The sequence below is a fragment of the Mesorhizobium sp. Mes31 genome, assembly GCF_024519675.1.
In the GTDB taxonomy this organism is placed as follows: Bacteria; Pseudomonadota; Alphaproteobacteria; order Rhizobiales; family Rhizobiaceae; genus Mesorhizobium.
On record NZ_JALJRL010000023.1, the window covers coordinates 56,727 to 101,871 of the forward strand.

41 protein-coding genes and 5 pseudogenes (1 of these 46 running past the window's edge) are annotated in these 45,145 nt (G+C 60.5%); 22 read left to right on the forward strand and 24 right to left on the reverse strand.

The annotated features are described in order from the left end of the window. The 3 genes in view from NR193_RS28425 to NR193_RS28435 are tightly spaced (each overlapping or abutting the next) and all read right to left on the reverse strand, a layout consistent with a single transcriptional unit that may run on beyond the window. Window positions 1–301 carry the beginning of an efflux RND transporter permease subunit gene (locus NR193_RS28425; protein WP_256754014.1) on the reverse strand. It extends 2,882 nt beyond the left edge of the window, so 301 of the gene's 3,183 nt are visible here — the first part of the coding sequence; its start codon is at window positions 299–301; the stop codon falls past the left edge of the window. Continuing rightward, window positions 298–1,743: an efflux RND transporter periplasmic adaptor subunit gene (locus NR193_RS28430; RefSeq protein WP_256754015.1), complete on the reverse strand. Its 1,446-nt coding sequence runs from the start codon at window positions 1,741–1,743 to the stop codon at window positions 298–300. The genes NR193_RS28425 and NR193_RS28430 overlap by 4 nt, the downstream gene beginning before the upstream one ends. After that, a complete protein-coding gene (locus NR193_RS28435) occupies window positions 1,740–2,147 on the reverse strand; it encodes a FixH family protein (protein ID WP_256754016.1) in 408 nt (135 codons plus the stop codon). The genes NR193_RS28430 and NR193_RS28435 overlap by 4 nt, the downstream gene beginning before the upstream one ends. Before the next feature lie 1,054 nt (window positions 2,148–3,201). Between NR193_RS28435 and NR193_RS28440 the strand changes: the two genes are divergently transcribed. Continuing rightward, window positions 3,202–3,789 carry a transglutaminase-like cysteine peptidase gene (locus NR193_RS28440; protein ID WP_256754017.1) on the forward strand — a complete coding sequence of 196 codons (588 nt, stop codon included), beginning with the start codon at window positions 3,202–3,204 and terminating at the stop codon, window positions 3,787–3,789. Window positions 3,790–4,220: 431 nt separating this feature from the next. Further along, complete coding sequence (locus NR193_RS28445) at window positions 4,221–4,589, forward strand: hypothetical protein (protein WP_256754018.1); 369 nt, start codon at window positions 4,221–4,223, stop codon at window positions 4,587–4,589. A gap of 76 nt (window positions 4,590–4,665) precedes the next feature. On the opposite strand, the gene NR193_RS28450 is transcribed toward NR193_RS28445, so the two are convergent. From NR193_RS28450 to NR193_RS28490, 9 genes and pseudogenes are all read right to left on the reverse strand, one after another. After that, window positions 4,666–4,950 carry a copper-binding protein gene (locus NR193_RS28450; RefSeq protein WP_256754019.1) on the reverse strand — a complete coding sequence of 95 codons (285 nt, stop codon included), beginning with the start codon at window positions 4,948–4,950 and terminating at the stop codon, window positions 4,666–4,668. Window positions 4,951–4,977: 27 nt separating this feature from the next. Then, complete coding sequence (locus NR193_RS28455; RefSeq protein ID WP_256754020.1) at window positions 4,978–5,466, reverse strand: plastocyanin/azurin family copper-binding protein; 489 nt, start codon at window positions 5,464–5,466, stop codon at window positions 4,978–4,980. Window positions 5,467–5,509: 43 nt separating this feature from the next. Then, window positions 5,510–6,868, reverse strand: a complete 1,359-nt coding sequence (locus NR193_RS28460; protein ID WP_256754021.1) for a multicopper oxidase family protein — start codon at window positions 6,866–6,868, stop codon at window positions 5,510–5,512. A gap of 17 nt (window positions 6,869–6,885) precedes the next feature. Further along, window positions 6,886–8,343: a TolC family protein gene (locus tag NR193_RS28465; RefSeq protein ID WP_256754022.1), complete on the reverse strand. Its 1,458-nt coding sequence runs from the start codon at window positions 8,341–8,343 to the stop codon at window positions 6,886–6,888. Beyond that, the gene (locus tag NR193_RS28470) at window positions 8,340–8,573 is read right to left on the reverse strand and encodes a hypothetical protein (protein WP_256754023.1); all 234 of its coding nucleotides are present in this window, start codon (window positions 8,571–8,573) and stop codon (window positions 8,340–8,342) included. Before NR193_RS28470 ends, NR193_RS28465 begins: the two co-directional genes overlap by 4 nt. 84 nt (window positions 8,574–8,657) lie before the next feature. Further along, entirely contained in the window at window positions 8,658–9,080 is a 423-nt protein-coding gene (locus tag NR193_RS28475) for a hypothetical protein (protein ID WP_256754024.1), read from the reverse strand. A 472-nt stretch (window positions 9,081–9,552) separates the two neighbouring features. Continuing rightward, window positions 9,553–10,550: pseudogene (locus NR193_RS28480) on the reverse strand (heparan-alpha-glucosaminide N-acetyltransferase). A 281-nt stretch (window positions 10,551–10,831) separates the two neighbouring features. After that, on the reverse strand, window positions 10,832–11,044 hold the full coding sequence (locus tag NR193_RS28485; RefSeq protein ID WP_136618605.1) for a cold-shock protein: 213 nt from the start codon (window positions 11,042–11,044) through the stop codon (window positions 10,832–10,834). Window positions 11,045–11,228: 184 nt separating this feature from the next. Next, window positions 11,229–11,807, reverse strand: coding sequence for a DUF922 domain-containing protein (locus NR193_RS28490; protein WP_256754025.1), 579 nt, complete (start codon window positions 11,805–11,807; stop codon window positions 11,229–11,231). A gap of 296 nt (window positions 11,808–12,103) precedes the next feature. On the opposite strand from NR193_RS28490, the gene istA reads away from it, so the two are divergent. Both istA and istB read left to right on the forward strand, forming a co-directional pair. Further along, complete coding sequence (gene istA / locus NR193_RS28495; protein ID WP_256754026.1) at window positions 12,104–13,657, forward strand: IS21 family transposase; 1,554 nt, start codon at window positions 12,104–12,106, stop codon at window positions 13,655–13,657. 16 nt (window positions 13,658–13,673) lie between these two features. Further along, complete coding sequence (gene istB, locus NR193_RS28500) at window positions 13,674–14,450, forward strand: IS21-like element helper ATPase IstB (RefSeq protein ID WP_256754027.1); 777 nt, start codon at window positions 13,674–13,676, stop codon at window positions 14,448–14,450. Between the two features lie 264 nt (window positions 14,451–14,714). Here istB and NR193_RS28505 read toward each other — a convergent pair whose 3' ends face one another. Both NR193_RS28505 and NR193_RS28510 read right to left on the reverse strand, forming a co-directional pair. Then, on the reverse strand, window positions 14,715–15,998 hold the full coding sequence (locus tag NR193_RS28505) for a hypothetical protein (protein ID WP_256754028.1): 1,284 nt from the start codon (window positions 15,996–15,998) through the stop codon (window positions 14,715–14,717). Between the two features lie 97 nt (window positions 15,999–16,095). After that, window positions 16,096–16,632 carry an SRPBCC family protein gene (locus tag NR193_RS28510; RefSeq protein ID WP_256754029.1) on the reverse strand — a complete coding sequence of 179 codons (537 nt, stop codon included), beginning with the start codon at window positions 16,630–16,632 and terminating at the stop codon, window positions 16,096–16,098. Between the two features lie 138 nt (window positions 16,633–16,770). On the opposite strand from NR193_RS28510, the gene NR193_RS28515 reads away from it, so the two are divergent. From NR193_RS28515 to NR193_RS28555, 9 genes are all read left to right on the forward strand, one after another. Continuing rightward, complete coding sequence (locus NR193_RS28515; RefSeq protein ID WP_256754030.1) at window positions 16,771–17,181, forward strand: hypothetical protein; 411 nt, start codon at window positions 16,771–16,773, stop codon at window positions 17,179–17,181. A 169-nt stretch (window positions 17,182–17,350) separates the two neighbouring features. Beyond that, window positions 17,351–17,983: a DUF305 domain-containing protein gene (locus NR193_RS28520; RefSeq protein WP_256754031.1), complete on the forward strand. Its 633-nt coding sequence runs from the start codon at window positions 17,351–17,353 to the stop codon at window positions 17,981–17,983. 12 nt (window positions 17,984–17,995) lie between these two features. Next, window positions 17,996–18,274 carry a DUF5676 family membrane protein gene (locus NR193_RS28525; protein WP_256754032.1) on the forward strand — a complete coding sequence of 93 codons (279 nt, stop codon included), beginning with the start codon at window positions 17,996–17,998 and terminating at the stop codon, window positions 18,272–18,274. Window positions 18,275–18,294: 20 nt separating this feature from the next. Continuing rightward, window positions 18,295–18,744: a hypothetical protein gene (locus NR193_RS28530; protein ID WP_256754033.1), complete on the forward strand. Its 450-nt coding sequence runs from the start codon at window positions 18,295–18,297 to the stop codon at window positions 18,742–18,744. A 43-nt stretch (window positions 18,745–18,787) separates the two neighbouring features. Further along, on the forward strand, window positions 18,788–19,087 hold the full coding sequence (locus tag NR193_RS28535; RefSeq protein WP_256754055.1) for a DUF2933 domain-containing protein: 300 nt from the start codon (window positions 18,788–18,790) through the stop codon (window positions 19,085–19,087). Between the two features lie 2 nt (window positions 19,088–19,089). Continuing rightward, a complete protein-coding gene (locus tag NR193_RS28540; protein ID WP_256754034.1) occupies window positions 19,090–19,758 on the forward strand; it encodes an isoprenylcysteine carboxylmethyltransferase family protein in 669 nt (222 codons plus the stop codon). A gap of 85 nt (window positions 19,759–19,843) precedes the next feature. After that, complete coding sequence (locus NR193_RS28545) at window positions 19,844–21,274, forward strand: multicopper oxidase family protein (protein ID WP_256754035.1); 1,431 nt, start codon at window positions 19,844–19,846, stop codon at window positions 21,272–21,274. A 52-nt stretch (window positions 21,275–21,326) separates the two neighbouring features. Continuing rightward, the gene (locus tag NR193_RS28550; protein ID WP_256754036.1) at window positions 21,327–23,780 is read left to right on the forward strand and encodes a cation-translocating P-type ATPase; all 2,454 of its coding nucleotides are present in this window, start codon (window positions 21,327–21,329) and stop codon (window positions 23,778–23,780) included. Window positions 23,781–23,788: 8 nt separating this feature from the next. Beyond that, complete coding sequence (locus NR193_RS28555) at window positions 23,789–25,060, forward strand: MFS transporter (RefSeq protein ID WP_256754037.1); 1,272 nt, start codon at window positions 23,789–23,791, stop codon at window positions 25,058–25,060. A 50-nt stretch (window positions 25,061–25,110) separates the two neighbouring features. Here NR193_RS28555 and NR193_RS28560 read toward each other — a convergent pair. Continuing rightward, window positions 25,111–26,472 (reverse strand): annotated as a pseudogene (locus NR193_RS28560) (glucoamylase family protein). A 121-nt stretch (window positions 26,473–26,593) separates the two neighbouring features. Here NR193_RS28560 and NR193_RS28565 point away from each other — a divergent pair. Next, entirely contained in the window at window positions 26,594–26,740 is a 147-nt protein-coding gene (locus NR193_RS28565; protein ID WP_256754038.1) for a hypothetical protein, read from the forward strand. A 292-nt stretch (window positions 26,741–27,032) separates the two neighbouring features. On the opposite strand, the gene NR193_RS28570 is transcribed toward NR193_RS28565, so the two are convergent. Beyond that, complete coding sequence (locus NR193_RS28570) at window positions 27,033–27,419, reverse strand: DUF302 domain-containing protein (protein WP_256754039.1); 387 nt, start codon at window positions 27,417–27,419, stop codon at window positions 27,033–27,035. 208 nt (window positions 27,420–27,627) lie between these two features. Continuing rightward, window positions 27,628–28,128 carry an EF-hand domain-containing protein gene (locus tag NR193_RS28575; RefSeq protein WP_256754040.1) on the reverse strand — a complete coding sequence of 167 codons (501 nt, stop codon included), beginning with the start codon at window positions 28,126–28,128 and terminating at the stop codon, window positions 27,628–27,630. Window positions 28,129–28,313: 185 nt separating this feature from the next. On the opposite strand from NR193_RS28575, the gene NR193_RS28580 reads away from it, so the two are divergent. The 4 genes from NR193_RS28580 (at window position 28,314) to NR193_RS28595 (ending at window position 32,097) form a co-directional block, all read left to right on the forward strand. Beyond that, entirely contained in the window at window positions 28,314–29,036 is a 723-nt protein-coding gene (locus NR193_RS28580; RefSeq protein WP_256754041.1) for a response regulator, read from the forward strand. Beyond that, window positions 29,033–30,436, forward strand: coding sequence for an ATP-binding protein (locus tag NR193_RS28585; protein WP_256754042.1), 1,404 nt, complete (start codon window positions 29,033–29,035; stop codon window positions 30,434–30,436). The genes NR193_RS28580 and NR193_RS28585 overlap by 4 nt, the downstream gene beginning before the upstream one ends. A 287-nt stretch (window positions 30,437–30,723) precedes the next feature. Next, window positions 30,724–31,380: a divalent metal cation transporter gene (locus tag NR193_RS28590; RefSeq protein WP_309145404.1), complete on the forward strand. Its 657-nt coding sequence runs from the start codon at window positions 30,724–30,726 to the stop codon at window positions 31,378–31,380. Between the two features lie 24 nt (window positions 31,381–31,404). After that, window positions 31,405–32,097 (forward strand): DsbA family protein, encoded by a 693-nt coding sequence (locus NR193_RS28595; RefSeq protein ID WP_256754043.1) that lies wholly within the window; start codon window positions 31,405–31,407, stop codon window positions 32,095–32,097. Window positions 32,098–32,242: 145 nt separating this feature from the next. Here the strand turns inward: NR193_RS28595 and NR193_RS28600 are convergent, their stop codons facing one another. Next, on the reverse strand, window positions 32,243–32,560 hold the full coding sequence (locus NR193_RS28600) for a 5'-nucleotidase C-terminal domain-containing protein (protein WP_256754044.1): 318 nt from the start codon (window positions 32,558–32,560) through the stop codon (window positions 32,243–32,245). A gap of 53 nt (window positions 32,561–32,613) precedes the next feature. Here NR193_RS28600 and NR193_RS28605 point away from each other — a divergent pair, with 53 nt between their 5' ends. Continuing rightward, complete coding sequence (locus NR193_RS28605) at window positions 32,614–34,107, forward strand: PAS domain S-box protein (protein ID WP_256754045.1); 1,494 nt, start codon at window positions 32,614–32,616, stop codon at window positions 34,105–34,107. Between the two features lie 478 nt (window positions 34,108–34,585). Here NR193_RS28605 and NR193_RS28610 read toward each other — a convergent pair whose 3' ends face one another. Further along, entirely contained in the window at window positions 34,586–35,455 is an 870-nt protein-coding gene (locus NR193_RS28610; protein WP_306280623.1) for a PRC-barrel domain-containing protein, read from the reverse strand. Window positions 35,456–36,046: 591 nt separating this feature from the next. Between NR193_RS28610 and NR193_RS28615 the strand changes: the two genes are divergently transcribed. Next, window positions 36,047–36,310, forward strand: coding sequence for a YMGG-like glycine zipper-containing protein (locus NR193_RS28615; protein WP_256754046.1), 264 nt, complete (start codon window positions 36,047–36,049; stop codon window positions 36,308–36,310). Between the two features lie 1,230 nt (window positions 36,311–37,540). Here the strand turns inward: NR193_RS28615 and NR193_RS28620 are convergent. Together NR193_RS28620 and NR193_RS28625 are read right to left on the reverse strand one after the other, a co-directional pair. Further along, window positions 37,541–38,015, reverse strand: a pseudogene (locus NR193_RS28620) (Hsp20 family protein). A 314-nt stretch (window positions 38,016–38,329) separates the two neighbouring features. Beyond that, a complete protein-coding gene (locus NR193_RS28625; protein ID WP_256754047.1) occupies window positions 38,330–40,141 on the reverse strand; it encodes an OmpA family protein in 1,812 nt (603 codons plus the stop codon). Between the two features lie 1,084 nt (window positions 40,142–41,225). Here NR193_RS28625 and NR193_RS28630 point away from each other — a divergent pair. Then, the gene (locus NR193_RS28630) at window positions 41,226–41,597 is read left to right on the forward strand and encodes a hypothetical protein (protein ID WP_256754048.1); all 372 of its coding nucleotides are present in this window, start codon (window positions 41,226–41,228) and stop codon (window positions 41,595–41,597) included. Window positions 41,598–42,153: 556 nt separating this feature from the next. Here NR193_RS28630 and NR193_RS28635 read toward each other — a convergent pair. The 3 genes and pseudogenes from NR193_RS28635 to NR193_RS28645 all read right to left on the reverse strand — a co-directional run. Then, a complete protein-coding gene (locus NR193_RS28635; RefSeq protein ID WP_256754049.1) occupies window positions 42,154–42,450 on the reverse strand; it encodes a hypothetical protein in 297 nt (98 codons plus the stop codon). A 139-nt stretch (window positions 42,451–42,589) separates the two neighbouring features. Continuing rightward, a pseudogene (locus NR193_RS28640) lies at window positions 42,590–43,068 on the reverse strand (ABC transporter ATP-binding protein/permease); the annotation flags it as partial. 1,178 nt (window positions 43,069–44,246) lie between these two features. Further along, window positions 44,247–44,571 (reverse strand): annotated as a pseudogene (locus NR193_RS28645) (transposase); the annotation flags it as partial. 325 nt (window positions 44,572–44,896) lie between these two features. Between NR193_RS28645 and NR193_RS28650 the strand changes: the two are divergent. Continuing rightward, the coding region (locus tag NR193_RS28650) for a hypothetical protein (RefSeq protein ID WP_256754050.1) at window positions 44,897–45,145 on the forward strand (249 nt) is incomplete at its 3' end.

Consider the following 45,145-nt stretch of genomic DNA (forward strand, 5'->3'; position numbering starts at 1 on the left):
TGCCGTCTTCGAAGATGACATAGACGAAGGAAACGCCGAAGAAAGAGAACCCGCGCACCACCTTGGACTTCGGCACGGTCAGCATTGCCGTCGTCAGGGGATAGGTGACCTGGTCCTCGACCACTTGCGGTGCCTGGCCGGGATATTCGGTGTAGACGATCACCTGTACGTCCGAAAGGTCCGGAATGGCGTCGAGCGGGAGCGTCTTCAGCGCGTAGGCTCCGGCGGCCACCGCGAAGGCCGTGGCGACGAAGATCAGGACGAGATTGCGTGCGGACCACGCGATGAGCCGGGCAATCATGGCGCAGTCTCCGCGTTGGTCATGCCGCTCAGCGCAGCCTTCAGATTGCTCTCGGCGTCGATCAGGAAATTCGCGGCGACCACGACCCGATCGCCGGCGACAACGCCATCGCGGATTTCGGTAAAGCCGCCACCTTGAAGGCCGACCTTGACCTCCCGCGGCTCGAAGCGGCCCTCGCCCTTGTCCAGGATCACGACCTGCCTCGTTCCGGTGTCGATCACCGCGCTATCGGGGACGGCGACGACAGGCGTATTGCTGCCACTGCCGATCTCGACGTCGGCATACATGTCCGGCAGCAATAGCCCATCCGGATTGGGGATCTCGATCCGCACCTTGGTCGTGCGCGTTTCCTTGGTGACCTGCGGATAGATCAGGGCAACATGGCCGCTGAAGGTCTGGCCGGGCAGACTTCGAACCCGCACAGTGGTAACGGCGCCGACCTTCACCGCTCCCAACTCATATTCGGGTACGTCGGCGACGATCCAGACGGTCGAGACATCGGCGAGGCGGAAGAGCACATCGCCTGGTGCCGCCTTCATGCCCTCGACCGCGTTGCGCTCGAGGATCACGCCATCGCGCGGGGCGGTCCAGGTGATGGAGGTCTGAACCTGGCGGGATCTGTCGATTGCTGCGATCACATCGGGTGGGACCGCGAGATTCTCGAGGCGCTGGCGTGCCCCGGCCGAGGCGCGGCCACTTCCGCTCAGATCGGTAAGGTATTGAGCGCTTGCCGTGGCGATCTCGGCCGAATAGAGCCGCATCAGCGGTTCGCCCTTTTTGACCCGATCGCCGGTGGTGACGTCCGCTACCTTGTCGATGAAGGCATCGGAGCGTGTCGCGACCACTGTGATACGCCGTTCATCAAGCTGTACGGTGCCGGGCACTCGCACCGGACGAACGATCACCTGCTCGGTGGCGACCTCCGATCGGACGCCGGTCCGCTGCAGTTTGCCTGTCGCGACCTTGACGGTCGAACTGTCTCCATCCTCGCCCGCGAAGACGGGGATGTAGTCCATCCCCATCGAGTCCTTCTTCGGCGCCGGCGAGGTGTCCGGAAGACCCATCGGATTGCGGTAATACAAGATCTTCTTAGGTTCGCTGTTCACGGGTGCAGCGGCCACGGTCGCAACGGCGGCCGGCGGCTTGTCCTCGAAGCTCACGTCCTCGCCTGCGAGAACCGGCAGGAAGTCCCGCCCATCGGCGGCCTTCCTCGGAGTTGCCGCATAGGCCGGGAGGCCGTCCGGATCCCGGTAGTAGATCACGGGTCCGGCAGGCGCGGGATTGGCGCTCGCCGGGGCCGCTGCAGTGCCTTCGAGCCAGGCGACAGCTTGCGGCCACGGAGCGGCAGGCAGCGCTAGACCGCGATGCCCCGCCCAATAGCCTCCAGCCCCCGCCGCCACTATGGCGACGAGGGTGAGGCCAGTACGGCCTGCGCGACTCATGGCGTGGCCTTGAATTCGAGCTTGCTTTCGAGAGAGCCGGTTTCGCCCTGTACCTTGGCGCCGAGTGACAGGCGGTAGCCACCTGGCATCATCAGATTGGCCTTGAACCGATAGACGCCGGGCTCCGTCGACGGTAACGGCTCGATCGGCGACGTCATCATCTCCATGCCGTCCGGCGCCATGTCGACGCGCTGGGCAAAAATCACCGCATCGGGCACCACCTTACCGGAGCGCTTGTCGACGAGGCGGACCGCGACAATCGCGGCATCGCCTTTCTTGATCGCGCTTTGAACGAGCTGAAACTCGTAATCGTCGATCCCAGCCCAGGCCTTCGAATTGGCACCGCCGAGGGCAAGACCGATCAGCGCCGCGGCTGCGACGTGCTTCGCATTGCAAAAGTTCATTGTCAGATTTCCTAAAATTCATCATTCGTCCGTGCTAAATGCACGGCAGGTCGGTGGCCAGGCTCGTGCCAAAGCCACAGGCTTTCGCCACAAGGGCGTCAGCCCCGCAGCGACAAACGGCCCCGATGGAGCCATCGATGAACTCAGGTTCGTGGAGGTCTGGGAGGCGGCGGATTAGGCAGGAGATCCCGTCCGACGCTATGGCCAGGCGCGATCACGTCAGCCGCAGATAATCGGGTCAGCGTGATGGCTGCGGTTGTCGACGCGCTCGGAAAGCACTTGGCGATGCACACGGTCGCGAGGGGACAGGACTTCAGGCAATCAGGTAGTTGCTGTCTCTGGTCCGAAGGACACGGCATGTCGTCAGACATGGATGCCATATCCGCCATTGTCGTCGCCATAGGACCGGCAACCATCATTGCCGCAGCAGACGGTGTCACCATCGGCGTGGACAGAAGGCTCAAAACAGCCAGAATCGTAAGCAGACGGGGCAGTAAGGTCCGGAACTTCACACAGGCTCTATGGCATATGGTGCAGTGCATGAAAAGAGCCTTGAGCACTCACGTTTCCGTCAGGTGGTGCGGCCGATCGCCTGGAGCCTGCTGGTGGCTTGGTCGGGCACGTAGGATGGCAGATGTCCGCGATCGCGGCGCGGTGCGCGTTTACGTCCGCCACGTCGAGGACTCCCACCTGCACGAAAGATCGGTGAGAAGGTGCCGAAATCGTCGTCCGCCAAAGCGGAGCCACAAGGCCCGGCGTCCCTAGAACCCACCTCTACAAGGAGCGGAACAGCGCTTCTTCATCAAACTCATGCACTTCCGTTTTATCGCGCCTGCCACGACAAAATTTCATGGGGGTCCCCATCAAACTCGCCTCTCTATCGCAACATGGCTCAGATAGTTAAATCGTCACAGGCCCCTAGCAGCTTCAAATAATATTTTGGAAGCCTTAATCCTCTAACGAATTTGTCTCGAATGGGGCCAATTGGCACTTTAGAAACCGCTTATTAACTCGCTGCCATCATCGTTCAATCGACCCATTGGAGACATCGGTTGTGAAACGCTATGCCGCGCTGATCGCATTTTCGCTGTCGTTTGCCCGCATACTTGCCGCCCAGGCCGGGACGACCATGGAAACCAAAGGCACGGTCTTCGCACCACCTGCCTTCTATTCGTTCTGTAGCCGCGAACCCGGCCTATGCAGCACGTTCGGCGGAAAAAAGGTCGTTGCCCTACGGTCTGAACTCAGTTCCGAACTGAAGCAGGTGAACCGTTCGGTCAATTCACGCATCAAGGAGGTAAGCGATCGTGCCTTTGTCGGCAAGGACGACGACTGGCGGGTCCCGACCGTCTCTGGCGACTGCGAGGATATTGCGATCTTAAAGAAACTTGAACTGATGAGACGCGGCTGGCCGGCTTCGGCGCTCCTGTTGACCGTGGCGCGCTATCGCGGCCAAGGGCACACAGTCCTGACGGTGCGCACCAATGAGGGCGACTTGGTGCTCGACAATCTCACGAACTCCGTCCGTGACTGGTCCAGCACTCCCTACAGCTACTTCGCCCGACAGGCGCAGGGAAATGGCAAACGCTGGGAGCAGATTGGGGCCGCCAAGCCTATCCGGACGACTGCGGCGGGCGACTGACGCTCCTATCAAGGTCGAAGTTCAGCGCCACCGCTACGCCGCGGCGTTTGAACTGGATCGCCGGCTCACCAGATAGATGGATCTGGCAGTAACCATGTCTCGGCAACGAACACACGTGGGGCGTGGGATTGTGAGTGGCTCCATTCACCTTCCCTTTCCAAGAAGCGGCGCCCTCCGAAACGATCGCTTCGATCCTTCTCCGAATTGTGCCCTCTGTCCGCGGCACAAACCTGACCGTGCCGGACGGAGCGATCTTCAGGAAAGCGGCTCAAACTGCCACATCTGCCCATCGGAATCTTTGTTGCGCATTCGGGGCGGAAAGCAATTCAGCTAACGTCGCCATCGACGTGACCCACTGCCGGCAAAGAGATTCGATTCGAACATAAATGCGATAGATGATAGTATCGTGTTCGATCCTCGGGAGGAGGACAATGCGCGCCATTGCATTTCTTGCCGGCGTTTTGGTGGCCACGCCCTCGATAGCGGCGGAGCAACTGGTTTTCTACACCGCCGTTTTTCAAGATGCCACATCGGTCCAGCTCAGCGTCCTGAACAACAGCGTCTCGCAACATGGCGACTATGACTTTGATGTCGCTATTGGCTTGGTCGAGACGGACGCGAGCGGCACTATCAAGTATGAAGATACCGGAAGGCATCGTGCACGCGTTCGCTGTAATTATCCCGCGTATGTGAGTGTGGGCACGCGAAAATATCCTATTGGGATGCCTCTGAGCCGCTCCGCGCATGATGATTGGAAAGAAAACCTCTGGATAACATTTTGCGCGGCTCCTTCATCGTGACACCCGTGTACTCACGGCATTGCCCGATCGGACAGCGGCCGCGGGTTGATTTTCGAACTGCGGCGCTGGTTCCGGGTCACTTGATACTGGTGACCGTGATGCGTCCGTTGACGCGGTCGGCTGTGAACTCGATCGCCTGACCCGTTTTAACCTTCTCGAGCAAGCTCGGCTCCGCGACGACGAACACCATCGTCATCGCGGGCATGTCGAGATTTGTCAGCGGCTCATGTTTGATCGTCAGCTTTTTCTGTTTGGCGTCGACCTTGATGACTTCGCCCTTCACGTATTCCTGCGCAAGCGCGCTGCCGCCAATGGCGAGTACGAGCGCGATCGTCGAGAGTGCTTTTACCAATAGTGTCATGGTCTGCTTCCTTTGCGTTTTTCGAACTCAGTTGGCGACGGTGATGTCGCCCTTCATGCCGGAATCGTAGTGACCCGGGACCAGGCAGGCGAACCCGAATTCGCCGGCATTGGCGAAGGTCCAGATGATCTCGCCTCTGGCGCCGGGCGCCAGCCGGATCGCGTTGGGATCGGCGTGCTCCATCTCGGGGAACTTCTCCATCAGCACCTTGTGCTCCATGATCCCCTCATGGACGTCCATGACGAATTCGTGGTCGACTTTGCCTTTGTTGACGAACTTCAGGCGGACGGTCTCGCCTTTCCTCACCTTGAGCACGGTTGGTTGGAACAACATCGTCCCGTCGTCCTTCTCCGACATGGAGATGTTGACAGTCCGCTTTGCCTTGCCAGCCTGACCGGGGTTGCCGATCGGCATCGTGCTGGCTTTGTCTCCATGGCCTCCGGCGTGGGTTCCACTGGCAAGAGCTGCTCCGGAACTGACCGCCATCACTACGGCCGCTGCGATTATACGTTTCATGTTGCACATTCTCTCATTGTTGAGGTTGAGGGGTTTCGGTTTCTCATCCCTGTTTGCCGTGACCGCCGGGCACTGCCGGGGCCATCGTTTTTGCGTCGCCTGACTTCGTGGGGACTGGAACATCACCGGTCCACTCGTAGGCCACGGTTCCTTCCGGATGTTCGTACCATCCGGGATCGGCGTAATCGTTCGCGGACAAGCCTTCGCGCACCTTCACGACCGAGAACATGCTTCCCATTTCGATAGCGCCGAACTGACCCCAACCCGTCATCATCGGAATCGTGTTGTCGGGAAGCGGCATTTCCATCTCGCCCATGTCGGCCATGCCCTTGTCTCCCATGGCCATGTAGTCCGGCTGCACGCGGCGGACCTTCTCGGTCAAACCCGAATTGTCCACGCCGATTAGCGTAGGCACGTCATGGCCCATGGCGTTCATGGTATGGTGCGACTTGTGGCAGTGGATCGCCCAGTCGCCCAAGTACTTGGCATCGAACTCGTAGGCCCGCATGGCGCCGACGGGAATGTCGATCGATACTTCGGGCCAGCGAGCCTCAGGGCGGGTCCAGCCGCCGTCGGTGCAGGTCACCTCGAAATCATAGCCATGCATGTGGATCGGATGATTGGTCATGGTCAGGTTGCCGACACGGACCCGCACCTTGTCGTTCTTGGACACGACAAGGTGGCTGATGCCGGGGAACAGGCGACTGTTCCAACACCACAGGTTGAAATCGGTCATGGTCATGATTTTCGGAACGTACGATCCGGGCTCGATGTCGTAGGCGTTCAGCAGAAACACGAAGTCGCGGTCCACCCGCATGAACTTCGGGTCCTTCGGATGGATAACGAAGAAGCCCATCATACCCATGGCCATCTGCACCATCTCGTCGGCGTGCGGGTGGTACATGAAGGTGCCGCTCTTCACGAGATCGAACTCGTAGACGAACGTCTTGCCGGGAGGGATGCCGGGTTGGGTTAGGCCGGTCACGCCGTCCATGCCCGAGGGCAGGATCATTCCGTGCCAGTGCACTGTGGTGTGCTCCGGTAGCTTGTTGGTCACGAAGATGCGGACCCGATCGCCCTCGACCGCCTCGATGGTGGGACCGGGAGACTGGCCGTTATAACCCCAGAGATAGGCGGTCATGCCAGGCGCCAGCTCCCGCTCAACCGCCTCGGCGACGAGGTGGAATTCCTTCACACCATTGTTCATGCGGTGGGGCAGCGTCCAACCGTTGAGCGTCACCACCGGCTGGTAGTCCGGGCCGCTCGTCGGAAATATCGGTGGCTGCATGTCCGGCGATTCCATGACAGCGGCGTCCGGCAAGCCCATTGCGGAGGTCTTGGTCCATGCCGTGGCGCCGGCGAGCAGAGCTCCCGCGCCGAGTAGCTGACGTCTTGAAAGCATCTCTTCTCTCCTTGAGTTCAGTGGCCTTGGGCGCCCGCTTCGGCTGCGGCCGGTGCGTCGCCGCCCCCGGGCGAGCTTGCGCCGCCGCCGTGGATGGCGGTCCCGAGGTTGACGTCGGCCAGCCAGAAATTGCGCTTGGCGTTGAGGGAAAGCATGATCGAACTGATCTTCGCGCGGGTGTCCGCCAGAAGCTCGAACGTGTTGGTGATCATGCCGTTGTAGGTGAGGATCGACTCCGCCTCGATCTTTGTTCGCAGCGGCACAACACTGTTCCGATAGTGCCGAGCAATTTCATAGGTCGAGCGGTAGGCGTCGTACGCGGACCTGGCCTCGGACCGAATGTTGACCGCCTTTTCCGCCATCCGGTTTGCGGCTTGCATGTAGGCAATCTCGGCCTTGCGCATGCGGGCCTTGCCGGTATCGAAAATCGGAATGACAAACTCGAGCTCCAGAGTGGGTGAGACGCTCGTCTCCGTTCCGCCCTCCTCCGACTCCTCCCGTTCCACCTCCACGCCGGACAGGAGTTCCAGGTCGCTGACGTAGCGCGTCGCCTCGGTAAGACCATAGGACTTCGCCAGCGCTTCCAGCTCAAGCTTCGCGATCTCAAGGTCGACGCGATTTTTTAGCGCCTCTGCCTCGATGGTGCGTTTGGCCTTGGCGACCTTCGGCATGGCTGGAAGCGTGTCGGGGACTGAGTAATCGAGGTCTGGTCCCCAAAGGCCCATGAGGCGGGTGAGCTCTTCCTTGGCAGTCCGGGCGGCGAGACGCGCCTCCGCTGCCTGGCCTGCGATCTCGGCATAGAAGACATGTTCGCGGGCCTGGCCGGTTTTTGTGAAAGCGCCGGTCTCGCCTAGCTTTTGAGCGAGTTCGGACGCAGCGTCGGCGGCGGCCTGCGCCTGACTGAGATAGGCGACGCTTTCCCGGGCCGACACGGCGTTGATCCAGGCTCGCCGCGTATCAGCGGCGAGCCGTAGCGTTTCTTCGGCGGCGCGGAGCTGGGCCTGGCGAAAGCGCGTATCCGCGATCGCGACGCGTCGCTGACGGGTCATCAGCGCAAGGATGTTGCTGGCAACAGCCCCCTCAATCGTGCGTACGGGATCGATGCCGATCATTCCAACCGAGATTGTCGGATTGATGAGCATCCCTTCCTGCCAGACATCGGCCGCCGACAGACCGATCTCGGCATAGGCGGCCTGCAAGCCCTTGTTGTTGAGCAGGGCAACCTGTACCGCGACGTCCGGACCAATGGTCTTCTTCTGAACCAGGCTCTTTACCTGCGCGGAGAGAGCCTGCGCGTCCTCGCGAGACTGCACCCAAGCCGTTCTTTTGCCGGTCACAGCTCCGACGCGTGCCGCGACTGTCGTGAAGCCCGCGACGGGGTCGGAAACGCCGTCAAGGCCAGCGGTGGTCGTACAGCCGGCAGCAAACAGCGGGATGGCCATGGCCGCACCCATGTTCAGGAACCGGCGCTTCATGATCCGGCTCCCGTTTTTGCAGGCGAGCGCTCTTCATTGAGACGCCGCCAGTTCTGCGGATCGACCGGCCCCCGCTGGTGATAGTTGGCGACGACCGGATGATAGTGCGCATCACGGATGCCCATCACGGGATCAGACGGATTGAAAGCTGGAAGGACGGTCGGTGGGGTGGTTACCGCGCATCCGGCAACCAAAAGCGATGCGAGCATCGCGAGACTTGCGAATTTCATTGTAGACCTGAAGCTGAACGTGTGCGTTAGGCCGCGCCGGAACGGATCCGCACGCTGCGCGCGAACGCCCTCGATGGGGCGGCGTCAGTTCAGATGTCTGGGAGGCCTTATATGAGCTGTATACTCGCCGCCTGCCGACGCTTCGGCAACGACGGCCGCAAAGCAGCGGGAGACAGCGCGGTCCAGGTCAGGACAGTCGACCGGCACGGCATTCAGCGGCGCGCAGTGGACTTCGCAGCTCTCATCTGACGATTTCTCACCACCGGGACGTTTCTCGTCCACATCCGTTTCGGCCGTCGCCGCCGCATCGTGATGGCCAACGTGGCCGCCGGTGTCGTGCGGAGATTTCTCGACCTGAAGCGTCACCCCGGAGTCGCTGTGAAAACCGGTGGCGTTCGCGTTAGCGAAAAGCCCTGGCTGGAGAGAAGACATAACCAGAAACACGACCGCCAGCATCGCGCGGAGCGACGCAATTCGTGCGATCGAGATTCGGCCAAGGCATTTCATGGGAGCCCTTGGGACAATTGTTCGCTTGGTTTGTCAAGACCAATTGCCGTCAATTTGTTGCAGTGCAACCAGACATAGCCGCGAATAGCCAACTCCGAAGCCGCTCATGCTTGACATGAGAATGCACCTACGCGTCGCTTCAGTCCGATGTGGTCATAGGCTCGTTTGCCAATAAAAAGGCCGGACTGTGAGAGTCCGGCCAACTGTGAAGGTTTGGAACCTTTAGAGGAGAACGCGCCGGACGAATGGGAGGAGATATCCGACACGCTGCACATATGAGTCACACCGATGATGTTTCAATGACGTAATTGTGGGCCCCGAAGGAGATGCTGCCCTCCGACGAGGATGACGACGTCGTGCAGAAGTGAGCCCACCTTACCCGGCTCTTTCGCCTCGGACCGGCATCTCATCCGCGAGATCATGCAGGGCAAGGCGCGGGCCAACGTAAGAGCCCGGGTCAGTGGCCTGTCGGTCATTTGGCGCCTTCCTCCATTTTGATGTCTGTGCTGGCGGTGCACATGCGGACGAGGTCACCCAGATGCGCCCTCCATTCCGCAGTCTGATCGTTGTTGTTGTAGAGCCGATCAAGCGAGGCCTCGCCCTCCAGCGTATCGAGCATGCAGCCACAATAGCTGGAGCAGAATTTGCTGCCGCGCGACTGTTCGCACGATAGCTGGCAGGTTTTCAGGAAGTTAACCTGTGGGGTTTCAACCTTGGCCGGCATCACTTGCGAAAACAGCCAGACACAGCCGATCAGCAGCGGCTGGTGGATCAGGTAGAAGGCGAGGCTGTGGCGGCTGATGAAGACCAGCGGGTTGGCCCAGCGGGCGGGTGCGAGGCTTGCCAGGCGCTCCCGTACGCCGGAGGTGGAGGCAAACTTCGCGGTGGCGATCCCCGACAGCACCGCGCCGAACCACGGGAACAGCGGAACGTAGTCGTTGGAACGCGGATTGATGGCGGAAAGGCCGATCCACCATAGCCAGGGACGGTCGAAGGCCTCGAAGCGCAGATAGACGGGCGCCGCGATGACATGCGCGGCAACGGCAAGCGTCAGCAGCGCCGGAAGGCGTAGGAAGGCGAGACCCAGCAGGCTTGCCAGCGCGATCTCATGCAGTATGCCAAAGAAGATGAAGCCGTCCGGCAGGGCGATGCGGGTGACGACCGAGATGGCGATCGCGGCTCCGGCAACCATGGCGAAACGCTTCCAGAAACCGCTCCAGCCTATTTGCTGGCCATGGGCGAGGTACGGCTGACGCCGACCAGGAACAGGAAGGTCGGGGCGATGCAGCGCGCGTAGATCTTCCACCAGCCGAAGGCGGTCAGGCCCGGATCAGTGTAGCCGAAGAATTCCAGATCCCAGGTGAAATGATAGCTCGCCATGGCGATGAACGCGATGCCGCGCAGGACGTCGGTGGAGACGATTCGCTTCGATTGATCTCGAACGGATGCGGTCCGCGTAAGGATGCTCATGGTCTCGCGATCTGGTTCAGCTCGGGCAGGACGACTATCACTGGTGCGCCGGGTGAAAGAAGCTGGCCGCGCCTGGCATCAGTAGCGGTTGCGCCGTTGCATCCTGCATCGACCTTCCGTGTGTGAGCTTACATCACATTGAGCCCACTTTAGCTCAGCACGATGTATCGCCGCCTCAGGCAGTCAACCGATCCAGCGGAGGAAACGAACCCCAATCAATGTCGACCGAACCCAGCTACCGACGCTCTTCGCGGGGCTCAGGCTTCTGCCCAGACAGAAAATCAGCCTGCTTTGCTGAGACTGCCAGCAGAAGATTTACCGGTACGGCGATCCTGCTCGACCTCATAGTTGATCTTCTGGCCATCAACCAGGGTTGAGAGGCCCGCGCGTTCGACTGCGGAAATATGAACGAACACATCTTGACCGCCGTTGTCGGGCTGAATGAATCCAAAGCCCTTGGTGCTGTTGAACCACTTCACGGTGCCAGTAGCCATATGCGTATCCCTTGTAAGCCAGACCGGTTGTGTCGAGATTGAGATAGAGGCAGAAACGCGAAAAATTGCAAGCAAGGGATCCTGCAGCCAAGAACCACAGCAATGGGGGGTGTCTCGATGGCCGGCAAGGTGTCCGCAGTTATCTCCCTACTGGACGACCCTTCCTTGGAAATCGAACGTCGATTTATTCGAGCGTATACGACGGGAGGCTGGCCTCATGCTGATCCTGTGCCTTTTCTGAATTCTCGACAATCTGTTTGGCAGCGCGATTTAGTGACCGCTCCAGAGCTGTACATGCTCCCGGGGCCGTGGAGCCGTGGGTCAACTTGCTAACCTGTTTGGCTGCCTCCAGGGCAATCGTTTTGTGGCCATCCTCATGGGCCTTCAGCTCCTGAAAGTAATTGTTCCAGGCCGTGCGCGTGGTTGGATCGGCGCGCGCATCGTCTACCCAGGTCGGAAGTAGAATTCTGAGCTTGAGTACGATTTCATCCGACGTGACCCGGCAGGAGTTTCCGGTCGCCGCAAACCTGAAATTCCAATCCCAGTGATCTGCGACCTCGCCTTCAATAATACCGTCTCCGTCCCTCTTGGCCACACGGTGCAGGTCGTGATGGATCGCTTGCCGGCTAAGGCCTCGCAATTGATAGGTCGAATAGGTGACGTCGAGTTTTACGTCAGATCGCGCCTCCCCTGCACTAAGCGTGGAGACGACGCCGCAGAGAACCGCAGCGTATCTGCTCATACTCGAGAACTGGCGTATCATGTTGGCACTCCTTCAATCGCGTCGGTCTGCTCGCAAGTAAACAGTTGGAATGTATTACCGCCGCTGCTGCAGCCGTGATAAGGGTTACGATCGCCGATTGACCGCATCACAAGGGTTGTGTGCGTGTTTCAGAAAGTCGCGGACACCCATTCCGCTAATTCGCGGACAGCGATTTCAGTAATTACGGGACAGTGATTCCGCTAATTCCGGGACAGTTTTCGGGGCGGATATAACGGTCGGTTCTCGGGAGCGCCGTTCTGGCATTTTGCCCTCTCATCATCGGGTTGAGAGGGGCCATGCCAAGACGGAAGCAATCGAGACGAACGACAGTGAAAGACCTACGATCAATCCTGCGGCTGACGCATGAGCAGGGCCTCTCGGTGCGTGCGGTGTCGGAACGGCTGAAGATCAGCAAGACTTCGGTTTCGACCTATCTGTTGCGGGCACGTGAGGCTGGCGTCTCGGACTGGCCGCTGCCACCGGGCTGTGACGATGACGCATCGCTTGAGCGGCTTCTGTTTCGCCGGGTTGGCCGGCCACCGCAGGATCTGGACGAGCCCGATTGGGCGATGATCTCGCGCGAGCTGAAGCGCAAGGGCGTGACGCTGACGCTGTTGTGGCAGGAATACCGCGCGGCGCACCCCGATGGTTATGGCTACACCTGGTTTTGTGATCGGTTCGGCGCTTTCCAGCGCCGGTCGAGCGCAACGTTCCGCAACCGCCACGAGGCGGGCGCGGTGATGCAGACCGACTATGCGGGCCACACCGTGCCCGTCGTCGATCCCGGTACTGGCGTCATCTGCCAGGCTCAGATCTTCGTTGCAGTGCTGGGCGCGTCGTCCTTCACCTTCGCCCATGCCAGCTTCAGCCAGAAACTGCCGGACTGGATCGAGGGCCAGTGCCGGGCACTCACCTTCTTCGGCGGGGTAACTAAGGCGATCGTCTGCGACAATCTGAAGGCCGGCGTCGCCAAGGCGCTGTGGTTCGAGCCGACGCTCAACCAGACCTTCGCCGCCATGGCCGAACATTACGACACGACGATCCTGCCGACCCGCAGCCGCAAGCCGCGCGACAAGGGCAAGGTCGAGGGCGCGGTGCTGATCGTGGAGCGTTGGGTCCTGGCCCGGCTGCGCAACCGGCGCTTCTTCAGTCTCGGCGATCTCAACGCCGCAATCGTGGTGTTGCTGGAGGATTTGAACAATCGCGCCATGCGCCACGTCGGCAAAAGCCGCCGGGAGCTGTTCGAGGAGATCGAACGAACGGCCCTGTCGCCATTGCCGCCGGCGCCGTTCGAATATGCGGAGTGGAAATCGGCGAAGGTGCATCCCGACTACCATGTCGAGATCGACAGGACCTTCTACTCGGTGCCGCACGCGCTGATCGGGCGGCGCGTCGATGTGCGGCTCACCCACCGGGTGGTCGAGCTCTTCCATGATCACAAGCGCGTCGCCAGCCATGTCCGCCGCTCGCAGCGCTGCGGCCATGTCACCGTCAACGAGCACATGCCCAAGGCGCACCAGCGCTATGCCAACACGACGCCGGCGAACCTGATCCAGCAGGCAGCCGGGATCGGCGCCAACACCGCCATCCTGGTCGAGCGGATGATGCGCGACCGTCCCCATCCCGAGCAGGGATACCGCTCCGCGTTTGGCATCCTCTCGCTGGCCCGTCGCTACGAGCGGGATCGGCTCGAGGCAGCCTGCGCGCGGGCACTGACCATCAATGCGATCACCTACTCCTCCGTCAACGCCATCCTCAAATCCGGCCTCGACCGCGTGCCGCCCGCAGCCGAGCCGGTCAAGCCCACGCCATCGCACACCAACATCCGCGGCGGCTCCTATTATCAATGAAGGAAGGAAACCAACCATGCTGACACATCCAACCCTCGACCAGATGCAGGCTCTCGGCCTTGGCGGAATGGCCGCCGCCTATCGGGACCTGGCCGACCAGAGCAACGCCGACGATCTCAGTCGCGACGAGTGGCTTGGCCTGATGCTCGATCGTGAAGCCGCCATGCGTGCCGACAAGCGTCTGACCAACCGTCTCGCCGTTGCCAGGCTGCGCTTTGTCGACGCCTGCATCGAGAACATCGACTTCGCCGCGCATCGCGGGCTCGACCGGCGCAATACGCTGTCGCTGGCCCAGGGCGCCTGGCTGAAGGCGCATGAGAACCTCATCATCACCGGGCAGACCGGCACCGGAAAGACTTGGCTGGCCTGCGCCTTCGGACGACAGGCCGCCCGGCTCGACCATTCCGTGCTCTACCTGCGCATGCCGCGTCTGTTCGAAGATCTCGCCCTGGCGCGTCTCGACGGTCGCTTTCCCCGTCTCATCGACAAGCTGGCTCGGGTGCAACTGCTCATCCTTGACGACTGGGGCACCCACAGCCTGACCGACCAGCAGCGTCTCGATTTGCTGGAAATCTTCGAGGAACGCTATCGCCGGAAATCGACGCTGATCACCGCGCAACTGCCGATCGCCCAGTGGCATGCCATGATCGGCGAGCCGACAATCGCCGACGCCATTCTCGACCGGATCGTCCACAACGCCCATCGCCTCACCCTCGAAGGCGACAGCATGAGAAAGCAAAAAGCACCGCCGCTCTTGACCGGCGCCGAAAACGGCGAAATCAATCGCAAATGAGTTCAACCAGGCAACCGAGGGCCGACCCCATCCTGCTGTCCGCGAGTTAGTGAAACTGCTGTCCGCGATTTAGCGGAACGACTGTCCCGTTTTTGCGAAATGCGCAGGTTGTGAAGCCCTGCGGCACTGGCCATAGCCCCCATCCTACACTGCCTGACCGAATTTGGAGCACCGATCAGGAAAGATGGCGGCTGTCGCAACGATGATGCGCAATGGTGGGCTTCCCGATCCCTGCATCCTTAGATCACTAGCACCGGGGCAAACTTAGATCACTAGCACCGGGGCAAACCCGCCGCCGGGCGTCCGGAAATTGGTTGTCTGGCCCTGGTATAAGCGCGCGGCTGCGAGCAGGATCCGGCCATCATACGTATAGAGCCGCACGTCCATCTCGCGTGGCGTAGGCGCGCCATCGATCTCGATCATGCGCTGTCCGGGTGAGGCAAACGCCTGGGCCACATAGCCTCCACGGGCGATCTCGGCCCACACCCCTTTCGTCACCTTGTCGCCGCGGTAGACCGCCTTGCTGCCGTGGCCTGAGAGCGGCTTGAAGAACATGTCCTTACGGGTTTGCCAGACGGCATCCGAATTGTCGCGCGTGACCAGCGTGGTCCGCGGGACACCGGCAAGCCGCGAGCGCATCTCCGGAGGAAGGCCGAATGCTTCGAGTGCCGCCGGATCGGACAACAGTGTCAGATTGCGCTTGCTTGCAAAGAGTGCATGGTTGTGCGGATTGGGTGTGACCACCACGGCGCCGTCCTGATAAGCCGCTCTGAGCGCGGCATGTTCCGGGCGATCAAATGTGAAATCGACCAGGCGATTGTAGACGAGGTCAATCTCCTGCCCGTCGAGCCGAAGCTTGCCGCCATCATATTTCAGCTTGCTCGCATCCCCGGTCGTCGCCTCGAAGGCGTGCTTCAGCAACAACTGGCTGGCAAGCACGAATTCAGGATAGAGATACTGCTCCTCAGGCCGATCATCGACGACCGCGATCCTTCGCGGCGAACCGGCTCCGCGCTGGCGGCGCCATTCGTTCTCGAACATCTTGACCACGGTGGTTTCGAAGCGATCCTCGCTGGCGCCGATCAACGCCCGGTCGACTTCGGAGCAGCACGCCTTCTGTGCCTTGGCCAGCAAGGCATTTAGGAAAGCACCGCCCGCGTTGGTGTTCACCTCGATCAGCTTGGGACCATCATCGTCGAGGTGGAAATCGTAGCCCATCATAGCGCCGACGGGTCCAAAATCCCGTTGCGCGATTTCGGGAGCCCAGGAGAGGACGGCATCACGGTAACCTTGCAGCCTGGCTGTCGCCTCGACGGCACCGACAATACCTTGCATCTCATCGAGGGCAGACGCAGCGAGGAAGACCGGAACATTCGAAAACAGATGCGGCCGCGACGCCATGAAGGTTTCGCAGAATTCGAGGTCGCCGGCCTCATGGTTCAACGCCGCCCAAAGTGCTGTCCGGTCGAGCGTAATGCAGAAGCATTTGCGGTTAAGTCGCGCCGACAGGGATGTGTTGGCTTCCGCTGCGCCGGGGACTTTGAGCATGTCAGCATCTCCTCGCCGATGGCAGCATAAAGCGGTGTCTCGCCCTTGTCGACGCGCGGTGAATGGACACCAACGCGTTCGCGCGTCATTCGGTCCGTCATTGCTCGGCTGACTTTCTAGATGCTTGAGCGCTCGGGCCTGCCCGCGCCCCGACCTTCTCGAAAGAACGGGCTGCGTCTTTCGCCATCCGACCCGTGCACCAACGTGCATAGGCATTCCCAAAGATCAGGCCGAGCCAACGGGCCGGCGCCGTGTCCGGCAGGTCGTAGTCGATGAAGACCCTAAGCCGGCAGGATCTCGCCTGGGGGACGATCTCGAAGCCCATGCGATAGCGGCCGATCATCCAGAGGTTTGGTGCTCCTATGGTTTCCCATACCTTCAGTCTGGGAGGCATCCGGATTGCAACCACCTGATCTGCAGACATCGCAATTCCGAGTATTTTTCCACGGAATCCGAACTTGGAGCCGACCGAACGAGCTTCGCCTGCCTCGAACTCGTAGTCCATTTTCGAGCCGAACATCATCCATGACGAGGCACTCATGTGAGCCCCCAGATGCCTGTGGTCGTCGAGATAGGCAAACACGGTCTCGGCCGCGGATTCTATCCTGACGGTAGTCTGGGTGGAACGCGACATTGCCGCCAAAGTCTCACCTCTGGTTCATCCCCAGATTTCAAGGGAGGGCTGGGAAATCATCCGATCCGTGTCGAATGAGACCCGGTGAACTAAGCGCTCCCCCGGAGCCGCGGCATTGATTTGCATCAAAGTAGCGACATGCAGTTGGGCTACACTGAATCCATGAAAATCACCTTGGCCCAGCTTCGCTTGCTGCTAGCCGTGATCCTCCTGATCGCGGGCGGTACCATTGCTGGTCTTGCTGAACAGGCTTCTGCAATGGGCGTCGGCGTCACCGCTGACGTTGCGACGTTCTCTACGAGCGCTTTGCACAAGTTGATGGGTCACGTCGCGTTCACAGACCAAGACAACCATCGCGCGCCATGTGATGGCTGCGTGGATTGCGTGCACTCGACCGGCACCGGCTGTTGTGCTTCCGGCATTTCCGCCGGCGGATGCGACGTTCTTCATGATGTGCCGGTTGCCGTCCGTTTCATGGCGGGCAAGGCATTCCTGCCAACGGGCATCGACCCCGAGGCGCTCCTGCAACCTCCCCAGACCTTCGCCTGATATCGCGCCGTCGCGGTACTTGGGACTGTTGAATCCAGCAGTGCCTGTCAAGGCCCCATAGCGCGCGAACGATCCGCGAAACCATAACCGGTAGCGACGATCTGGGCTGCCCTCCGCGCGCATTTCAGGGTTCGCCTGTCGCTTTACAGCCAACGACAAGGAAACTGTCATGAAAACTCACCTTCGATTGATCACGCTTGCAGCATTCACAACCCTTTCGGGCGCGGCATTTGCCCAGACCGATCCGCACCATCCGGCGGCTGATGCACCGCAAGCCACGACAGCGGCTCCGGCCGCGCAGACGATGCCAGGCGGGTTGCCTGGGCAGTGCATGACGATGACGTCAACCATGCAGCAAATGATGCCGATGATGCAGCAGATGCTGCCGATGATGCAGCAAATGATGCCGATGATGCAGCAGATGATGCAGGGCGGCATGATGCAGGGTGGGCAAGGCGGCATACAAGGCGGGATGATGCAGGGTCAGGGCGGCATGACGCAGGGCGGCGGCATGACGAACATGCCGATGGACACCGCCAACATGTCAGAGGCCTCCAGAAATTATATGCAGGCGATGAAGCGAATGGACGCGCCGATGATGCAGGGCGTCCAGGCCGCCGATCCCGATGTCGCTTTCGTCCAGGCGATGATCCCTCACCATCAGGGTGCCATCGATATGGCGCGGGCGGTCCTGCAATTCGGCAAAGATGATCAGGTCAAGGTTTGGGCCAACCAGATCATCGCGGCCCAGCAGTCTGAGATCGCCGCCATGCAGGAATGGCTCAAGCAACACGCGAAGTGACAGGAGGACGACATGGACAAACTCAGCGTCCTGTCCGTCGGCATTGCGCTGGGCGTGACGTCGGCCCTGATGAGCATGCTCTGCGCTTTGGCTGTCGCTATCTGGCCAGAGGCAACACTCGATTTCTTCGGCGCCATTATGCACGGGCTCGACCTCAGCGCGGTCAGGTCTACGGCGCCGATAAGCCCTGTCCGAGTTATCTTCGGCGCTCTCGGGCTTGGCATCGTCGGGCTGCTGGCGGGTGTCGTTTACGCCTCGATCTACAATGTCGTCACCACGGGGCGCCGGTAAAGCAAGTCGAGATTCAGCCCATGAAAGCCACAGCCAATCCATGGACGACGTCGTCCGTCACTCTTGCCCTGGCGGGGATGATCATCGCCGGGATCGGACTGTATTTCATCGCCCTCAGGCCACCACTATTGGCCGAGGACGTCCGCTATATGAACCTCTCGGTCGCCGAGCTCGAAGCCATCGGTCCACGGTTCGCAATGTGGCTCACCCAGGTTTTCCGGGTGCTTGGTGGCTACGCCCTGGCCACCGGCGTTCTCCTGGTAGCGCTGGCAATCACCGCGTTCCGCGCGCGCCATCCGGTCGCAGCGGCCGGCGCTCTGGTCGGAGGAGCGTCGTCCATCGGCTTGATGTCGGTGGTCAACTTCACGATTGCCTCCGACTTCAGGTGGCCCCTGTTCGCGTGCGCGCTGGTCTGGGCCGTAAGCCTCATCGCGTATGGGCTCGAAAGCTCCCGCAATGACATTCGATGACAAACAAGGAACTCATCCCATGAACACCAACAACGTTCACCGCATGTCGGATCGGCCGACCGCGTCCGAACCAGAACCGGAGGCCGAGGCTGGCGGATTTTGGACTTCGAAGACCGGCCTGGTCACGATCGCTTTCCTGCTGATCGCCACGTTTTTCCTTCTCACTGAGCACCGGGCTCATACCTTCGGTGTCCTTCCCTTCCTGCTGCTGCTCGCCTGTCCTCTGCTTCACATGTTCATGCATGGCGGGCATCGCGGGCACGGCGGTCACAGAGGTCATCCAAGGCACAAGGAACCCGAGCCGGGCGCGCAAGACAGCACCACCCACCATAAAGGAGCATGACGATGGTCGAGCAATCTCCTGCCTACGGCCTCTGGGGCCTGGTCATAGTCAATTCGGCGATTTTCATCCTGTTCGCATTCAGCTTCTTCAAGCCGCGAAGCGGCCGTGACTGGCGCTCCTTCGGTGCCTTCAGCGCCTTTCTGGTGGCGCTGTTTGCCGAGATGTATGGCTTTCCGTTGACGATTTACCTGTTCTCGGGCTGGCTGCAGTCACGATACCCAGGCATCGACTGGTTCTCGCATGATGCCGGTCACCTCCCGGAGATGATGTTGGGCTGGCGGCTCAATCCGCATTTCGGACCCTTCCACGTTCTCAGCTTCTTCCTGATCGGCGGCGGTTTCATGCTGATCTCGACCGCATGGCGAGTCCTTTACCAGGCGCAGCGTCACAATCGCCTCGCAACCGGCGGCCCCTATGCCTCCATCCGGCATCCGCAATATGTCGGCTTCGTCCTCGTCATGGCGGGGTTCCTCGTGCAATGGCCGACGCTGCTGACGCTGGCGATGTTCCCCATACTGGTCGGCATGTATGTGCGGCTTTCCTTCGTCGAGGAGCGTGAGGCGAGGAAGGAATTCGGCGACGCATACGACCGCTACGCAGCCCGTGTGCCTGCCTTTTTTCCGCATTTGGCCAAGCTGCTCGGCTCCGCCGGCGAGCGCCCAGCACCTTGAGGGCCGGGCCGTTTGAGCCTGAACCTTGTGTGCCGACGAAACAAACGAAATTCCGAAATCTGAACCCGAAAGCAAGGAAACGATCATGAAACGCCGGGATATCCTGAAGGCCGCAGTGACAGCCGCCGCAGGTATTGCGATGCCATCGAGCTATCTTGCGGCAGCCTTCGCCAATCAGTCGGGCGGCCAGCCGCTCGGCATCTCGCGCCGCACGATCGAGGTGAACGGTAAAGCTGCAAGCGTCTTCGGCCTGCAAAGGGCCGACGGCGCGCCTGGCCTGCGCTTGCGGGCGGGCGAAGCCTTCAACGTTCTGCTTCGAAACGAGACTGCCGAGCCGACGATCATACATTGGCACGGGTTGACGCCGCCATGGCCGAGCGACGGAGTCGGCGACGCGCCACTGCCGCTCATCGGCGCCAGAGCCGATCGCAGTTTCGATTTTCCGGTCGGCGGACCCGGCACTTTCTGGATGCACGCGCATACCTTGCAGGAGCAATCGCTGCTTGCGGCTCCGCTTATCGTCGCCGATCCCGCCGATGACGCAAGGGATGAGCAGGAGCTTGTCATCCTGCTCCACGATTTCTCGTTCTCATCGCCCCAGGAACTGCTGGCTGGGCTGCAGAGTAAGAACACCGGCGGCTCCATGCCGATGGATGGCATGGATATGTCGGGAGCGAAGACCGACGCCATGGCAGGGATGAAAGATGGCGGTATGGTGATGGATATCAATGACATCGAGTATGACGCCTATCTGGCCAATGACCGGTCCCTGAACGACCCCGAGATCGTGCCGGTCGAACGGAGCGGACGCGTGCGCGTGCGGATCATCAACGGCGCCACGGCGACGGCGTTTACAATCGATTTCGGGGAACTTGAAGGCGAACTGATCGCGGTCGACGGTCAGCCTGTCGAGCCGGTCAGGGGCCGGCGGTTTCCGATGACGATGGGGCAGCGCATCGACGTGCGCCTGCAGTTGCCGCGCGACCTCAGCTCCTCCTTTCCGATCCTGGCGCTGCGCGAGGGAAGCAAGGAACGGACCGGAATTGTCCTGCGTCCGGCAGGGGCGGCGGTGGCCAAGATCGGGTCGGCGGCGGACGTCGATGCTCCGGTTCTCGACCTGGCGCTCGAGGCGCAACTTCGGGCAATGGCGCCGCTTGCATCACGCCCTGCCGAAAAGACGTTCGAAATGGCGCTGACCGGCGATATGGCGGCCTATCGCTGGGGACTCGAAACCAGTGCTCCCATCCTTGTGGACAAGGGCGATCGCGTCGAGGTCACGCTGCGCAATGACACCATGATGGCCCATCCAATGCATTTGCACGGTCATCACTTCCAGGTGGTCGCGATTGACGGGCAGCGCTTCCGGGGCGCCGTTCGCGACACCGTGCTGGTGCCGCCGATGCGCTCGATCACCATCGCCGTCGATGCCATCAATCCCGGCAAATGGGCGTTCCACTGTCACCATCTCTACCACATGGCGAGCGGCATGATGTCGACCTTTGCCTACCGAAGCTGAGACACCGCAGTCGGTGCAATTGCCGCCACGAACCGCGGCACGGAGAAGCATGATGAAAAAGGTAAATCTGGAAGTGCGCGATCTTGTCGGCATGATGGATTTCGCGGCGATCGAAAAACGTCTCGCGGCTCTGCCCGGCGTCGCCAGTGTCGCCATGAACGCGGGGTCGACGACCGCGAGCATCGAATTTGACGAGAAGCAGACGAGCCCAAAGGTCCTTGTCCGCGAAATCGAGGCCTGCGGCTTCCATTGCCGTGGCGAGACCGTGCCTCGCCATCTGTGCATTCCCGGCAGCACCACGATTCCGCCGGGGCATTCGCGCGCGACCGGCGGGCACGCCGGCCACGATCACGCCGTGCACGATCATGGGGGGCACGATCATGGAGTGCCCGCCGCTATGACCGAGCCGGCTCCGGCGGGCAAGGGGACGGCTGCGGCCATGCCGCACGACGCTATGGCCCATGAAATGGGACACGGTGCCGGCATGGACATGCAGGGCATGGTCAAGGACATGCGCAACCGGTTCTTCATCAGCCTGGTCTTCGCGCTACCGATTTTCGCCATGGAGCCGATGGGTTTGGGAGAGCCCTGGCTGCGTCCGCCCTTCGGTCTCAGCGAAGACCTTGCGATGTTTTTCCTCGCCAGCGCCGCGATCCTCTACCCGGTCTGGCCATTCCTGGTCGCCGCCTGGCGGGCCTTGCGCAACGGCGTCCTCAACATGGCCGTGCTGGTGGTGCTGAGCGTTGGCACCGGCTACTTGTTCAGCGTCGGCGCGACCTTCTTCTTCGAGGGGCAGCAATTCTATGAGGCGGCGAGCGTGCTGCTGGTGTTCATCCTGCTCGGCCATTGGCTGGAGATGCGCGCACGTGCCGGGGCGTCGGCCGCGATCAGGGCCCTGCTCAACCTCGCCCCGCCCAGGGCTTCCGTCCTCCGTGGTGGCAAGGAGATCGAGGTTGCAACCGCCGACGTCGTGCTCGGCGACATCGTGGTCCTGCGGCCCGGCAACAAGCTTCCGGTCGACGGCGAGGTGGTCGAGGGCACGTCGACGATCGACGAATCGATGCTGACTGGTGAATCGATGCCGGTGACCAAGAAGGTTGGGGACAAGGTCATCGGGGCGACCATCAACAAGAGCGGCACGCTGCGCTACCGCTCCACCAAGGTGGGTGCCGACACCGCGCTTGCCCAGATCGTCAAGCTGGTCCAGGAGGCTCAGAACTCGAAGGCCCCGGCGCAGCTGCTCGCCGATCGTGCTTCGCAATGGCTGGTGCTCGCCGCGATCCTCATCGGGCTTGCGACCTTCGCCGTCTGGTTCTGGTGGCTCGGCCAGCCTCTGCTGTTCGCGATGACCTTGACCATAACGGTCTTCGTCATCGCCTGTCCCGATGCGCTCGGCCTCGCCACGCCGATGGCTGTCATGGTCGGCACCGGCCTAGGCGCTTCAAACGGCATCCTGTTCAAGAATGCCGCGGCTCTCGAGGAGGCGACCAAGCTCAACGTGATCGTCTTCGACAAGACCGGCACGCTCACGATGGGGCAGCCCAAGGTCGTCGAAATCCTCTCCGCTGCCGGCGTTTCCCCCGACGAGGTGCTGCAAGTCGCGGCCGCCGTGGATCAGGGCTCGGATCACCCGCTCGCCGTCGCCATCGTCGAGCGAGCCAAAGACCTGAAGCTTCCCAAAGTGTCGGACTTTCTGAACATCGAAGGCGAAGGCGCCACAGCCGCGATCGCCGGAGCGCCGGTTTTCCTCGGCAACCGGCGCCTCATGGACGAGCAGAAGATCGATCTTCTGGCGCTCGGCGAGAAAGCCGAGACGCTGAAGGGCGAAGGCCGCACCGTCATCCATGTCGCGCGGTCCGGCAAGCTGCTCGGGCTCATTGCAATCGCCGATACGCCGCGCCCGACAGCCATCGCAACGATCGCCAAACTGCACGAGCAGGGCGTGCGCGTGGCCATGCTCACGGGCGACAATGCCGGAACCGCCAAACGCATCGCGGACGTGCTCGGCATTGACATCGTCCTGGCCGATGTCTTGCCAGGGCAGAAAGCCGAGAAGATCAAGGAACTGCAAGGGCAAGGCCTGAAGGTCGGCATGGTCGGCGATGGCGTCAACGACGCGCCAGCCCTGACGCAAGCCGACGTCGGATTTGCGATCGGTGCAGGCACCGACGTCGCCATCGAAAGCGCCGACATCGTGCTGATGAAGAGCGATCCCTACGACGTGGTCGGCGCGATGACGCTCTCGCGTGCCACGCTACGCAAGATGCACCAGAACTTGTGGTGGGCGGTCGGCTACAATCTCATCGCCTTCCCGATCGCCGCAGGCGTGTTCTACCCGTTTCTTCTGAGTCCCGAGCTTGCAGCGCTGGCCATGTCGGGCAGCTCGGCTCTCGTGGCCGTCAACGCCCTGCTGCTCAAGCGAACCAGGCTCGAAGGCATTCGACCTGCCACAGCATCCACGACCGAAGGCGTCGCTCATCAGAACCCGCGCGGCACGCTGGCATGAGTGTGTCGATGCAAGCTCGCCTGCCCACGTCTCGATGGAGCCTGGCGACAGTTCTGGCCTCGGCCTTTGTCGTTGCGCTGGGCTACGGAATTGTCTTGCCGGTCCTGCCGATGATGGTCGAGCGGCTCGCCGGGTTCACCGACCCGGCCTTCAACGCGCGGCAGATTGGCTTCTTGACCGCTGCCTATGTCACCGCGCCGGTGGTCGCCGCTTTCCTCTGGGGGAAGTGGTCGGATCTGATCGGGCGCAGACCGGTCCTTGTTGTCGGCTTGATCGGCTTTGCCGTCACCCTGGCCGCTTCGGCGCTGGCCCCGAGTCTGCTCGTTCTTTATGTCGGGCGGATCCTGAATGGCGGCTTCGCAGCTGCCGTGGGGCCAACCGCCCTTGCCTTCATTGCCGACACCGAAGGTGGGGCCGATACCGAAGGCGGGGACGATCGCCGCACAAGGGCGTTCGGCTGGATGAGCATGGCGTCGATCGCAGGCTTCCTGGTCGGTCCGACGCTTGGCGGGCTCGCTGCGGAACTGAAATTCGACCTGGGCGCGACGACTGCCCCGCCACAGGCGGTCCCCTTCCTTCTTGCGTCCGGCCTCGCATTGGCAGCCGCCCTTGGCGTGTGGTTTGCGCTGCCTGGCAAGCTGCCGGGAGCCCGTGCCGAGGCGAGCAAGCGCGGCTCGTCGGTGTTCGCACCCGGAGAGCTCCGGCTGCTCGCTCTCGCTACTGTCGCCGCGGCAGGGCTTGGTGCATTCGAGGTCGGGCTCACCCTGCGAAACGTCGAACTCGCAATGGGTCCAGCCGCGCTCGGCCTCATGTTCGCGACATGCAGCGTTGTGATGTTTGCGGTCCAGGGCCTTGTCTTTTCGCCGCTCGTCAAACCGGCGGCGACGAGGCTGCTTGTGGCTCCTGCCTTCCTGGTGATGGCGATCGGCCTGGCGGTTTTGCCGACACTTGCCGGGCTCACGGAAATGCTGATTGCGGTTTCCGTTGTTTCGGCGTCGGCCGGCGTGATCAGCCCGCTGCTCGCCTACTGGGTGTCGCGCATCAGCGCACGAAGCCAAGGCATGGAACTCGGCATCCAGTCGGCAGCGGTCAGCCTCGGGCTGTCAGTGGGCTCCGCGGCCGCCGGCCTGCTGTTCGGTTCCCACCGTCTGCAAGGCGCCGCCTTTCTCGTCGCCGCCGCGGCCATGGGTCTCGCCGCAATCGCAAGCCTGAAACTGCCGCAACGGCCGACCCTTGAGAGGGCCGAACCTGTTGCCGTTTCCGGGAGGCGCGCTCGCTAGTGGGCAGGCTCCCTCAAACCGCTGAATACGCTCCATTTCAGGCAAGGCGATCAAGCAGCTGGCGTCGGTTCCTGATCGAATTCTCTCAACCAGCCGCCTTCGAATCCTGCCCGTTGCAGGCCGCTGCGGATGTGCGGACACGACCGCATCAACCGCCACAAGAGGCCGCTGCTTTCATTCTCGATCATCAGGACAACGGGGCCTTCATTCAGGCCGAAGTGCCAAGGCGACACCCACCATCCAAAGGCGTCGTCGGACGTCCCCGGATGCGTCGGATTAAAGGCTGCCTTGAAGCCATAGGCATTTGCAGCCTTGAGCTTGGCCTGGTGGATGCAGAAGCTGATCGCCGGCCGGACGATTTCGGGAGCAAAGGGCAAGGAGGCAGCGACGGCCCACGGAGCGAGCGTGCCATCGTCGGGACCATACGGCACACCGCGAGCGACATAGTCGTCAAACCGGCGTTCGATGCCGTTCAACTTGAGCGTCGAAGGGCCAGGACCTTCGCTTGCGGTAATGCCCCAGCAGTGTTCACCATAACCCTCAAATCCACGCGGATTGTCGACAGCGTAACGTTGCTGGACGTAGGTGGCACGTCGGCTATTCTCAAAATAGTCACTTCCCTTGCCGCGCATAAAGGGATCCTGCAAGCCACGAAAATCGATCCATACGTGCGAGAGTTGGTGGATGAACAGCGGTCCCGCATAGAGGTAATCGTACCCGTAGCAGCGCTCCCATCGGAACGTCGCGGTCCAGGCCGTATAGCTGCTCCGGGGTAACGGATGTGTCGGCGAAGCGAGTCCCAGGACATAGAGCAAGAGCGCTTCGTCATAGCCTTCCCAGCGATGCTTCAGGAATCCGTGCTCGGGTGTCCAACCATGGGTGACGGTTTCTCCCTGATCCTGCGCCCAGCGCCAATCAGTTCGGTGATAGAGCGCCTCTGCCAAACTACGGATTTCTGCTTCGGCCCCTGTGTCGGCATCGAAATACTGTCCTGCAGCCAGCGCGCCCGCCAGCAGGAACGTGCTGTCGATCGTGGACAGCTCGCATTGCCAGGCTCGCCGACCAGTTTGCATATCCAGGAAGTGATAGTAGAAGCCGCGATATCCCGTAGCGTCCGGCTCCGGGCCGTGGGGGCTGTTCCAAAAGAAGCGCAGCGTTGCCAAAGTGCGTTACGTTGCTGCGCTTCGGCTCATGAATCCGCGCTCGACTCCCACCGGATAGGACGCCAGCGCGAGGCCGGTGGCCGCGATGCTTGCGGGCCAATTCGCTTCGGTCTTGTCCAGAATGAGACCGTTGGCAGGGTTCGCTTCATGAATGAAATAGTTGAATGTCTCACGCTGCAGCGTCGCCAGATCGTCTTGGATGGCAGAAGAGTTCAACAGGCCGTTGGTTTCCGAAGCATGCGATCGCATCTCTGTATGTCTCCGGGCCGCTGCTCTTTGAGCTTCAAGTGAAGGTACATCGATCAAGTCGCGGAACATAATTATGGGATTATCGACTCCGCCAATTCGGACAGGCCAGGGAGCGCATGGAGTGACCGTCAGCAGCGACGGGGACTTTGCTTTCGTGACCAATATCATCGACGGCACGGTTTCGCGGATATCAGTCGCAAGCCAGTCGGTCGTCGACACCTACACAGTCGGCAAGGGACCGAACGGCATAACTTTCCAGACCCCTTGATACGCGACGCGGGGGCAGAGACCGTCTCCGCGCCCGCGGGCAAAACTAAAGCCAGAATTGAAGAACACAGCCGTAACTGCTTTTCGCAAGGGACCTTCTTGTCGGGATCCTACTCTTGACGTCCCTGCCCTGCTTTGTGGAGGACGCCACCGTCCAAAGAGCACCGTATCCAGAATACACCTCCGACGGTCTTGCGCCTCCCATCACCTTGTTGAGGCGGCGGCCGAATTTCGGGCTCGAAACGGACGGCTACCGCCGTGTTGCTACTCGCCGAGATCGGCGGGCCTGCCTGTCAGATTGCAGCGACCGCCTCGGCCAGCAGGTCGCCCACCTGACCCGCAACCGCATGCAGTGCAGGATTATCGATCGCCTGCATCGAGGCCACCGGGTCAATCGCGCTGACCTCAACCCCGCCTGCAACCTCGCGCAGGATCACATTGCAGGGCAGCATCGCGCCAACGCGCGGCTCGATACCGATGGCCTGATGCGCCATCTTCGGATTGCAGGCGCCAAGGATTCGATAGGGGGGCATGTCCACGTCGAGCTTCTTCTTCATAGTCGCCTTGACGTCGATTTCGGTCAGGACGCCAAAGCCTTTGTCTGCAAGCGCCTTCCGAGTGCGGGCGTCGACCTCGTCAAACTTCGCCCCGGTTACCAACCGATTGAACGTATAATTCATGGCGACTTCTCCCTGTTGGTCATTTTCGCAAATACCTAATCAGTGCGGCGATTGTTAGACCCACAAGGACCAGAATGACGATCGTCCCCAGCCAGCCGAACCCCATCCCCAAGCCCATACCGTAGTCGTTCATCATCGATTTCTCCTATCACGTGACTCTGCCCCCGACACCAGATTTGCGTCAAAGCAGCCGGGGGCAGCACTTATGTCAGTTGTTGTCCATCATGCCTTTACCCATTTCCGGCATTCCGCCTTGCTGCCCGGCCATGTGGCTCTGCATCATTTCAGCCATGGCAGCCATTTCAGCCTCCGTCACTTGCGCGTCACCGTCAGCGTCGTGCATCTGGAAGGCGCGTACCGTCATCGGCCGGGTGTGGGCCGCATGCATCACCGCGAATTCCTCCAACGACAGCTTGCCATTGGGATCGGTGTCATAGGTCTTGAGTTCTGCCTGAACGCCTGCCGTCATTTCTTCAGGGCTGAGCGTGCCGTCCTTGTTGGTATCAAAGGTGGCCATAACATAGCTCCGGGGGTCACCCATCATCGTCCCCATACCGCTGCCCATCATGCCGCCATGCCCACGCACCATACCCATGCCATCGCCCATCATTCCGCCATGCTGCATCTGCTGGGCGATGACGGGCACTGCAACCGCCGCAAGTCCAAGGGCTGCAACGATTGAGAGGGTCAGCTTCGTTGAACGTTTCATGATTACCACTCCTGAATTGATCTGCGATGAGTTCAATTTGGGGTGCAGGTGTCCCACAGGTTTGTCAGGTGGGATGGTCATTTGTATCAAACTGCCGCAAGCACCGCCCCGGTGAAGGTTTGCGACAATCTTCTGCCCACGTGACCCCACAGGATAAGTTAGGGTCAGGTCAAGGAGATATTGTGATGACCAGTCCGCCCCATATCCTGATCGTCGATGACCACCGCGAGATCCGCGATGCCTTGGCGAAGTATCTGGAAAAGAACGGGATGCGCGCGACCACCGCGGCGAATGCCGTAGCGATGGACGCGGCCATGAAGGTTGGGAAGTTCGATCTGATTGTGCTGGATTTGATGATGCCGGGCGAAGACGGCCTGTCGGTCTGCCACCGTTTGCGCGCGCAGGGTGGCATACCAATCCTGATGCTGACGGCACTCGGGGATGAGACCGACCGCATCGTAGGACTTGAAGTCGGGGCCGATGACTACCTGCCCAAACCGTTCAATCCGCGTGAACTCCTGGCCCGGATCAAGGCGATCCTGCGCCGGTCCGAACGGGCGCAGATGCCGGGTGGCAGCATTTCCGGGCACAAGCTGGCGTTCGACCGTTGGGTTCTGGATACCGACCGGCGAAGGCTGATCGATACCGAAGGCGCCGAAGTCGCGCTCACCACCTCCGAATTCCGCCTTCTGACGGTATTTCTGGCCCGCCCACGCTTCGTGCTAAGTCGCGATCAACTACTCGATCTGACCTCTGGCCGGGCGGCACAGGTGTTTGATCGCACCATTGACAACCAGATCAGCCGATTGCGCCGCAAGATCGAGGCGGATCCAACCAAGCCCGTACTAATCGCCACCGTCTGGGGAGGCGGCTACAGTCTTGCCGCCGATGTAAGGGAGATGCCGTGAAGGCGCGCTTCGCCCGTCTGGGCAATCTGTTCCCGCAGTCCTTGGGTGGCCAGTTGCTGGCTATGCTGCTTTTGGCGCTCGTCGCGACGCAGGGGCTTGGCCTCCTGCTGCTGACCGACGAGCGCAACCGCGCCGTGCGGGCGGCCTTGGGTTTCGAGGTAGCGGGACGCGCCGCGAATGTCGTGCTGCTGTTGGACGACGCGCCAGCAGATCTGCGCGCCTCCATCCTGAGGGCGGCAGACTCGCCCCTGGTTCGGTTCGAAGTGGGACCTGCGCCTGAAGCATCGCACGATAGCACCGATGCGGACTCTGTTCTGGGCCAGATCCGGCAAATCCTCGGCAATCCAGAACGTGAAATCCGGGCGGATATTCATGCCCTTTCCACAACTCCTGTGCCGATGCCCGAGGGCATGCCAGCCGCAATGCGCCCCATGCACGACGCGATGATGGCAGGGCGGACGGAACCAGTGGAAATGACGCTTTCGATCCGTCTGGCCAGAGGCGATTGGCTGAATGTGCGCACGATGTTCCATCGCCCGGGCCCGCAACTTTCGCCGCAGGCCCTGTTGCCGCTACTGTTGATGGCCGTTGCCGTGGCTCTTGTGGCTTGGTGGACAGCGCGGCGTGTCGTGGGTCCGATGCGCGCGCTTGCCGTCGGGGCCGACCGGCTGGGGCGCGGGCTTGATGCTGGTCCGCTGCCCGTGACCGGGCCTGCAGAGGTGCGCGATACCACGCTGGCCTTCAACCGCATGGAGGACCGATTGGCGCGCTTCGTGAACGAGCGCACGCATATGCTCGTGGCGCTGAGCCATGATCTGCGTTCACCCCTTACCGCCATGCGGCTCAGGATCGAGATGCTAGACGAAACCGACGACAGCGTCCGGCTGAAGGCGCTGGTCGAGGAAATGCAGGCCATGGTCGAGGCGACGCTTGAATTTGCGCGCGGCGTCGCCAAGGCCGAGCCCGAAGCCACGGTAGATCTTGCTGCTTTGCTGGCCGATATAGTGAGCGATGTGGGCAGGGATCAGGCGAACCTCTCACGATCGCAGCCGGTGCCCGCCACCATTCGACCTCACGCCCTGAAACGCGCGCTGCGCAACCTGATCGACAATGCGGTCCGCTATGGCGACGTGGCAAACGTTACCCTGACGCAAGAACCGGGGACGGTCATCATCACCATCGCCGACAAGGGTCCGGGATTGCCCAAGGATCAGCTTGAGGTCGTCTTTGAGCCTTTCGTGCGGCTGGAAGGGTCTCGCAATCGGGATACGGGCGGGGTTGGTCTGGGTCTGGCCATTGCCCGAACAATTATTCAGGCGCATGGCGGAACGGTTCTGCTGCGGAACCGCGCTGGAGGCGGGTTGGACGCTATGGTGCGGCTTCCGATCGGGGATGCGTGATCAGCCTGCTTTCCAAGGAAGAAAGTCGGCGCAGATACAAAAGAACAGCCGAGGCCTATCCCGGCGTCGTTGTCATCGATGAGCCCTGACGAGACCCCTTTCGACAGCCAATTTAGCTCCGCCGCGATCGGCACTCGTTCTGCATGGTCACCATAAACCGCGACAGGCGGCATGGAGCTTTTATCGACATGGCGAGTTGTTAGCCCAGATTTCATCCGGATGGGGTTGCTATGAGCTCGACAAAGTCAGATCCAGTCGTAGGCCCGTCGAAGCCGCGATTGTTGAGTGTGCTTGGCCCGGGATTGATCACCGGCGCCTCCGATGACGATCCGAGCGGCATCGCGACCTATTCGCAAGCCGGCGCTCAATTCGGTTTCGGCCTGACCTGGACGATGCTCTTCAGCTATCAGCTGATGTCGGTGGTTCAGGAAATCAGCGCGCGGATCGGTAGAACCACCGGCCGCGGCATCGCGGGAAATATGCGGCTCTATTACCCGAACTGGCTGCTGCAGTCCATCGTAGCCCTCCTGCTCATCGCCAACACCATCAACATTGGCGCCGATCTCGGCGCCATGGCGGATGCCTTACGACTGATCGTCGGCGGCCCGCTGCTTATCTACGTCGTCCTGTTCGGGGCAGCGTCGGTCATTCTCCAGGTTCTCCTGGCATACAGCCGCTGCGTTTCTATTCTTAAATGGCTTACGCTCTCGCTGTTCGCCTATTTCGGAACGGCGATGGTGGTTCAAGTTCCTTGGAAGGAAGTGGCGAAGGGCCTGTTCATCCCCACATTCACGTCCAATGTCCAATTCTGGACCGCTGTGGTCGCTATTTTTGGGACCACCATCAGTCCCTATCTGTTCTTCTGGCAGGCTTCCCAAGAGGTGGAAGACATCAAGGCCAAACCGGAACGCAAACCGCTCAAAGGTGCCCCCAGAGGCATTTAGGTCGAACAACAGGGAGCCGATTAGATGAGCGTTGTCCATGTTACATATTTCTCGGACGTGTTGTGCATTTGGGCGTATGCCTCGCAGGCTCGTGTCGACGCTGTCAAAGAGCAATTCGGTGACGCGGTTCACTTGGACTATCGGTTCTGCTCGGTATTTGGCGATACGGCTCGCAAGATACCTTCGACTTGGAACGCTAAAGGCAACTATTCCGGGTTCAACGCTCACCTGCGTGAAGTGGCGCAAAAGTTCCCGCACATCGCGGTTCATCGGGACATTTGGCTGGGAACGCGCCCGCGGACGTCGGCAAGCCCACATTTGTTTATGAAGGCGGTCCAGCATTGGCAGCAGGAACAAATGCAGCAACCCCGAAGCGGATCAGCGGCATCGATCTTCGATCAAGTGTTATGGGCGTTCCGTTCTGGGTTTTTTCGAGATTGCCGCGACATCTCCCGTTGGGATGTTCAGTGCGAACTGGCTGAAGCTCTCGGCGTCGATATAGACGCGATTGAAGAAATCATTCACGATGGAATCGCATTTGCCGAACTGCTGGCGGATTATCAAGACGCCGAGAAGATGCACATCGAGGGGAGTCCAAGTTTTGTGCTGAATAAGGGACGCCAGAAGCTGTACGGCGACGTTGGCTTCCGGATCATCGAAGCAAACATTCAAGAATTATTGCGAGCGCCCGATGGGGATCAAGCTAGTTGGTGCTGACCTTGGCGTGATTGATCCAGTTTTTATCCATAGCGCGCGGACGATATTTAGGCCAGGCGATAGGCCTTCAACAACCCATACAAGAGCTACTCGTGTTCGGCGACGACTGCCGGTGCAATGACAGTTGTAATCCTAAGGGCGCAGTCTAGCGTGACGGTGGTTCTATCAGTTCCTTTCCATGCCCCCTTGCGAGGAGGTTTTCCATAGCGTTGATGGCTTGAATATCGAGTTCACGGCGGTTCCGGCCGTATTTCGGCGGTACGCCTTGCATTGTCACAAAGCCAACTCGATAGGTCGCCGACGGGTCCATCTCCCTTCCACAGACGAAGATTTTTTGTATCCGCTGGCCCGCCGGATTTTCGATCTTGGCGAATATCGAGACGCCTCGACACCGCTTCACATACCCGCCCATCTGGTCGTACGGGTCAGCCGAAAAGGTATGCTCTAGGTTCTCCTCTAGCATTGCGCGTAACTCCCCGCCGGTCAGATCGACGACTGAACTGGCCCCCGGCGCGATTGAGAGCCTGTAACGGATCGATCAAACATGTCGAAATCACGTCGAGCGGCCATTTTCGGGACGGCGAGCTGATCAACACAAGGTGCTTCACGGTCGATGTTACCGACCTGGAGCGGACACGCATCGAGTTAAGGCAGCAGGGCAGCACCTATCACCAAATTCTCGACGCCCTTCCGGTTGCCATCTATACGACCGACCAGCACGGGACGATCACCTACTACAACCGCGCCGCCGCCGACCTTGCGGGCACGGAGCCAAAAGTCGGCAAGGACAAATGGTGCGCGACGTTCAAGCTGTTCACTCCCGACGGCAAGGAATTGCCGCATGACGAGTGCCCGATGGCCATCGCGCTCAAGGAAAACCGGCCCTTACGCAACCAAGAAGCCATAGCGTGCCGTCCGGACGGATCCTTTTTTCCGTTCCTGCCCTACCCCACGCTGCGGGATGAGCACGGCAATCTGATTGGTGCCGTAAACATGCTGCTGGACCTGACCGACCGCCAACGTGCCGAAGAGGTCAGGCAGCATCTGTCAGAGATTGTGGAATCCTCGTTCGACGCAATTGTCAGCAAGGATCTGAATGCCATCATCAAGAGCTGGAATCACGGGGCCGAAAGGCTGTTCGGCTACACCGCCGACGAAGCGATAGGCAGGCCGGTGACCATGTTGATTCCGGATAATCTCCAGGACGAGGAACCTCGCATCCTCGGACGCATTCGCCGTGGTGAGCGGGTCGAAACGTACGAAACAATCCGTCAGCGCAAGGATGGCAGCCTGGTTCCGGTCTCGCTTACCGTATCGCCTATGCGCAACTCCACCGGGCAGATCGTCGGGGCATCGAAAATTGCCCGGGACATCACCTCGGCGCGAGAAAACGAGCACCGTATCCGCATGCTGATGCGCGAGGTCAACCACCGCGTTAAAAACCAATACTCGGTCATCCTGTCGATGATCCGGGAGACCAACAAACGATCGGAGACGCCTGACCAGTTTGAACGCCAGGTGCGCGAGCGCATCATGGCGCTGTCGCGATCCCACGACCTGTTGGTATCCGCCGACTGGAAAGGAGCCACCATCAATGAGCTCTTGGCGGCCCAGGCCCGGCCTTTCCCAAGCGGTGAGGTTATCGATATGTCGGGACCACCGCTGGTCCTCAGTCCCAATGCGGTGCAGTATCTCGGAATCGCCTTCCACGAACTCGCGACTAACTCAGCCAAATACGGGGTACTGTCAGGGGACATGGGCCGGATTTCGGTCCGATGGAACCTTAGCGGTTCCGGTGCCTCGAGGCTCTTTCACCTTATTTGGGCCGAAACTAATGGGCCGCAAGTTCAGGCCATCCGACAGGGTGGGTTTGGAATCGTGGTGCTGAAGCGGATTGCGCCTGCAGCGGTTGGAGGCCATGGAAATCTCGAGTACGGTCCGCATGGCATCACCTGGAGCCTGGAAGCGCCGCTGGCTGCCGTGGAAGCCTCTGTTGTCAATGGAGCTTAGAAACCGCAGGCCGCGTTCTACAATACGCCGAGTTAGGCGAACTGTGACCACGGCGCTGGTGTCACTGTCGTGGATGGCAGAAGGAACGCGCCTTCGGCTCCCTCGAAATTGATTTGGCGAAGCAAACGCTTGAAACGCCGCTACGGCATCTCGATCGCGGCTACCATTTCACGCTGAACCGGACTTTACCTAGGATGGCGTCGCCGAAATCCTCGAGGTGTCCGTAGCGGGCGTCCGTCCACCAAGGCCACCGCAGTCCCACAGCGCATGCAGCCCTCCCCATCGCTCTGAGGGCCGATGGCCAGCCTTCTCGAGAGCGCCGCTGCGTGCGACCGATAGGGAACCCTGAACGTGCTACATATTCGATGGGAAGATCGAGACGATCTCGTCTTGTGCTCACCTACCCCGGATTGTCAGATCGCGCATACACGATCGAAAAAATGTGGCCCGCGCCTAACAGCGCGGGCCACTTTGGGGTCTACTGGCCAACAATGATCCGCTGCTTGTCGCGATTCTGCGCGTAGGTACCCTTGTCATAGGCAGTCTGCGCCTCAAGCTGAGCCTTGGTGAAATTGGTGTAGATATACCGGTTTCCGTCCTTGTCGGACAAGAACTTCAATTTCTCCAGGCCAATGGCCACCGGCTTTTCGCCCATGCCGAGGAATCCGCCCACATCGACGACCACGGCATCGACCTTTTTATCGCCGCTCAGGACGACGTCTCCAATCTCTCCGACCTTTGCATCGTCGGCGCCATAGACATTGGTGCCGATGAAATCCTTGGTGCTGATTTTGTCCATCGGCATCTCGGTCAGCGAAGACTTGTCGATTGCCGCGGTGGCCGTGTTGTCGGTCGTGGCTGGAGCCGCTTCAGTGTTGGCTGCGGTGGCTGCGACATCATTGGTGTTCGAGGCCGCTGCCGTGTCGTAGACCTTCAGGTCAAAATCCTTTTGCGCTTGGAGGTCTTCCTTGGTGGTCTTCGCGACCAGCCAGCGCTCACCCTTCTTCTCGACCCACTCGGCCTTGCTGAAATCGTAGGCGACGTTCTTTTCCCCGAGGCCCAAAAACCCGCCTACGCCGATGACAATGTACTTTGCCTTGCCGTCCTTGGTGAGCACGATGTCTTTGACATCGCCGATCTTCTCGGCATTGTCCGCGGCGCTATCATAGACGTCGGCGCCTATGATCTTGGTGACGAGGCTGCCGTCTGCAACAGCCGCCGGCGCCGTCGCAGTAGTGGTCGTAGCGGCGGCAGGTTTGGTGGCATCTTCAGCGGCGGCCCCTGATACCCACAGGCCAGACGACAGCAGGGTTGCTATTGCGGTGGTAGCCAAAAGTTTGCCGATCATGGTACGTTTCCTTGTGCGTTAGTGTTGATGCACGCCGCGTTCGGCCGAACCGTTGCAGGGAGGCTGAGCGCGGCACCGTTTGCGAGGTGACAACGGGCCGCACGATGCGAAGTTCCGTTTCGAATTCGCAAGTCGCCTGAGATGGCTGGGGGGTTCGCGTACCGCAGCGGAGTTTGTCGGCATCCGAGACGCCACGTAAGATTTCGTGCTGCGACTCGCATTTTTCTGAGCGTATATACGGCCCCTGTATCGCGGCAAACTTGTTGGCCCCTGAACGTTCCCCTGCCGAACCAATTTGCGGTTCGAGGAAAGAGGAAAACTATGCAGAATCCTGGCGTCGGCTGGCTGGCAGCGATCATCATCGGCGGTATCGCGGGATGGCTCGCCGAGATGTTCATGAGAGCAGCGTGGGGGTGCCATTGCGGCCACGCTCAACCTGGGCCCTTCGCCCGACGAAGGGCTCAGCGTCGCTCTGCCTATGCAGTCCGCCCTTGGAGCGGAGACATGCTGTTCCATGAGGGCGACAGGGATGGATCGAAAAACCCCTTGGCGCATTTATTCTCCGGCCAATTAAGGCTTAGGAGAGGTCCCATGAAAAAGTCACTGCTCATTTTGAGCCTGCTAATTCCGCTCGTAGCGTGTTCTCGTACCGAACAAGGCGCTGCCGTCGGTGGCGTGGGAGGTGCTGCGATCGGTGCCGCGGTGGCCGGCGATCCCGTACAAGGTGCTGTCGTTGGTGGTGCAGTCGGCGCGATCGCCGGTGCGGTGATCGGGCACGCCAGTGAGGCCGGCCAATGCCGATATCGCGATCGTCATGGCCGGGTTTACATTGCCCGGTGCCCGGACGGCTACTGATACCTAAGGCGCGTGATCTGTTGCGATCACGCGCCTTCACCAAGGTAGGACAATTGGATGGCCCATAAAGTCAAAACACTGCTCGGTCTCTGGTTCGTCCTTCTCAGCGCTGCCACGATCAACGTCGAACTTGTGCCCGCGCTTTCGGCCGCACCAATCGCAGCGCAGACGATGGCCCAAACCGCGAGTACAACACCGACAAGTCGCGGTGAAGTCGGTGATCGATCTCTCAGGCGATGCCGCCCCGGAGAGACAGCGGACGAATCGCATCGCTTTGCCGCCCCAGAACCGTAGCGCCAGTTAGCCTGGAGAGAGCCAGCCTGAGGGCTGCAACTTGGGCAAGGGGTCAAGCAAACGCCAAATGGGTATGACCAGGCCCTTCCTTCGCAAATCATCAAGAACGGAACCTTCTCGATCATTCAAAGTTAGTCGTCCGTCGACGGCGAACAGCCCGTCTCGGCCCCCTCCGAGGCGGGCTAAGCCGAACCTGTATGGGGAAGAATATAACATTTTCAAACGCCGTTGAGCCAAACTGCAAGTCTGAAAAAGCCCGCGCCTCTGGCGGAGAGCGCGGGCTCCGACCGAGTGCGGACCCGATCTTCAGCAGACACCGAGGGTCGTATCTGCTGCCCAACAGGAACCCTTAGCGACAGCTAACGTTGCAGGAGCATAGAAGGATCGGGTGACTGGCTTTCACGCGTGCCCGGCACCCTCAAACAAGTATCGGCTCTGGGGACGCCATGGCTCCACCACCGCTTCGTCTTGGGACGATCGCACGGTAAGCTGGACAGGGTGGAGGATCATCGTCGTCATCCCTCCGGCGACGATGCGGCCAAGGCGACCACTTATCCTGACGGCATCGAGCATAAGGCGCTCCCCAAAGCGGGCGATTACGATTTCCACGGTGGTCATCCGGCACGCCGTTCAGGGTCTTCAAAGCGCGCAGGATGTCGTCGATAGTGGCTATCGTTCATTCTCCAGCTGGCGCAGCAGAGGTATCCCGGGAACCGCGCAGGCGTCGGACGCCCAGGAAGCCAAGATCGTCCGCTTCTCGGCGGCAGTCAGGCCTGGAAGGCCGACAACGTCGTCAGGATGGGTAATCCCTTGTTGAGCCGTCCTGCTCGGGTTTGCCAAAAATTCTGATCCGGTTGTCATCTCCATTCTCCGCATTCTGAGCCTCCCGGCCGGGCCGGGAGGCGGGACCGCAGTCTTGCATTTAATCTGGAGGAGTCAGGCGACCTGTCGCTGTCGCAACGCATCCTGGCTGATCTGCTGTTGCTGAGGACGGGCCGCCTCGCTCGACGACACGAGACCGATGCGACGGGGCTTCCTTTCCTCCGGGATCTCGCGAACGAGGTCCACTGAAAGCAGACCGTTTTCCAAGTGGCTTTCGCTACTTTCACGTAGTCCGCCAATTTGAAGACTTGCTTGAAGTTGCGCGTCGCCATACCGCGGTGCAGGATCCGCCGATCGCTCTCTTCGGGCTGCTTTTGGCCGATCACGACGAGTTCCGGCCCGTGCTGGGTCAACTCGACTTCGTCGGGACTGAACCCGGCGATAGCCATTGTTATCCGGTAATCGTCGTCCCGGTCTTCTCGATATTGTAAGGCGGCCAGTCCGAGCGCACGCTGTTGTCGAGCATGTCGAAGAGACGGTCGAAGCCGACCGTTGTGCGATAGAGTGGGGCGTAATCAAAGCTTCTCATAGCCATATCCTCCGTAAAGCAACATGGGTTACAAGCAGCGTCGCAGCGTCACTGCGAGGCCTCTGTCGTCGGCGGCTCGTGCCTGAGGTACCCGTCGCTCTTAGGTGGACTAAGAGCGACGGGCGGTGTTGCCTGAAAATGCGGAACTGCTACTTTAGCCGCAAGCGGGATGCTAAAGCCGCACGGTAAGTGAAGTCTTAAAAAGCCCCGTCGGGGTTTGAACGAAAGCATCTTCCGTCATCGGAGCAGACCGGGCGATTGGTCTGGCAAGGGTCTCGCGATTCGGACTTTACCGAATCGCGAGATTGTCTTGGTCAGTTGGAACTGGCGACGGGCGCCACAAGGGGCGTGATGCGGCGAATAGCGACGCGGCGGTTCTGTCGTTCGGGCCCTGTCGTGTTCACCTTGAGATAGCGTTCACCGTAGCCTTGGGTCGTCAGGTTCTCTGGCGCGATGCCAAAGGCGTTGGTGAGGGCCTCGGCAACTGCCTCGGCTCGCTGGTCGGACAAGGCCAGGTTTGCGTTGGCGCTGCCGACGGCATCGGTGTGGCCTTCGATCAAAAATGTTTCCGCTGGGTTCTTCTTCAGCAGCCGCTCCATTGCGTCCGCTACTCCTTGGAGCTTTTCGACTTCGCTGTCCGAGATCGCCGCCGAACCGGATTCGAAATTCAACGTGTCGAGATCAACGCGCCGGGCGATATCGCGCACACGCGCCGAGCGCTTGACCTCGTCGACCGAGTAGAGCCGCTGGACCTTTTCCACCGGCGGTTGCTCGAGGAAGGTGTAGTAATCGCCTGCATCCTCTACCAAATCCGACTCCAGGATGTATTGCTTGCGGGGGATGGTTAGCCGCATCGGCGGTAAGTCATCTCCAGGGTCGCGCCAATCCTGCACGTCTTGGTAATACCGCTCGTCGACATAGCTCAGCACATACTCGCGACCGTCGGGCGTGATGCGGGAGCGCTGGATGACGTCTCCATTGCGGTTGCGGATGGTGACGATTTGGTTGCCATTGTCGCGAACGATCGTCTCGCGGGTGCGGCCGCCCGGCAGATCCTCGTAGTACACATCCTTGGCACGACGGTTCATTCGCGGAGCTTCGTTGCTCTCGACAATCGTCTGGTTGTTGAACTGGATGATGACCCGGCCGCCAATTTCCGTGAGGACATCGGCGCCTTTTGGACGCTCCGGCGCCTGGCTATCTGGGGCCTTGTCACGGCGGGTACCCTTTTCGTCCGTCACCGGAACGATCTTCTCCGGCTTGATCTCCTGCTGCGCGGCCTTGTCGTCCGCAGGAGGCGGTCCGGAGTCTACGGGGGCAGCCGCAGGCGCGGCGGCCTGACCGCCATCGCTCTGCTGAGCGGGCGGTTTGCCATCCTTGCCAGGACGTTTTGCATCCTTTTCGCTGTCGAGAACTGGGGCGGCGTTCGGATCTGCTGGCGCCTCGCCCTGGACTGGCTTGACGCTTTGGGCGGGCGCCGCCGGCTCACCATTGGCTGGCTTTTCGGCAGTTGCAGGCTGCTGATCGGTTGAAGGTTGTTCTCCAGTCACGGGCTGCTTTGGTGCGGGCTTCTCGGTGGCAGGTTTCTTTTCTGGCTTGCTCGTAGGTTCCGCCGGCTGTTTACCCTGGGCAGGCGCAGGCTGATCCGTCGTAGCAGGCGCCTGGGGAGCCGGGGTGGGCAAAGGTGCCTGATCTGCGGGCGGCTCGACCTGCTTGACTGGCGCCGATTTGTCGGGAGCCTGAGCGGGCGCAGGCTCGGCTGGCGGCGCTGGCGCGGCCGGTTGAGCAGGCTGGTGCTTCGCAGACGGTTCAGCCGGTGGGGTGGATTCTGGAACGGGAGCCGCCTCAGACGGAGGTGCTGCCTCTTTTGGCTGCTCCTGCGGTTTCTGAGCAGGCTGTGGTTCGGTCGCTGGAGCGTTTTCGGACGGAGCCTGCTGCCTCAGCGCGCAGGCCTCGACGGACTCGCCCTCCTTGCATTTTAACTTGATAAGAATTGGCGGTGCGGATGCGACGAACCGTGCGGCACCGAATGCTGCGCTGCTGAGGGGCGCGAAGGGCCCGAACGGCGCGGACGCGATCAGCAGACCGAGTGCGGTGCTGGCCAAAATCGTTGGTCGGCGTGTCATTTGAATTCTCCATGTCGTGTCCCGTCGCTATCCAAACTGGGCACTGCCACATTCGTTCCCGCTCAATCTCGAATGACGCGCTTGCTAACAGACGACGGGCGGATTGCTTCGGAGGCGACGCCGCGAGCCGGGCTTAGCCGGAGATACATCGGAGGACGCCGCGGCCTGTTCCGGGGTAATCTGCGGTCTGTCGTATGAAAACGCCCGCTGGCCGGGAGCCAGCTGGCGACGGGCCTTCCGGCCCTTTTGACCGCTTGGAGGGACCCAGCGGGCAAATGGCTTCAGTCCCGCGATCTGACTTCGCGCGCTGCAGGCGCACGACTTCAATCAGTGTCAAAAAATCCGGCCCGGCCCAGCGATCTGGCCCGGCCCAGCGACCTGTTTGGATTGATAACCGGAACCTGTTGCTTGTGCCGTTCGTCGCCCTTGGTCGAAGGCGCAGGCGCCTCGGAGAGGCTACCATGGTTCAGACGCGTGCAGTGCTCATAACCATGGTCGCGCGCACCGCATCGAGAACAGCACATAGGGAGTAGGTCTAACAGCATCTACTAAAATGCACGACTTAGATTTTGGTTGCCCCCCGGCCGAGCACGGTTGTTGGATTTCGGCAAGGCGCCGCCTCAAGTCGCCCCTAGCGAGGATGCCGAGATTGTGACCCGCCGTTTGCGCCGCTCGGAGGCATTTAAGTTATAAGCGGCTCTGCTTGGCCGACAGGCGCCCCAGCCCATCGCGCGAGCGCTGCCCGGCGGCCGCACAGATTGCGCTAATCGAGCACGTATGCGGTCTGCCTCAGCCGCTGCGGGATTCTTGTTTTTGAAACGCGGAATCCGGCTCGGAACTATGCTGCATAGGTTCGAAACTAGATCCACCGCCCAATGCCGACGCGCGATTGGTCAATTCACCCTTGCCTAAGTTGATGGCCCGTTGCCTCCCGCAGCGGGCCATTATTTTCGCCTAAGGCAGCCAGAACGATGAAGGGTTAGCCGTCGTCCACGAATTCAGCAGTCGACGCTGAGGCCACGCGAGATTTCTCGTAGTGACCAAGCGATAACGCTTGAGGTGAAATACAGGCGGAGGCTTGGAAATGCCGAACGCCGAATTCCTCACATTGACCGTGGCCGGGCTCGCTGACCCGAACCGGGCCATCCAAGCAGCGGTCGAGCTTTATGGATCAGACGCAGCGACCGCAGTTGCGTGGTGTGCCCTGGAAGCGCGTTTCGCCGGCCGCGAAGCGGACTACCGATTCTGGTATGGCGTCTTCAAGGAACTAGACGCGACAAAGGAAAACCCGCCACCGAGGACGCAGCGACGGGCCTTTCTGTTACACCGGCCGGTGAGGGAACCGGGCATCATTAGAACTTCACTGCCGCCAGCCGGTTCCGAAAAAACCGCCCTCGCGTGTATGATACTTGGTCAAATGCCGTTCAATGAGCGACGGCAGGATGGCTTGAAATAATCAACTCGGTTGTCACCCAAAATGCGAGGCCTGCGAAAAGCAGAATCGCGACCGAGATGAACAACACTCGCTGGAAATCCGTATTCCTGAAACCTCGCCACACGATTGAAACCGGATCTGTTAAAGCCGACAGCCCGCTGCCAAGGTTGATTGGGACGAGGCAGCGGGCTGCTGGATGTGGTGCACCCAATGAGCAGCGGGGGTCTGCTGCTCGCTCAATTATAATCGATTGGCCAAGGTTCACGACTTACATATTGGTAAGGAATTGTGATCCATTGGCAAATCGAGGAGGTTGGCGGCGGTGTGCTCATCCAAACCAGCCGAACGTAAAGCTAACCATCACCACCGAGATCAGGATTGAGAGCGGCACCGCCATGAACAATCCGGCTTCCCAAAAACGAGTTTCCTTGTCACTGAACATTAGACGCGCCTTATGGAGTGTTCGCTGCAGATAGAAGCGGCGAACCCTTGATTCGGTTCCGCATGCTGAGACGTGTCGAAACGAAAAAACCCGCCGGCGACCGCCGGCGGGCGATCGGGAACTAGGCCTAGCTGATCAGTTGGCGCCGCCGAGCTGCTTTGTCATTTTGCAGAAATTGTCATGTGACTTCGCGATAGCCTCGTCGCCACATTCCTTCATCATGCCTGCGCGGTCTTCTTCCTTCATGGCCATCCAGGCGGCCTTGAATTCCGCTTCGGACTTCATCGTCTTCATGCCGGCATCAGTAAAGAAGGGAGACATCTTCGCCGGGTCATCGAGCGCGGACGTTCCAGTGCTGCCGCCAGCAAGCGCTGAACCAGCCATGATCGCAAGCGCCATAGCGCCCGTTGTCAGTATTTTGAAGTTGCTCATGGAAAATTCCTCCGGTTACGGCTGCCAGAAAGGCAGCTTGTTCCATCAACTCCGTCATTGGGAAAAAGTTTCCCTCAAGAAGGAAACCGACCGCCGTACCGCCACCGGCATGCGGTTCCGTTAATCCTGCAAAAAAGCCCTCGCCGTTTTCCCGCACGCGCGTCAGCGTGTAACGGAATTCGGCTTCCGCCTGATTCTTCCCCTCGGAGAGGTGGACGAAATGGCGGCCAATGACCGCCATCGAGGTGGACGTGATCGCGGCAAAAATCACCGCCGTGATGACCAGCAAGCCGGGAACGGTGATGCTCGAACCTGCGACCGTGCCCCGCTGATTGTCCACAGCACCACGATGAAGGTCGAGGCCGACAGAAACGCGTTGAGGACGCCGGCGATGAAGTCGACAGGTGACTCGGTGGCAATCCGCAAATCCTCCGTGAGGCGAAATTCGGGATTCTGTCGGTCGCCGCTGACGAGGTTCAACTGATAGTAACGGCCGCTTGCGAGCCAGCGCGCGATGACCGCGGTGGTGAGCCAGGAACGCCAGCGGCGCTGGATCGTCATGCGAAGGTAGACCTGCGCAACGACCAGACTTCCGATCGCGAACACGAGCGGCAGGAAATCTACGCGCCTAGCGTCGGCCGCAGCTTCTCCATCGAAAGCAATGCGCATTGGCGCAGGCAGCTTTAGCGCGGGCCAGCGGTAGAGACCACAGTGAATCCGGCCTTAACTAGCGCCGCTTCCAAATTAGGGCCGATAAGCGCCTCATCTTCCAGGACCAGAACCGGTAGCCCGCTGCTGGTAGGCAAGTCATTTGCGAAAGATCCAGTCGATCATACCGGCATCAACATGTGCATCGTGTGAATTCGTGTGCCATGGCCTTTTCGTGTTCGGCCCATCGCACCTCTGGGATGCTCAGTTCGGCGAGAGATGCCTAGGAAACGCTCCGAAGGGCGTCGAAATCGAAAGCCGACACGCGTGAAGTAAGGAAGTCGTCTTCCAACGCATGCTCCCGGCAAGGGTGAAGTACGCTCACACTCCCAGTACGAGCGCCCGTTCAGTGGCCAGCGACGGCGCATGATGCGCTCTAAGGTGACGTTTGGCGAATCATTCCGTAACGCCTGCGGTCGAGCGGCCGCTGACCGATCCCTCGCCAGCGGTTCTCAATCAGTCCTTGCAGCTATGTCCGCCCACCTGATAGCGTGTACAGGGGCTTTAAGTAGGCGAAATGCCAAATCGGACCATAGCTTCCACTACAACAAACTTGCGGCACTTTAACTTTCCGATTCCGGACAACGTTATCGACGCTGTTCAGGGGTATGTCGACCTCTGCGCTCCCGGTTGCATAATTTCAACTTTTTCCGCAGCTCAGATGGTGCGGGACAGAGCGTACGGTTGCGAGCTATCGGACGATCAGATCGAGCGCTACGTCGTACTATGCACTGTCGACCAAGGGCTCACGGTGCATTCGATCGCAAAGGACGCCCGCTCGATCCCTATTCAAGTCTGAGTAGAAGCCATTGGCACCTTGTACCGATCTGGAATGCGGAAGCGCGAGGCGGCCTGACGAAGGCTTCATTCGGCAACTTCCCAGGGGCACCTGCGTCTTTACTTGGCATTGATTCATCTGGTTAAGACATCCAGTGGTTGCAATAGATAGACGCCGAGCTGCTTGGGTTTGGCGCAGCGGTGCCCGTCGTCGCTTCCACGGCACGTAATTTTCGACGCAGCCGTCAAGAACGCATGCCGAGCATTTTCAACATCATCATGTGTCGTTAGCGCGAGGGTGCATACCCTGAAGCGAGATGCGCTCGCGGATGTTCGCCACGGCGGTCGCGCGAATGGTGGAACAGCGCGGCGGGTGGATCGGCGCCGCCGAATGGCGGTCGTCGCGGACATAAACCCCGCCGATATCGGTCTTGCCCTTGGCGAGGACCGGCACCGTTGTGTCGTCGCCATACAATCGGTCGGCAGCGAGAACATGACGATCCGGCGATAGAGGGGCATAAGCGCGAAAGTGGCCGCGCCAACCTGGTCGGCGAGCGTCGACAGGCTCAGTGGCGCGGCCTCGCGAGCGAAACATCCAGCTCGGCGGTTCAAGGGTTGATGCTGGCCGTACTTGTCATGGGCATGCCGGGGCGTCGCTCCCTGAGCAAACTTCAAGAGCTATTTATACTGATTGGGCAGCAAATGGACAGTTCGTGGCCGGTTGGAGAGCGGACGTGTGGGTAGGTCCGAGGCCGTGCTTCATGCTTCGATTGGCATCGAATTGGAACAGACATCGAAGACGCTCGACGAAGATCAAAGCGATCCAATTTGATGGGCAATTTGAGGCTGGAGGTACTGAAGACAGTCTCGCATACGTCGATGGCACGCCTTGCGGTCAAATTGCCTCTCCTCCCTTTCGCTTCGCCTCATAGCGCTCAGAATCAATGACGGACGTTGATCAATGACGGACGTTGACATCGGTTTGACATCGCAAAGCGGTGCCGATCACCCCCAGCTCGTCGTCGGAAAGCTCGCAAAGGATGATCTCGTCGTCGGACATTTTGCCTGCGCCAATTGCCTGTCGGTGATTTACGGGCCGCTGGCACCTTTTGTCAGAGGTGCCGGCGGCGGTTGCTTGCAAAGCTCGGAAGCTAAATCAGGCGTCGAGCCAGACGTTCTGGAAGTCCATTTCGTAGGTCTGGTGCATTCC

Coding starts and splice junctions, on each gene's coding strand:
- NR193_RS28430 (WP_256754015.1), bottom strand. CDS start 1,743: ATGAGTCGCGCAGGCCGTACTGGCCTCACCCTCGTCGCCATAGTGGCG.
- NR193_RS28435 (WP_256754016.1), bottom strand. CDS start 2,147: ATGAACTTTTGCAATGCGAAGCACGTCGCAGCCGCGGCGCTGATCGGT.
- NR193_RS28445 (WP_256754018.1), top strand. CDS start 4,221: ATGCGCGCCATTGCATTTCTTGCCGGCGTTTTGGTGGCCACGCCCTCG.
- NR193_RS28450 (WP_256754019.1), bottom strand. CDS start 4,950: ATGACACTATTGGTAAAAGCACTCTCGACGATCGCGCTCGTACTCGCC.
- NR193_RS28455 (WP_256754020.1), bottom strand. CDS start 5,466: ATGAAACGTATAATCGCAGCGGCCGTAGTGATGGCGGTCAGTTCCGGA.
- NR193_RS28460 (WP_256754021.1), bottom strand. CDS start 6,868: ATGCTTTCAAGACGTCAGCTACTCGGCGCGGGAGCTCTGCTCGCCGGC.
- NR193_RS28465 (WP_256754022.1), bottom strand. CDS start 8,343: ATGAAGCGCCGGTTCCTGAACATGGGTGCGGCCATGGCCATCCCGCTG.
- NR193_RS28470 (WP_256754023.1), bottom strand. CDS start 8,573: ATGAAATTCGCAAGTCTCGCGATGCTCGCATCGCTTTTGGTTGCCGGA.
- NR193_RS28475 (WP_256754024.1), bottom strand. CDS start 9,080: ATGAAATGCCTTGGCCGAATCTCGATCGCACGAATTGCGTCGCTCCGC.
- NR193_RS28485 (WP_136618605.1), bottom strand. CDS start 11,044: ATGGCTACTGGCACCGTGAAGTGGTTCAACAGCACCAAGGGCTTTGGA.
- NR193_RS28490 (WP_256754025.1), bottom strand. CDS start 11,807: ATGATACGCCAGTTCTCGAGTATGAGCAGATACGCTGCGGTTCTCTGC.
- istA (WP_256754026.1), top strand. CDS start 12,104: ATGCCAAGACGGAAGCAATCGAGACGAACGACAGTGAAAGACCTACGA.
- istB (WP_256754027.1), top strand. CDS start 13,674: ATGCTGACACATCCAACCCTCGACCAGATGCAGGCTCTCGGCCTTGGC.
- NR193_RS28505 (WP_256754028.1), bottom strand. CDS start 15,998: ATGCTCAAAGTCCCCGGCGCAGCGGAAGCCAACACATCCCTGTCGGCG.
- NR193_RS28510 (WP_256754029.1), bottom strand. CDS start 16,632: ATGTCGCGTTCCACCCAGACTACCGTCAGGATAGAATCCGCGGCCGAG.
- NR193_RS28515 (WP_256754030.1), top strand. CDS start 16,771: ATGCAGTTGGGCTACACTGAATCCATGAAAATCACCTTGGCCCAGCTT.
- NR193_RS28520 (WP_256754031.1), top strand. CDS start 17,351: ATGAAAACTCACCTTCGATTGATCACGCTTGCAGCATTCACAACCCTT.
- NR193_RS28525 (WP_256754032.1), top strand. CDS start 17,996: ATGGACAAACTCAGCGTCCTGTCCGTCGGCATTGCGCTGGGCGTGACG.
- NR193_RS28530 (WP_256754033.1), top strand. CDS start 18,295: ATGAAAGCCACAGCCAATCCATGGACGACGTCGTCCGTCACTCTTGCC.
- NR193_RS28535 (WP_256754055.1), top strand. CDS start 18,788: ATGTCGGATCGGCCGACCGCGTCCGAACCAGAACCGGAGGCCGAGGCT.
- NR193_RS28540 (WP_256754034.1), top strand. CDS start 19,090: ATGGTCGAGCAATCTCCTGCCTACGGCCTCTGGGGCCTGGTCATAGTC.
- NR193_RS28545 (WP_256754035.1), top strand. CDS start 19,844: ATGAAACGCCGGGATATCCTGAAGGCCGCAGTGACAGCCGCCGCAGGT.
- NR193_RS28550 (WP_256754036.1), top strand. CDS start 21,327: ATGAAAAAGGTAAATCTGGAAGTGCGCGATCTTGTCGGCATGATGGAT.
- NR193_RS28555 (WP_256754037.1), top strand. CDS start 23,789: ATGCAAGCTCGCCTGCCCACGTCTCGATGGAGCCTGGCGACAGTTCTG.
- NR193_RS28570 (WP_256754039.1), bottom strand. CDS start 27,419: ATGAATTATACGTTCAATCGGTTGGTAACCGGGGCGAAGTTTGACGAG.
- NR193_RS28575 (WP_256754040.1), bottom strand. CDS start 28,128: ATGAAACGTTCAACGAAGCTGACCCTCTCAATCGTTGCAGCCCTTGGA.
- NR193_RS28580 (WP_256754041.1), top strand. CDS start 28,314: ATGACCAGTCCGCCCCATATCCTGATCGTCGATGACCACCGCGAGATC.
- NR193_RS28595 (WP_256754043.1), top strand. CDS start 31,405: ATGAGCGTTGTCCATGTTACATATTTCTCGGACGTGTTGTGCATTTGG.
- NR193_RS28600 (WP_256754044.1), bottom strand. CDS start 32,560: ATGCTAGAGGAGAACCTAGAGCATACCTTTTCGGCTGACCCGTACGAC.
- NR193_RS28610 (WP_306280623.1), bottom strand. CDS start 35,455: ATGATCGGCAAACTTTTGGCTACCACCGCAATAGCAACCCTGCTGTCG.
- NR193_RS28615 (WP_256754046.1), top strand. CDS start 36,047: ATGAAAAAGTCACTGCTCATTTTGAGCCTGCTAATTCCGCTCGTAGCG.
- NR193_RS28625 (WP_256754047.1), bottom strand. CDS start 40,141: ATGACACGCCGACCAACGATTTTGGCCAGCACCGCACTCGGTCTGCTG.
- NR193_RS28630 (WP_256754048.1), top strand. CDS start 41,226: ATGCCGAACGCCGAATTCCTCACATTGACCGTGGCCGGGCTCGCTGAC.
- NR193_RS28635 (WP_256754049.1), bottom strand. CDS start 42,450: ATGAGCAACTTCAAAATACTGACAACGGGCGCTATGGCGCTTGCGATC.